The organism is Loktanella sp. IMCC34160, assembly GCF_004145845.1.
Lineage (GTDB): Bacteria > Pseudomonadota > Alphaproteobacteria > Rhodobacterales > Rhodobacteraceae > SELP01.
In genome coordinates, this window is sequence record NZ_SELP01000002.1 from 618,067 (window position 1) to 673,903 (window position 55,837).

General features: G+C 61.3%; 56 protein-coding genes (1 of these 56 cut by a window edge). 39 read left to right on the plus strand and 17 right to left on the minus strand.

Going from position 1 to position 55,837, the window contains the following annotated elements; translation table 11 throughout:
- Together zwf and EU803_RS07345 are read right to left on the minus strand one after the other, a co-directional pair.
- Positions 1-453, minus strand: partial view of a glucose-6-phosphate dehydrogenase gene (zwf, locus tag EU803_RS07340; protein WP_129681263.1) — the 5' end (the start) only. The gene continues 1,002 nt to the left of window position 1, outside the view; 453 of the gene's 1,455 nt are visible here — the first part of the coding sequence; it begins with the start codon at positions 451-453; its stop codon lies off the left edge, out of view.
- A gap of 436 nt (positions 454-889) precedes the next feature.
- Positions 890-1,474: an HNH endonuclease gene (locus EU803_RS07345; RefSeq protein ID WP_129681265.1), complete on the minus strand. Its 585-nt coding sequence runs from the start codon at positions 1,472-1,474 to the stop codon at positions 890-892.
- A gap of 205 nt (positions 1,475-1,679) precedes the next feature.
- Here EU803_RS07345 and EU803_RS07350 point away from each other — a divergent pair, with 205 nt between their 5' ends.
- Positions 1,680-2,015 (plus strand): SMR family transporter, encoded by a 336-nt coding sequence (locus tag EU803_RS07350; protein WP_129681267.1) that lies wholly within the window; start codon positions 1,680-1,682, stop codon positions 2,013-2,015.
- Here EU803_RS07350 and EU803_RS07355 read toward each other — a convergent pair.
- On the minus strand, positions 2,012-2,218 hold the full coding sequence (locus EU803_RS07355) for a DUF6356 family protein (protein ID WP_129681269.1): 207 nt from the start codon (positions 2,216-2,218) through the stop codon (positions 2,012-2,014). The genes EU803_RS07350 and EU803_RS07355 overlap by 4 nt on opposite strands.
- A gap of 136 nt (positions 2,219-2,354) precedes the next feature.
- On the opposite strand from EU803_RS07355, the gene EU803_RS07360 reads away from it, so the two are divergent.
- A complete protein-coding gene (locus EU803_RS07360) occupies positions 2,355-2,813 on the plus strand; it encodes an Lrp/AsnC family transcriptional regulator (RefSeq protein ID WP_129681271.1) in 459 nt (152 codons plus the stop codon).
- A gap of 76 nt (positions 2,814-2,889) precedes the next feature.
- A complete protein-coding gene (gene typA, locus EU803_RS07365; RefSeq protein ID WP_129681273.1) occupies positions 2,890-4,710 on the plus strand; it encodes a translational GTPase TypA in 1,821 nt (606 codons plus the stop codon).
- 178 nt (positions 4,711-4,888) lie between these two features.
- On the opposite strand, the gene EU803_RS07370 is transcribed toward typA, so the two are convergent.
- From EU803_RS07370 to recA, 3 genes are all read right to left on the minus strand, one after another.
- Entirely contained in the window at positions 4,889-5,179 is a 291-nt protein-coding gene (locus EU803_RS07370; RefSeq protein WP_129681275.1) for a DUF1330 domain-containing protein, read from the minus strand.
- A gap of 131 nt (positions 5,180-5,310) precedes the next feature.
- On the minus strand, positions 5,311-7,965 hold the full coding sequence (alaS, locus tag EU803_RS07375; RefSeq protein WP_129681277.1) for an alanine--tRNA ligase: 2,655 nt from the start codon (positions 7,963-7,965) through the stop codon (positions 5,311-5,313).
- Positions 7,966-8,082: 117 nt separating this feature from the next.
- Complete coding sequence (gene recA / locus EU803_RS07380; protein ID WP_129681279.1) at positions 8,083-9,153, minus strand: recombinase RecA; 1,071 nt, start codon at positions 9,151-9,153, stop codon at positions 8,083-8,085.
- 194 nt (positions 9,154-9,347) lie between these two features.
- On the opposite strand from recA, the gene EU803_RS07385 reads away from it, so the two are divergent.
- From EU803_RS07385 to EU803_RS07400, 4 genes are all read left to right on the plus strand, one after another.
- A complete protein-coding gene (locus tag EU803_RS07385; RefSeq protein WP_129681281.1) occupies positions 9,348-9,944 on the plus strand; it encodes a sulfotransferase family 2 domain-containing protein in 597 nt (198 codons plus the stop codon).
- Between the two features lie 72 nt (positions 9,945-10,016).
- Positions 10,017-10,913: a glucose-1-phosphate thymidylyltransferase RfbA gene (rfbA, locus tag EU803_RS07390; protein WP_129681283.1), complete on the plus strand. Its 897-nt coding sequence runs from the start codon at positions 10,017-10,019 to the stop codon at positions 10,911-10,913.
- A gap of 2 nt (positions 10,914-10,915) precedes the next feature.
- Positions 10,916-12,361 (plus strand): mannose-1-phosphate guanylyltransferase/mannose-6-phosphate isomerase, encoded by a 1,446-nt coding sequence (locus tag EU803_RS07395; protein ID WP_129681285.1) that lies wholly within the window; start codon positions 10,916-10,918, stop codon positions 12,359-12,361.
- Position 12,362: 1 nt separating this feature from the next.
- A complete protein-coding gene (locus EU803_RS07400) occupies positions 12,363-13,742 on the plus strand; it encodes a phosphomannomutase (RefSeq protein WP_129681287.1) in 1,380 nt (459 codons plus the stop codon).
- Here EU803_RS07400 and EU803_RS07405 read toward each other — a convergent pair.
- The 3 genes from EU803_RS07405 to EU803_RS07415 are packed head-to-tail and all read right to left on the minus strand — an operon-like array spanning position 13,739 to position 15,764.
- A complete protein-coding gene (locus EU803_RS07405; RefSeq protein ID WP_129681288.1) occupies positions 13,739-14,536 on the minus strand; it encodes a metal ABC transporter permease in 798 nt (265 codons plus the stop codon). The genes EU803_RS07400 and EU803_RS07405 overlap by 4 nt on opposite strands.
- A complete protein-coding gene (locus EU803_RS07410) occupies positions 14,533-15,285 on the minus strand; it encodes a metal ABC transporter ATP-binding protein (protein ID WP_129681290.1) in 753 nt (250 codons plus the stop codon). Before EU803_RS07410 ends, EU803_RS07405 begins: the two co-directional genes overlap by 4 nt.
- Positions 15,282-15,764, minus strand: a complete 483-nt coding sequence (locus EU803_RS07415) for a transcriptional repressor (protein ID WP_129681292.1) — start codon at positions 15,762-15,764, stop codon at positions 15,282-15,284. Before EU803_RS07415 ends, EU803_RS07410 begins: the two co-directional genes overlap by 4 nt.
- An 86-nt stretch (positions 15,765-15,850) precedes the next feature.
- Between EU803_RS07415 and EU803_RS07420 the strand changes: the two genes are divergently transcribed.
- Genes EU803_RS07420 through modC form a run of 4 tightly spaced genes read left to right on the plus strand, consistent with a single transcriptional unit; the run spans position 15,851 to position 19,321 of the window.
- On the plus strand, positions 15,851-16,771 hold the full coding sequence (locus tag EU803_RS07420; RefSeq protein WP_129681293.1) for a zinc ABC transporter substrate-binding protein: 921 nt from the start codon (positions 15,851-15,853) through the stop codon (positions 16,769-16,771).
- 41 nt (positions 16,772-16,812) lie between these two features.
- Positions 16,813-17,565 carry a molybdate ABC transporter substrate-binding protein gene (modA, locus tag EU803_RS07425; RefSeq protein ID WP_129681295.1) on the plus strand — a complete coding sequence of 251 codons (753 nt, stop codon included), beginning with the start codon at positions 16,813-16,815 and terminating at the stop codon, positions 17,563-17,565.
- A complete protein-coding gene (gene modB, locus EU803_RS07430) occupies positions 17,562-18,257 on the plus strand; it encodes a molybdate ABC transporter permease subunit (RefSeq protein ID WP_129681297.1) in 696 nt (231 codons plus the stop codon). Before modA ends, modB begins: the two co-directional genes overlap by 4 nt.
- Positions 18,254-19,321, plus strand: a complete 1,068-nt coding sequence (modC, locus tag EU803_RS07435; protein ID WP_129681299.1) for a molybdenum ABC transporter ATP-binding protein — start codon at positions 18,254-18,256, stop codon at positions 19,319-19,321. Before modB ends, modC begins: the two co-directional genes overlap by 4 nt.
- On the opposite strand, the gene aroQ is transcribed toward modC, so the two are convergent.
- Positions 19,318-19,755, minus strand: a complete 438-nt coding sequence (gene aroQ / locus EU803_RS07440; RefSeq protein WP_129681301.1) for a type II 3-dehydroquinate dehydratase — start codon at positions 19,753-19,755, stop codon at positions 19,318-19,320. The genes modC and aroQ overlap by 4 nt on opposite strands.
- Positions 19,756-20,084: 329 nt before the next feature.
- Here aroQ and EU803_RS07445 point away from each other — a divergent pair, with 329 nt between their 5' ends.
- Positions 20,085-20,582, plus strand: a complete 498-nt coding sequence (locus EU803_RS07445) for a hypothetical protein (protein WP_129681303.1) — start codon at positions 20,085-20,087, stop codon at positions 20,580-20,582.
- A gap of 139 nt (positions 20,583-20,721) precedes the next feature.
- Entirely contained in the window at positions 20,722-21,459 is a 738-nt protein-coding gene (locus EU803_RS07450) for a hypothetical protein (RefSeq protein WP_129681305.1), read from the plus strand.
- Here EU803_RS07450 and EU803_RS07455 read toward each other — a convergent pair whose 3' ends face one another.
- The 3 genes from EU803_RS07455 to EU803_RS07465 form a co-directional block, all read right to left on the minus strand.
- Positions 21,460-22,101: a response regulator transcription factor gene (locus EU803_RS07455; RefSeq protein WP_129681307.1), complete on the minus strand. Its 642-nt coding sequence runs from the start codon at positions 22,099-22,101 to the stop codon at positions 21,460-21,462.
- A complete protein-coding gene (locus tag EU803_RS07460) occupies positions 22,098-23,417 on the minus strand; it encodes a sensor histidine kinase (RefSeq protein WP_165352793.1) in 1,320 nt (439 codons plus the stop codon). Before EU803_RS07460 ends, EU803_RS07455 begins: the two co-directional genes overlap by 4 nt.
- Positions 23,418-23,680: 263 nt before the next feature.
- On the minus strand, positions 23,681-25,054 hold the full coding sequence (locus EU803_RS07465; protein WP_129681311.1) for an alpha-glucosidase/alpha-galactosidase: 1,374 nt from the start codon (positions 25,052-25,054) through the stop codon (positions 23,681-23,683).
- Positions 25,055-25,276: 222 nt separating this feature from the next.
- Here EU803_RS07465 and EU803_RS07470 point away from each other — a divergent pair, with 222 nt between their 5' ends.
- The gene (locus tag EU803_RS07470) at positions 25,277-26,200 is read left to right on the plus strand and encodes a helix-turn-helix domain-containing protein (protein WP_165352794.1); all 924 of its coding nucleotides are present in this window, start codon (positions 25,277-25,279) and stop codon (positions 26,198-26,200) included.
- A 382-nt stretch (positions 26,201-26,582) separates the two neighbouring features.
- Here EU803_RS07470 and EU803_RS07475 read toward each other — a convergent pair whose 3' ends face one another.
- On the minus strand, positions 26,583-27,737 hold the full coding sequence (locus tag EU803_RS07475) for an ester cyclase (RefSeq protein WP_129681314.1): 1,155 nt from the start codon (positions 27,735-27,737) through the stop codon (positions 26,583-26,585).
- 387 nt (positions 27,738-28,124) lie between these two features.
- Here EU803_RS07475 and EU803_RS07480 point away from each other — a divergent pair, with 387 nt between their 5' ends.
- The 16 genes from EU803_RS07480 (at position 28,125) to EU803_RS07550 (ending at position 43,875) form a co-directional block, all read left to right on the plus strand.
- On the plus strand, positions 28,125-29,360 hold the full coding sequence (locus EU803_RS07480; protein ID WP_347400080.1) for an extracellular solute-binding protein: 1,236 nt from the start codon (positions 28,125-28,127) through the stop codon (positions 29,358-29,360).
- 127 nt (positions 29,361-29,487) lie between these two features.
- Positions 29,488-29,640 carry a hypothetical protein gene (locus EU803_RS18560; protein ID WP_165352795.1) on the plus strand — a complete coding sequence of 51 codons (153 nt, stop codon included), beginning with the start codon at positions 29,488-29,490 and terminating at the stop codon, positions 29,638-29,640.
- A complete protein-coding gene (locus EU803_RS07485) occupies positions 29,637-31,031 on the plus strand; it encodes an amidase (RefSeq protein WP_242494306.1) in 1,395 nt (464 codons plus the stop codon). Before EU803_RS18560 ends, EU803_RS07485 begins: the two co-directional genes overlap by 4 nt.
- A gap of 3 nt (positions 31,032-31,034) precedes the next feature.
- The gene (locus EU803_RS07490; RefSeq protein WP_129681316.1) at positions 31,035-32,063 is read left to right on the plus strand and encodes a sugar ABC transporter permease; all 1,029 of its coding nucleotides are present in this window, start codon (positions 31,035-31,037) and stop codon (positions 32,061-32,063) included.
- Between the two features lie 11 nt (positions 32,064-32,074).
- Positions 32,075-32,956: a carbohydrate ABC transporter permease gene (locus EU803_RS07495; RefSeq protein WP_129681318.1), complete on the plus strand. Its 882-nt coding sequence runs from the start codon at positions 32,075-32,077 to the stop codon at positions 32,954-32,956.
- A gap of 10 nt (positions 32,957-32,966) precedes the next feature.
- A complete protein-coding gene (ugpC, locus tag EU803_RS07500; RefSeq protein ID WP_129681320.1) occupies positions 32,967-34,022 on the plus strand; it encodes a sn-glycerol-3-phosphate ABC transporter ATP-binding protein UgpC in 1,056 nt (351 codons plus the stop codon).
- Between the two features lie 58 nt (positions 34,023-34,080).
- On the plus strand, positions 34,081-35,412 hold the full coding sequence (gene hisD / locus EU803_RS07505; protein WP_129681633.1) for a histidinol dehydrogenase: 1,332 nt from the start codon (positions 34,081-34,083) through the stop codon (positions 35,410-35,412).
- A complete protein-coding gene (locus EU803_RS07510; RefSeq protein ID WP_129681322.1) occupies positions 35,409-36,434 on the plus strand; it encodes an ester cyclase in 1,026 nt (341 codons plus the stop codon). Before hisD (EU803_RS07505) ends, EU803_RS07510 begins: the two co-directional genes overlap by 4 nt.
- On the plus strand, positions 36,431-37,195 hold the full coding sequence (locus tag EU803_RS07515; RefSeq protein ID WP_129681324.1) for an SDR family oxidoreductase: 765 nt from the start codon (positions 36,431-36,433) through the stop codon (positions 37,193-37,195). Before EU803_RS07510 ends, EU803_RS07515 begins: the two co-directional genes overlap by 4 nt.
- Positions 37,195-38,208, plus strand: coding sequence for a LacI family DNA-binding transcriptional regulator (locus EU803_RS07520; protein ID WP_129681635.1), 1,014 nt, complete (start codon positions 37,195-37,197; stop codon positions 38,206-38,208). The genes EU803_RS07515 and EU803_RS07520 overlap by 1 nt, the downstream gene beginning before the upstream one ends.
- 6 nt (positions 38,209-38,214) lie before the next feature.
- The gene (locus EU803_RS07525; RefSeq protein WP_129681326.1) at positions 38,215-39,222 is read left to right on the plus strand and encodes an ester cyclase; all 1,008 of its coding nucleotides are present in this window, start codon (positions 38,215-38,217) and stop codon (positions 39,220-39,222) included.
- Positions 39,222-40,202: an ester cyclase gene (locus EU803_RS07530; RefSeq protein WP_129681328.1), complete on the plus strand. Its 981-nt coding sequence runs from the start codon at positions 39,222-39,224 to the stop codon at positions 40,200-40,202. The genes EU803_RS07525 and EU803_RS07530 overlap by 1 nt, the downstream gene beginning before the upstream one ends.
- Positions 40,203-40,337: 135 nt before the next feature.
- The gene (locus EU803_RS07535) at positions 40,338-41,303 is read left to right on the plus strand and encodes a cupin domain-containing protein (protein WP_129681330.1); all 966 of its coding nucleotides are present in this window, start codon (positions 40,338-40,340) and stop codon (positions 41,301-41,303) included.
- Positions 41,304-41,358: 55 nt separating this feature from the next.
- Positions 41,359-42,483 (plus strand): cobalamin-independent methionine synthase II family protein, encoded by a 1,125-nt coding sequence (locus EU803_RS07540; protein WP_129681331.1) that lies wholly within the window; start codon positions 41,359-41,361, stop codon positions 42,481-42,483.
- 29 nt (positions 42,484-42,512) lie between these two features.
- The gene (locus tag EU803_RS07545; protein WP_347400083.1) at positions 42,513-43,217 is read left to right on the plus strand and encodes an alpha/beta hydrolase; all 705 of its coding nucleotides are present in this window, start codon (positions 42,513-42,515) and stop codon (positions 43,215-43,217) included.
- The gene (locus tag EU803_RS07550) at positions 43,180-43,875 is read left to right on the plus strand and encodes an RraA family protein (RefSeq protein WP_129681334.1); all 696 of its coding nucleotides are present in this window, start codon (positions 43,180-43,182) and stop codon (positions 43,873-43,875) included. The genes EU803_RS07545 and EU803_RS07550 overlap by 38 nt, the downstream gene beginning before the upstream one ends.
- Positions 43,876-43,877: 2 nt before the next feature.
- On the opposite strand, the gene hisD (EU803_RS07555) is transcribed toward EU803_RS07550, so the two are convergent.
- Complete coding sequence (gene hisD / locus EU803_RS07555; RefSeq protein WP_129681336.1) at positions 43,878-45,164, minus strand: histidinol dehydrogenase; 1,287 nt, start codon at positions 45,162-45,164, stop codon at positions 43,878-43,880.
- A 447-nt stretch (positions 45,165-45,611) separates the two neighbouring features.
- Between hisD (EU803_RS07555) and EU803_RS07560 the strand changes: the two genes are divergently transcribed.
- On the plus strand, positions 45,612-47,081 hold the full coding sequence (locus EU803_RS07560) for an MDR family MFS transporter (protein ID WP_129681338.1): 1,470 nt from the start codon (positions 45,612-45,614) through the stop codon (positions 47,079-47,081).
- A gap of 173 nt (positions 47,082-47,254) precedes the next feature.
- Here the strand turns inward: EU803_RS07560 and EU803_RS18565 are convergent, their stop codons facing one another.
- Positions 47,255-48,028, minus strand: coding sequence for a hypothetical protein (locus tag EU803_RS18565; RefSeq protein WP_165352797.1), 774 nt, complete (start codon positions 48,026-48,028; stop codon positions 47,255-47,257).
- Between the two features lie 906 nt (positions 48,029-48,934).
- On the opposite strand from EU803_RS18565, the gene EU803_RS07570 reads away from it, so the two are divergent.
- The 8 genes from EU803_RS07570 (at position 48,935) to EU803_RS07605 (ending at position 54,448) form a co-directional block, all read left to right on the plus strand.
- Positions 48,935-50,146 carry an integrase arm-type DNA-binding domain-containing protein gene (locus tag EU803_RS07570; protein WP_242494307.1) on the plus strand — a complete coding sequence of 404 codons (1,212 nt, stop codon included), beginning with the start codon at positions 48,935-48,937 and terminating at the stop codon, positions 50,144-50,146.
- The gene (locus EU803_RS07575) at positions 50,143-50,997 is read left to right on the plus strand and encodes a hypothetical protein (RefSeq protein ID WP_129681342.1); all 855 of its coding nucleotides are present in this window, start codon (positions 50,143-50,145) and stop codon (positions 50,995-50,997) included. The genes EU803_RS07570 and EU803_RS07575 overlap by 4 nt, the downstream gene beginning before the upstream one ends.
- An 83-nt stretch (positions 50,998-51,080) precedes the next feature.
- Positions 51,081-51,257, plus strand: a complete 177-nt coding sequence (locus EU803_RS07580; protein WP_129681344.1) for an AlpA family transcriptional regulator — start codon at positions 51,081-51,083, stop codon at positions 51,255-51,257.
- 101 nt (positions 51,258-51,358) lie between these two features.
- On the plus strand, positions 51,359-51,667 hold the full coding sequence (locus tag EU803_RS07585) for a hypothetical protein (protein WP_129681346.1): 309 nt from the start codon (positions 51,359-51,361) through the stop codon (positions 51,665-51,667).
- Positions 51,664-51,930 (plus strand): hypothetical protein, encoded by a 267-nt coding sequence (locus tag EU803_RS07590; protein ID WP_129681347.1) that lies wholly within the window; start codon positions 51,664-51,666, stop codon positions 51,928-51,930. The genes EU803_RS07585 and EU803_RS07590 overlap by 4 nt, the downstream gene beginning before the upstream one ends.
- A gap of 129 nt (positions 51,931-52,059) precedes the next feature.
- Positions 52,060-52,626, plus strand: a complete 567-nt coding sequence (locus EU803_RS07595) for a helix-turn-helix domain-containing protein (protein WP_129681349.1) — start codon at positions 52,060-52,062, stop codon at positions 52,624-52,626.
- Positions 52,626-53,030 (plus strand): hypothetical protein, encoded by a 405-nt coding sequence (locus EU803_RS07600; protein WP_129681351.1) that lies wholly within the window; start codon positions 52,626-52,628, stop codon positions 53,028-53,030. The genes EU803_RS07595 and EU803_RS07600 overlap by 1 nt, the downstream gene beginning before the upstream one ends.
- A 770-nt stretch (positions 53,031-53,800) precedes the next feature.
- Positions 53,801-54,448, plus strand: coding sequence for a hypothetical protein (locus tag EU803_RS07605; protein ID WP_129681353.1), 648 nt, complete (start codon positions 53,801-53,803; stop codon positions 54,446-54,448).
- Positions 54,449-54,552: 104 nt separating this feature from the next.
- On the opposite strand, the gene EU803_RS07610 is transcribed toward EU803_RS07605, so the two are convergent.
- Positions 54,553-55,800 carry a hypothetical protein gene (locus EU803_RS07610; RefSeq protein WP_242494308.1) on the minus strand — a complete coding sequence of 416 codons (1,248 nt, stop codon included), beginning with the start codon at positions 55,798-55,800 and terminating at the stop codon, positions 54,553-54,555.
- Positions 55,801-55,837 lie beyond the last annotated feature (37 nt).

A 55,837-nucleotide genomic window follows, 5' to 3' on the forward strand; every position in this document is an offset into this window, starting at 1 on the left:
GCCAAACGGCTTTTCGACAACGATCCGGCTTTTGGCATCGGCAATCTTGTGCAGATGCAGGCGTTCGGCCAGATCCCCGAACAACGACGGTGCAACCGAGAAATAGAAGGCCCGCACGACGTCGGCCCGCATCAGATCGCGCAGCTGTGCCCAGCCGCCTTCGCCCTTGGCGTCGATCGCGACATAGTGCAAGCGCCCCAGAAAGGCCTGTAATTGCTCGGTTTCCTTGGCTTCCGGGCCACCGAATTCGGCAATCGCTTCGCCGATCATGTCGCGGAACCCGGCGTCGTCCATCTGCGACCGGGCGGCCCCGATGATCCGTGACTCGGCCGGCATCTGGCCGGACAGGAACCGCCGGAACAACCCGGGAAGGATCTTGCGCCGGGCCAGGTCGCCGGTGCCCCCGAAAATGACCAGGTCGAACGGATCGACCGGAATGACGCGCGAGACCATGGTGTTCCCTTTCGTCGCCGGGCGAAACATCGCCCCGTTTCAGACTTTGCGCCACATTCCGTTAGCGCTAACGCGGTCCTCATACCGTGCTGCACCTGCAAAGTCCAGCGGTTCAACGCCCCTCATTTCCACCCTGCCAATCGCGCGGACACAGGCGTTTGCGCAGGCCACGGCGGTCTATGACCAGACGGGCCAAAGGCCACCACCGGGATGTCATAGCAAAGTAATACCAGATTCGGTCAGCCCTTGTCGCTTGTCCCTCAATGGCCGAGATCACCCAGTTGAGAACGGCATACTCGGCGCGCAGAGGCATCGCGTGCTGGCATCCTTCTGACATCCGAGATGTGAGTATGTGAGCCAACCTGAACCTAAAGCAGGGCTTCATCCCTGCCCAGCCGGCAGTGGGGAGGCTCATCGGCCCCGAAATGGGCGCAGACTATGCCTCCAGTTCGGCATCCCAATAAAGATAATCGACCCAGCTTTCATGCAGGTAACCCGGCGGGAACTTCCGGCCCGAGTTGCGCAGTTCCTCTGCCCCCGGCTGGCGTGGCGGTTTGCGCAGGGACATGCCAGCCTGACGCAGGCTCTTCGATCCTTTGCGCAAGTTGCAGCGCGAACAGGCGGCGACAACGTTTTCCCAGCTTGTCACACCGCCGCGCGCGCGGGGGATCACATGGTCAAAGGTCAGATCGCCGGTACTGCCGCAGTATTGGCAGCAAAACCCGTCCCGCAGAAAAAGATTAAAGCGCGTGAAGGCCACGCGCTTTTGAGGTTTCACATAGTCTTTCAGGACAACGACAGACGGGATCCTGATGATGGTCGAGGGGCTTCGGACGACCTCGTCATATTCGGCGACGATGTCCACCCTGTCCAGCCAGGCGGCCTTGATCGCCTCTTGCCAGGGCCACAGGGACAACGGGTAGTAAGAGAGCGGCCGGTAATCCGCATTCAGCACCAGCGCCGGATGGTGTTTCAACGCTGCTGGGTCCCTGACGAACCCGGTCCTGAAGTCTCCGTCCATCGGCAAAATCTCCCTCACCCTGTCTGCCTGCCTCGGCACCAGAGCGGGAGCGCCCCGCTCCTGCCTAATTGCCACTATATCTCGGACCGATGGGCAAGCAAGCCCTACATGTGGCTGAGAATCCCTTAGGATTGTCACAGGGTGATGACGTGGCTTCCCTCGGGCGATTTGCCGGTCTAGGACGGGACGACCGGAGGTTTTTGCCATGCCCACACATTACATCTACCTGATCATCGCGATTGCTGCCGAAACAATCGGCACATCGGCGCTTCAGGCCAGCCAGCAATTCACCCGGCTGTGGCCCTCGGTCATCGTGGTGGTGGCCTATGCGGTGTCCTTCTATCTGCTCGGCCTGACCCTGAAATACATGCCCGTGGGGATCATGTATGCCATGTGGTCTGGCCTTGGGATCGTGTTCATCGCGCTGATCGGCTGGCTCGCCTTCCGGCAATCACTGGACATGCCCGCGATCCTTGGGATCGGTCTGATCCTTGCCGGGATCGTCATTATTCAGCTTTTCTCGGACAGCGCCCGCCACTAGCGCCCGCGGGTGTGGGTCCGCTGATACAGGTCCGCCACGATCCGGCTGGCGGTCTTTTCGAACATGAACGGCAAAATAGCATGGACCGTGGCGGCAAAGGCCGCCGCGAACAGGCGCAGGGCAAAACCCGAGGCAAAGCGCGCGTGCTGGGCATAGGATTCGTCAACACTGCGGGGATGGTCGAGGAAGAGGCGGGTCAGCATGTCTGGTCCTTTCGCGGTCTGTCTTGCGGTGGTGGGTCGTCGTTGGGTCTGGATGCCATGGGTTGGATGGGCATTGCGCCCAAATCGAACCGTAAAACGCTTGCCGATTGTGATAATTTCCCTCATTTTTGTTTCCATGGTGGAAATTGACCAAATAGACCGCAAAATCCTGCGCGAACTGCAGCGTGACACGACCAGATCGTTGGACGAGGTTGCCGATCTTGTCGGCCTGTCGCGCAACGCGGTCTGGCGTCGGGTGCGCCTTCTGGAACAGGCGGGGGTCATCCGCGACCGGGTCGCCCTGCTGGACCCAGAGAAACTGGGCCTTGGTCTGACCGTCTTCGTGCAGGTCCGCACCAGCAGCCATGATCCCGACTGGCTGACCAAATTCGCCCGCGCGATGCGTGACACGCCCGAGGTTCTGGGCGCCTACCGGATGACCGGCGATCTGGATTACCTGATCCGCGCACGTGTCGGATCGGTGCAGGATTACGACCGGTTCTATCAACGGCTGATCGCCCGGCTGCCGCTCTCGGATGTCTCGGCCAGCTTTGTGATGGAAGAGATCAAGGAAACAACCGAACTGCCGGTTTGATCCGCGACGTTTGCTCTGGCCTTTGGGGGCTGTCCGGGCTATGGCCCCGCCAACCCGAAGATAAAGGCCCGTTCCAATGGATATCCGCAATATCGCGATCATCGCCCACGTCGACCACGGCAAGACCACGCTGGTGGACGAGCTTCTGAAACAATCCGGCGCGTTCCGCGACAATCAGGCCGTTGCCGAACGGGCGATGGACAGCAACGATATCGAACGGGAGCGCGGGATCACCATCCTTGCCAAGGCCACCAGCGTGGAATGGGCCGGCACCCGGATCAACATCGTCGACACCCCCGGCCACGCCGATTTCGGCGGCGAGGTGGAGCGCATCCTGTCCATGGTCGATGGCGTGGTCCTGTTGGTCGACGCCGCCGAAGGCCCGATGCCGCAGACGAAATTCGTGACCTCCAAGGCGCTGGCGCTGGGGCTGAAGCCCATCGTGGTTCTGAACAAGGTGGACAAGCCCGACGCCGAGCCCGACCGGGCGCTGGACGAATGCTTTGACCTTTTCGCCAACCTTGGCGCCACGGACGAACAACTCGATTTCCCGCATCTCTACGCCTCTGGCCGGTCCGGCTGGTGCGATGCGGAACTGGACGGGCCGCGCAAGGACCTGACCGCCCTGTTCGACCTCGTGCTGCGCCACGTGGACCAGCCCAAGCAGATCGAAGCGCGGGGCGAGCCGTTCCGGATGCTGGCCACCACCCTGTCCGCCGACCCGTTCATCGGCCGTATCCTGACCGGCCGTGTGGAAAGCGGCACGCTCAAGGTCGGCGAAACGCTCAAGGCGCTGTCGCGCACCGGCGAAAAGATCGAACAGTTCCGCGTGACCAAGATTCTCGCCTTCCGTGGCCTGTCGCAGCAGCCCATCGACGCGGCGGAAGCTGGCGATATCGTCACCATCGCGGGGATGACCAAGGCCACCGTGGCCGACACCCTGTGCGATCTGTCCGTGGACAAGGCGATTGACGCCCAGCCGATCGACCCGCCGACCATTTCGGTCCTGTTCGGGATCAACGACAGCCCGCTGGCGGGCCGCGACGGCAAGAAAGTCCAAAGCCGGGTGATCCGCGAACGCCTGATGAAAGAGGCTGAAACCAACGTCGCGATCAAGATCGAGGACACTCCGGGCGGCGAAGCGTTCATCGTTTCGGGCCGCGGCGAATTGCAGATGGGCGTCCTGATCGAAAACATGCGCCGCGAAGGGTTCGAACTGTCGATCTCGCGTCCGCAGGTGATCATGCGCGAAGAGGACGGCCAGCGGCTGGAACCGGTCGAGGAAACCACCATCGACGTGGATGACGAATATACCGGCGTCGTGGTCGAAAAACTGACCGGACCGCGCAAGGGCGAACTGGTCGAAATGAAACCCGCAGGCGCCGGCAAGACCCGGATCGTGGCCCATGTGCCCTCGCGCGGGCTGATCGGCTATCACGGCGAATTCCTGACCGACACGCGCGGCTCTGGCGTTCTGAACCGGATTTTCCACGGCTGGACCCCCTACAAGGGCACCATTCAGGGCCGCCGTCAGGGCGTTCTGATCTCCATGGAAAACGGCACCGCCGTGGCCTATGCGCTCTGGAACCTTGAAGAGCGCGGCAAGATGTTCATCCACCCGCAGGATGCGGTCTATCAGGGGATGATCATCGGCGAACACAGCCGCGACAACGATCTGGAGGTCAACCCGCTCAAGGGCAAGAAACTGACCAACGTGCGGGCCTCTGGCACGGACGAGGCGGTGCGTCTGACCCCACCGGTGCAAATGAGCCTGGAGCAGGCAATTGCCTACATCGATGACGACGAACTGGTCGAGGTGACGCCGAACGTCGTGCGGCTGCGCAAGCGCTATCTGGACCCGCATGAACGCAAGCGGATGGCGCGCTCGGGCAACTGATCAGTCACGGTGGGTCAAGACCCACCTTACGACATCGGCAATTGCGGAAAGTAGGGTGGGTCTCGACCCACCTTTTTCAAGCGTCATGCGAAAAACCTGACTCACCTAACGCTGCCTAAAATTAAAGATTTCAACGCGTTAGGTGATAGTTGATGCTTCAGGTGTTTCGTCAGACGCTCTAGTCGTCCGAAATCTCGACCACCATCAGTTCGCGCTCTGACGCGTCGCGGGCATGATCCAGTGCGCGCTGATATTCGATGGAGTTGTAGCATTCCACGGCCGCATCGACGCTGGGGAAGCGGGCGACGACATTGCGGGGCCGTTCCTTACCCTCCAGCTGCACGAACCGGCCACCACGGGCGATGAAATGGCCGCCATGTTTGGCAATCGCCGGTCCGGCCAATTCAGCATATTTGCCGTAGGCGTCCGGGTCGGTGACGGTGACATGGGCAATCCACAGGGCGGGCATGGCGGCTCCTTTCGCACGTTTCGGGACCAATCTTGCCGGTCTGGGCGCAAAGCGCAATGGTCTGCGCCCCCTGAAACGAAAACGGGCCGCCCCGCGATAAACGGGACGGCCCGGCCTGGATCGTTCGGGGGTCAGAGGCCCGCGATAACCGCCTCTGCCGCCGCAATTGCCGCTTCGGCGTTGTCCACGCTGGCCCCGCCGCCCTGCGCCATGTCGGGACGGCCGCCGCCGCCCTTGCCGCCCAGTTCGCCCACGGCAGCGCGCAGGATATCGACCGCCGACAGACGGTCTGTCAGATCGCCGGTCACACCGGCCGCCACCGCCGCCTTGCCGCCCGCATCGGCGATCAGCAGAACCGCTCCGCTGCCCATCTGGGCCTTCATCTCGTCGATGATGCCCGGCAGGTCCTTGCCCGTCACCCCGGTCAGCACCTGAGCTTTGAACGCGATCCCATTGATTTTCTTGGCAGGTTCCTCGGCCTTGGCACCGCTACCCATGGCAACCTCGCGACGCAGTTGCGCCACTTCATTGGCCAGCGCCTTACGTTCATCCAGCAGCGCCTTGACCCGCTCCACCGCATCAGAAGCAGAGGTTTTCAGCGCCCCGGCCACGGCGGCCAGCGTCGCATCCTGCGCCTTGAGGTGGTCAATCGCGGCCTGCCCGGTCAGCGCCTCGATCCGGCGCACCCCGGCAGAGGAGGCGCTGTCGGCCAGCACCACGAAGGCGCCGATATCGCCGGTTTGGCGCACATGGGTGCCGCCACAAAGTTCGATCGACCAGGTCTGGCCATCCAGCCCCTTGCCGGTCGCGGCCTTGCCCATCGACACCACGCGGACCTCGTCCCCGTATTTCTCGCCGAACAGCGCCTGCGCACCGATGGCGCGGGCGTCATCCGGGGTCATGATCCGGGTGGTGACGGGGCTGTTCTGGCGCACCATCTCGTTCACCCGGGCCTCGACCTCGGCCACTTCGGCGCCGGTCATGCCCTTGCCATGGCTGAAGTCAAACCGCAGCCGGTCGGGCGCGTTCAGTGACCCGCGCTGTGCCACGTGGTCGCCCAGCGTTTCGCGCAGGGCTTCGTGCAGCAGGTGCGTGGCCGAATGGTTGGCGCGAATGGTGGACCGGCGGATGTGGTCAACCTCCAACTCGGCCCCCTGCCCGCGCGCGATCTCGCCCTCGACCACTTCGGCGAAGTGGATAAAGACGCCGGCAGCTTTCTTCGTGTCGGTAACGCGCGCCAGACCGGTTTCGGTCTTCAACGTGCCCATATCGCCGACCTGACCGCCGCTTTCGGCGTAGAACGGGGTCTGGTTGCAGGCGACCTGCACCGTGTCCCCGGCCTTGGCGGTTTCAACCTTGTCGGACCCGGCGACGATGGCCACGATCTGACCCTCGGCCTTTTCGGTGTCATAGCCAAGAAAATCGGTCGTGCCGGATTTGTCGGCCACATCGAACCAGACGGTCGCATCCGCCGCCTCGCCCGACCCGGCCCAGGCTGCGCGGGCCTTGGCCTTTTGCTCGGCCATGGCAGAATCAAAGCCGTCCACATCCACCGACAGGCCCTTTTCGCGCAGAGCGTCCTGCGTCAGGTCCAGCGGGAAGCCGTAGGTGTCATAAAGCTTGAACGCAGAGGCGCCGGGCAGCGCGGACCCTTCGGCCATGTCGCGGGTTTCGTCTTCCAGCAGCTTCAGGCCGCGGTCCAAGGTGCTGCGGAACCGGTTTTCCTCGCCCATGAAGGTCTCTTCGATGGTGGACTGGCGTTCGCGCAGTTCCGGGTAATGGCCACCCATCTGTTTCACCAGTTCGGGAACCAGCTTGTGCATGACCGGGTCTTTGGCACCCAGAAGATGGGCGTGGCGCATCGCGCGGCGCATGATCCGGCGCAGCACATAACCCCGCCCTTCGTTCGACGGCAGCACCCCTTCGGCAATCAGGAAAGAGGTCGACCGCAGGTGGTCGGCGATCACGCGGTGGTGCACGTTGCCTTCTCCGTCCGGGTCCACGCTGGTGGCATGGGCGGACGCCTCGATCAGGGCGCGCATCAGGTCGGTGTCATAGTTGTCGTGCTTGCCCTGCAAAAGCGCGCCGATCCGTTCCAGCCCCATGCCGGTGTCGATCGACTGCATGTCGAGGGGGCGCATGGTGCCGTCCTCGAACTGCTCGTTCTGCATGAACACGACGTTCCAGATTTCGATGAACCGGTCGCCGTCCTCTTCCGGGCTGCCCGGAGGGCCGCCCCAGATGTGGTCGCCGTGGTCATAGAAGATCTCGGTGCAGGGGCCGCAGGGGCCGGTCGGCCCCATCTGCCAGAAGTTGTCCGAGGTAGCGATGCGGATGATCCGGTCTTCCGGCACGCCGACCTTTTTCCAGATCTCCACCGCCTCGTCATCGGTGTGGTAGACCGTGGTCAGCAGGCGTGTTTTGTCGATCCCGAAATCGCGGGTCAGCAATTCCCAGGCAAAGGGGATCGCCTCGGTCTTGAAATAGTCGCCAAAGCTGAAGTTCCCCAGCATTTCGAAAAAGGTATGGTGACGCGCGGTATAGCCGACGTTGTCCAGATCGTTGTGCTTACCCCCGGCGCGAACGCATTTCTGCGCCGTCGTCGCGCGGACATAGTCGCGCTTTTCCAGCCCAGTGAACAGGTTCTTGAACTGAACCATGCCCGAGTTGGTGAACATCAGCGTCGGGTCGTTGCGCGGCACCAGCGGGGAGGAGGCCACGACCTCGTGCCCCTGCCGGCGGAAATAATCGAGGAAGGTGGAGCGGATATCGGCGAGACTGGTCATGGCCCTGCATCTTTCTGTCTGGTCGGGCGTCAAATACCCCCCCTGCCCGCCACGGTAAAGCAGGAATGAAAAAGGGGCGGCCAAAGCCGCCCCCGAACCATCCTTCAGACGCTGATCCTAGTCTTCGACAAGCTCTTCGGCGTCATTGTCATCCATGTGGAAGTCCAGCCCGTGCGCGGCGCGGATCTTGTCCTCGATCTCGATCGCCATGCCGGTGTTTTCGCGCAGGAACTGCTTGGCGTTCTCGCGCCCCTGCCCGATCCGCTCGTCCCCGTAGGAGAACCAACTGCCGGACTTCTCGACCACGCCGGCCTTGACCCCAAGATCCAGAAGCTCGCCGGTCTTGGAGATGCCTTCGCCATACATGATGTCGAATTCAACCTGCTTGAACGGCGGCGCGACCTTGTTCTTGACCACCTTCACGCGGGTGGTGTTGCCCACGACCTCGTCCCGATCCTTGATCGCGCCAATCCGACGGATGTCCAGACGGACGGAGGCATAGAATTTGAGCGCGTTGCCGCCGGTGGTGGTTTCGGGGCTGCCGAACATGACGCCGATTTTCATCCGGATCTGGTTGATGAAGATCACCATGCAGTTCGACCGCGAGATGGAACCAGTCAGCTTGCGCATGGCCTGGCTCATCAGGCGGGCGTGGACGCCAACGCTGCTATCGCCCATGTCACCTTCAAGTTCCGATTTCGGGGTCAGGGCCGCGACCGAGTCGACCACAACCATGCTGACCGCGCCGGAGCGTACCAGCGTATCGACAATTTCCAACGCCTGTTCGCCGGTGTCGGGCTGCGAAATCAGCAGCTCGTCCAGGTTGACGCCCAGTTTCTTGGCATATTGCGGGTCAAGCGCGTGTTCGGCATCGACAAAGGCGCAGACGCCGCCCTTTTTCTGTTCTTCGGCCACCGCATGCAGGGTCAGCGTCGTCTTGCCCGAGGATTCCGGCCCGTAGATCTCGACGATGCGGCCCTTGGGCAGGCCACCGATGCCAAGCGCGATATCGAGGCCCAGAGAGCCGGTCGAGGTCGACTCGATCTCGGCCACGGGATTGTCCGCCCCAAGCCGCATGATCGACCCTTTACCGAACTGCCGTTCGATCTGGGCCAGAGCCGAATCCAGGGCTTTCTGTTTGTCCGCTGTGCGCTTGTCATTCATGTTGAAAAGTTCTGCCATTGCCATCTTTGCCATCCTTATTCCACACCCCGTTGAGGGCGGCAATCTCTGCTTTGTTCGCCTCTTGTTCTCAAGGTTAATGAGATCAAAAGAAGAACATTTCAAGAAAAATCTTACAAACACACCTTTTTGGATGAGTGGTTAAGGAGTAGTTTACGAAGCAACGAGAACAATAAATTCAGGCAATACAGGGCAGTCTCATGTTGGTTTTCTGGAGCGAGCGGCTGGTTTTTCTGGCCGTGCCCAAGACCGGAACAACGGCAATCGAAGGGGCGCTGGCGCCGCGTGCATCACTGGTGCTGCGCGATCCCCCGATTCTCAAGCACAGCCCGGTCTACCGTTACCGCCGGTTCATCCAGCCGCTTCTGAAGAAAGGAGCGGATGTGGAGTTCGAGACGCTTGCCGTGATCCGCAACCCCATCGACTGGCTGGACAGCTGGTATCGGTATCGGCATCGCGACGATCTGGAAGGTCATCCGAATTCCACCCGCGGCGTGAGTTTCGATGATTTCGTCGATGAATACGCCAAGGGAAAGCCTGCACCATTCGCCGCCGTCGGGTCGCAGGCGAAATTCGTTTGCGGCGACAGCGGCCAGATCCTTGTCGACCATCTGTTCCAATACGAACAGCAGGACAAACTGATCGCGTTTCTTGAGGATCGCCTGTCGACGGTGATCGACCTGAACCGGCTGAACGTTTCGCCCAAGGTCGACACCACCCTGTCGGAGCGGACCGAGGCAAAGCTGCGCCGCAAATGCGCCGCTGAATTCGACGTATGGGAGGCCGCGCGCAGGTGATGACAGGGTTTCCATAACTTTGCCTGATTTTGCGGGCAGACAGGTAAAAAACGAGCAGTACATGGTTAACAAATGACGCCCATTCGTCCCCATTCCACGCGCCGCAAGGGCATCATCCTTGCTGGCGGGTCGGGCACGCGGTTGTATCCGATCACCCAAGGCGTGTCGAAGCAGCTTCTGCCGATTTATGACAAGCCGATGGTCTATTACCCGCTCTCGGTGCTGATGCTGGCGGGCATTCGCGACATCGCGGTGATCACCACGCCGCAGGATCAGGACCAGTTCCGCCGCACCCTTGGGGATGGCAGCCAATGGGGCATTTCGCTGACCTATATCGAGCAGCCCTCGCCCGACGGGCTGGCCCAGGCTTACCTTCTCGCGGCGGCGTTTCTGGATGGCGCGCCCTCGGCCATGGTCTTGGGGGATAACATCTTTTTCGGCCACGGGTTGCCCAAGATCCTTGCCGCCGCCGACCAGAGCGCCGCCGCGGCGACGGTTTTCGGCTACCGCGTGGCGGACCCGGAACGCTATGGCGTGGTAGCCTTCGACGGCGCCGGGACGGTGACCTCGATCATCGAAAAACCCGCCGTGCCGCCGTCGAATTACGCGGTCACCGGGCTCTATTTCCTCGACGGAACGGCGCCGGAACGGGCGGCACGGGTCCGGCCCTCGGCCCGGGGCGAGCTGGAGATCACGACGCTTCTGGAAAGCTACCTGGCGGAGGGGGCGCTGGATGTGCAGCGGATGGGGCGCGGCTATGCCTGGCTCGACACCGGGACGCACGCGAGCCTGCTGGACGCGGGAAACTTCGTGCGGACGCTGCAGGACCGGCAGGGGCTGCAAACCGGAAGCCCCGACGAGGTCGCCTTCGACATGGGCTGGATCAGCCGCGAGGACCTGACCGCACGGGCCGCACGGTTCGGCAAAAACGGATACGGCGCCTATCTCGGCGGGTTGGCGGGGGAATAGCGATGACACAGGTTGTCCCGGTCATTCTGTGCGGCGGGTCGGGCACGCGGCTTTGGCCCATGTCCCGGCAAAGCCGACCCAAGCAATTCGCGGCCATGACATCGGACAAGTCGCTGTTTCAGGAAACCGCGCTGCGGCTGTCGGGGCAAAATGGCGTCGATTTTGCGGCCCCCCTGATCCTGACCAACGCCGATTTTCGCTTTGTCGTGGGCGAACAATTGCAGGAGGTGGGGATTGCCCCCGCCGATGTGCTGATCGAACCCGAAGGGCGCAATACCGCCCCCGCGATCCTGTCCGCCGCCCTGCGGGTGGCCGACAGCGACGCCGATGTCCTGTTGCTGATTGCGCCGTCAGATCACCATATCCCCGACACCGACGCCTTCCGGGCCGCCGTTCAGGCCGGAATCGCCCCGGCACTGAACGGGCGGATCGTCACCTTCGGGATTGCCCCCACGCGGGCCGAAACCGGCTTTGGCTATCTGGAACTGGCCAGCCCGCCGGACGGATCAGGCGCCCCCCTGCCCCTTGACCGCTTTGTCGAAAAACCGGATGCGGCCCGCGCCGAACAGATGCTGGCCGGGGGGCGGCATCTGTGGAACGCCGGCATCTTCCTTTCCTCCGTCCGGACCCTTCTGGACGCCTTCGACGCCCACGCGCCCGAGATCGTGGGACCAGTGCGGGCCGCACTGAATGAAGGGCGCGAAGACCTTGATTTCTTCCGCCTTGCCCCCGGCCCCTGGGCCGAGTTGCCCAATGCCTCTGTCGATTACGCGGTTATGGAAAAGGCGGGCAATCTGACGGTGGTGCCCTATGCCGGGCTTTGGTCCGATCTGGGCGGCTGGCAGGCGGTGCACGACCTTGCCGAACAGGACGATGCCGGGCTGGCCACGCTGGGCGATGTGACGGCGCTGGATTGCCGCGACAGCCTGTTGCGCAGCGAAGACGGCGGCCCGGCCCTTGTCGGGATCGGCCTGGACAACATCGTGGCGGTCGCCATGCGCGACGCGGTTCTTGTGGCCGAGAAATCCCGCGCACAGGAGGTGAAAGAGGCCGTCGCCGCCCTAAAAGCCAAGGAGGTGAAGGCCGCGACCTGTTTCACGATCGACCATCGCCCATGGGGCCATTTCGAAACGCTGGTCTTGGCCGACCGGTTTCAGGTCAAACGGATCGTGGTGAAGCCGGGCGCGGCCCTGTCGCTGCAAAGCCACGTGCACCGGGCCGAACACTGGATCGTGGTGCAGGGCACCGCCAAGGTGACCGTGGGCGACGATTGCCGCCTGCTGTCGGAGAACGAAAGCGTCTATATCCCGCTGGGCGCGGTTCACCGGCTGGAAAATCCCGGCAAGCTGCCGATGACCCTGATCGAGGTGCAGACCGGCGCCTATCTGGGCGAGGATGACATCATCCGCTACGAAGACGCCTACGCCCGCAGGACCGGGGGCCAATAGGGTGCCGCCCAAGTTTGGCACAAGCGGGCTGCGCGGGCTGGTGACAGAGCTGACCCCGGAACTGGTTGCCGACTATACCCGCGCCTTCCTTGCCGCCTGCGACGCCGGGACCGGCCTGTGCATCGGGCGGGACCTGCGCCCCTCCTCCCCCGATATCGCCGCTATTGTGGCGCGGGCTGCGGCGGCAACGGGATTGCCCGTCACCGATTGCGGTGCCCTGCCCACCCCCGCGCTGGCCCAATGGGCGATGGGCCAGGGCCAAAGCGCGATCATGGTGACCGGCAGCCATATCCCCGCGGACCGCAACGGGCTGAAATTCTACACCCCCGCAGGCGAGATAACGAAGCGGGACGAGGCCGCCATTCTCGCGGCCCTTGGGCAACCGGCGGGTCAGCGTGTCGCGCAGATTGCACCCAACGATGCGGCAACGATGGCCTATCGCGCCAGATATGTGAACGGGTTTGGCCCCATCCTGCACGGTGCGCGGATCGGCCTTTATGCCCATTCAGCAGTGGGCCGCGATGTCCTTGCCGATATCCTGACCGATCTTGGTGCCGCTGTGGTCGTGATCGACCCCTCCGACAAATTCATCCCCGTCGATACCGAAGCGGTCGATCCCGCATTGCGTGCCCGCCTGCCTGATTTGTGTGCCGACCACGCCCTTGATGCGCTGGTGTCGACCGATGGGGACAGCGACCGGCCGTTTGTGGCCGACGCGGCGGGGCAGATCGTGCCGGGGGACATCCTTGGCCAGATCTGCGTGGCCGCACTTGGGGCCGACACGGTGGTGACGCCAGTGTCGTCGAACAGCAGCCTCGAGGCGCTTGTTCTGGCCACAAGGGTGATCCGCACTCGGATCGGGTCCCCCTACGTCATAGACGGAATGCAGCAGGCCGGTGGCCAGGTGGTCGGGTATGAGGCCAATGGCGGGTTCCTGCTGGGGTTTGACTGGACTGGACCTGAGGGCGGCGTTTTGGCCGCCTTGCCCACGCGGGACGCGGTGCTGCCGATCCTGATCCCGCTGTGGCAAGCCCGCCTACAGGGTGCGCCCCTGTCGGCCCTTGTCGCCGCGCATCGGCTGCGTGTCACGGCCACCGACCGCCTGCCCGACATCCCGACCGACCAATCCGCCCGGTGGATCGCTTCATTGACCGGGGACAGCGCCGCGCGGGCGGCATTCCTGCCTGCGCTGTCAGGGGCGTGGCTGGATCTGACAGACGGGCTGCGAATGCATCTGGACGACGGGCGGGTGCTGCATCTGCGCCCCTCGGGCAACGCGCCGGAACTGCGGGTGTTGATCGAAGCGCCCGATGCCGAACAGGCACGGGCCTTTATGGACGATGTTTTGCCACGGGTCCGGGCTGCGGTATCCCGCGCCTAGCCGCGCCGCCCCATGGTCACGATCGACGCCATCAGGAAGACAGCCGCCGCAACGCAAACAATGGTCGGCCCGGTGGGCGTGTCGAACAGGTAGGACAGTTGCAGCCCGGCCAGCGCCGACCCTGCCCCGATGCCCGCCGCGATCAGCGCCATCCGTTCGGGCGTCGCGGCAAAGGGCCGGGCCGCGGCAGCCGGGATCAGCAGAAGCGCGGCGATCAGCAGCACGCCGACAACCTTGATGGCGACCGCCACGACCAGCGCTAGCGCAACGGTCAGCGCCAGTTGTTCCCGCTTCGGGTCGATCCCGGCGGCATAGGCCAGATCGGGTGACAGCGTGGCGGTCAGGATCGCTGACCAGCGCCACCACAGCAGCCCCAGAACCACCGCAACCCCGCCCCAGATCACCACAAGGTCGACCCGCCCCACCGCAAGGATATCGCCGAACAAATAGGCCATCAGGTCGATCCGCACCCCTTGAAGAAACGATACAGCGACCAGCCCGATGGCCAGCGCCGAATGGGCCATGACCCCCAAAAGCGTATCCATCGCATAGCCGCGCCCGGACAGGGTCGACACCGTCGCCGCCATCAAAAGCGCCACCACCAATGCGCCGCCGAAGACCGATGTATTCAGTGCCAGCGCCAGCGCGACCCCGAGGATCGAGGCATGGGCGGTCGCATCCCCGAAATAGGCCATCCGCCGCCAAACGATCAGACACCCCAGCGGGGCCGCCGCCAGTGCCACCCCGACACCGGCAAGCGCCGCGCGGATCAGGAAACTGTCCAAAAACGTCATTCCGCCGCCCCGTGATGATCGTGGTGATGATGGTGGTCGTGGTCATGCCCATGATCATGGTCGTGCCGATAGAGCGCCAGCGCCCCGCCGGTGCCGGAGCCAAAGAGGGCGCGGTATTCTTCCGCCTGGGCCACGTGTTCCGGCGCCCCTTCGCAGCAGATATGGCCGTTCAGGCAGATCACCCGGTCGGACGCGGCCATAACCACATGCAATTCATGACTGACCATCAGGACGGCGCAGCCGATGTCCTGCCGGACGGTTTCGATCTGCCGGTAGAAGGCGGCCGATCCGGGCTGGTCCAGCCCCTGAGTTGCCTCGTCCAGGATCAGAAGGTCCGGGTTGGTCAGAAGCGCCCGCGCCAGCAGGACGCGCTGGAACTGCCCGCCCGACAGGTCCGCCATCTGGTGTGACAGCCGTGCGTCCAGCCCGGCGTGGCGCAGCGCGTCGCGGGCGGCGTCCCGGCTCACCCGGCGCGGCAGGTTCAGGAACCGTTCGACCGTCAGCGGCAGGGTCGGGTCGATGTGCAGCTTTTGCGGGACATAGCCCACCTTCAGCCCCGGCGCGGCGATCACCTGCCCCGAGGTCGGGCTGACCGCCCCGATGATCGCCCGTAGAAGCGTGGATTTGCCCGACCCGTTCGGCCCGACGATGGTCACGATCTCGCCCCGGTCAATTGCAAAATCCACATGCGACAGGACGGTATGACCGCCAAAGCGGACCCCAAGACCCCGGGTTTCAATCAGGCTCATGCGCCTCTTCCTTCGGCGCAGTTGGGGCACAGCCCCTCGGCCTCGACCACGGTGCGTTCGATGGTGAACCCGGCCTGCGCCGCCGCCTCGCCCAGACGGCCACGTTCCAGTCGAATCTCGGCCTCTGCCACCGACCCGCAGGCGCGGCAGATCAGGAAGGCCGGGGCGTGATCCTCGGTCATATGGGAACAGGCGACAAAGGCGTTCAGCCGCTCGATCTTATGGGCGAACCCGTTCGAGACGAGGAAATCCAGCGCCCGGTAGGCGACGGGCGGCTGCGAGCCAAGCCCCTCTTCCCGAAGCACCTCAAGGATATCATAGGCCCCCATCGCGCGATGCCCGGCCAGAAGAATCTCAAGCACGCGGCGCCGCACAGGCGTGAATTGCAGGCCCGCGGATGCGCATTGCGCCTCGGCCTGCGCGACCCCTGCGGCGATGCAGCTGCGGTGGTCGTGGCGATCAAAGGCAAGCGTATCCATGGGCGATCTCTGCGTTTCCGGGTTGCGATGAAATAACGTAACATCTATATCGGGCGCAACTGTTATATCATAACACCGAGAGACCCATGCGCACCCTGTCCCTTGCCCTCGCCCTGTCTGCCGCCCCTGCCCTAGCCGATGTTCCGAATGTCGTGGCCGATATCGGGCCGGTTCAGGGGCTTGCCGCGCGGGTGATGGACGGCGTTGGCGCCCCTGACGTGCTGATCCGCGCAGGGTCCAGCCCCCACAGCTATGCGCTGCGCCCGTCCGAGGCCGCCGCACTGGAACGGGCCGATGTAGTGTTCTGGGTCGGCCACGGGCTGACCCCCTGGCTGGAAGAACCGGTCGCGCAGCTGGCCGGGGCCGCAGCGATCGTCGAACTGTCGCAGGTCGCGGGGACCGTCCGACTGCCCTTCCGCGAGATCGCGGAAGAGGATGACCATGGCGATCACGAGGACCACGACGAAGACCATGACGGGCACGACCACGCCGGCGAAGACCCGCACCTGTGGCTTACCCCCGACAACGCCGCCCTGTGGCTGGATGTGATCGCGGCAGAGCTTTCGCGGATCGACCCGGACAATGCAGCCACTTACCGGGCGAATGCCGATGCGGGCCGGGCGGAAATCGCGGCGGCCCTGACCGGGGCGCGCGCGGCGCTCGCCCCGCTGACGGATCGCCCATACCTCGTGTTCCATGATGCCTATCAGTATTTCGAAGGTCCGGTTGGCCTTGCCCCTGTCGCGGCCCTTGCCCTGCCCGACGCCAGCGCGCCATCGGCGGCGCGTCTGGCCGAGGTTCGGGACACGGTCATCGACACCGGCGTGGTGTGCGCTTTCGCCGAACCGCAGTTCAATACCGATCTTCTGGAAACCGCCATCGAAGGCACCGGCGCGCAGATCGGGGTTCTGGACCCGCTGGGCAGCGACATTCCCGCAGGCCCCGGTTTTTACCCGGCTTTCCTTGATCGGCTGGCCAGTGACATGGCCGCCTGCCTGCGCCAATAGGGTGCTTGCCTCTGCCCCCGGCCTTGACGGATAGTCGCGCCATGTTGCGCGCCGCTGTCCTGTTCTCCTGCCTTCTGACCCTGCCCGTCCCGGCGCAGGCCGACCGGGTGACGATTTTTGCGGCGGCCAGCCTGAAGACCGCGCTGGATGCCATCGAACCGGGAGCAGAGGCGGCAACGGGCCACGACCTGATCCTTGTCTACGCGGGCACCTCGGCGCTGGCCCGGCAGATCGCCTATGGCGCGCCCGCCGATATTTTCATCTCGGCCAACCCCGACTGGATGGACGACCTGTCTGAACGGGGCCTGATCCGGAACGACACGCGGACCGATCTGCTGGGCAACCGTATTGTCCTGATCGGGCATGGGCCGGGGGCGACGGTGGATATGGCGGACGCCGCGGCGGTCCGGTCGCTGCTGGGGTCCGAGCGGATTGCAATGGCCTTTGTCGATGCGGTTCCGGCCGGCATCTACGGCAAGAACGCCCTGCAAGACCTTGGACTATGGGACGAGATCGCCGCGCAGGTGGTCCAGACCGACAACGTCCGCGCCGCACTTGCCCTCGTCGCGCGGGGCGAGGCGCGGTTTGGCGTGACCTATGCCACCGATGCAGTGGCCGACCCCTCTGTGACGGTTCTTGGCACCTTTCCCGAAGACAGCCATCCGCCGATCACCTACCCCATCGCCGCCCTGACAACCGGGGCCGCCGACGTGGTTCTGTCCTATCTCGCCGGGCCAGAGGCCGGGGCGATCTTTGCCCAACAGGGCTTCACCCGGCCAGAGGCGTCCCGATGACCGGCTGGCTCGGACCCGAGGAATGGCAGGCGGTCGCCCTGTCGCTGAAAGTGGCCTCCTGGGCGACGCTCTGGTCGCTTCCGCTGGCGGTGCTTGCGGCCCAGGCGCTGGCGCGCTGGTCCTTCCCCGGCAAGACCCTCTTGAACGGGATCGTCCACCTGCCGCTGATCCTGCCGCCGGTGGTCACGGGCTATCTGCTCTTGCTGACCTTTGGCACACAGGGGCCGGTCGGCGGCGCGTTGCAGGCAATCGGTATCAGTTTCGCCTTCCGGTGGACCGGGGCGGCACTGGCTGCCGGGATCATGGCCTTTCCCCTGATGGTCCGGGCGATCCGCCTGTCGATCGAGGCGGTGGACCCGAAACTGGAGCAGGCAGCGGGCACCTTGGGGGCCTCGCGCCCTTGGGTCTTTGCCACGGTCACCCTGCCCCTGATCCTGCCGGGTATCCTTGCCGGCAGTATTCTGGCCTTCGCCAAGGCGATGGGTGAATTTGGCGCTACGATCACCTTCGTGTCGAATATCCCCGGCCAGACCCAGACCCTGCCTTCGGCCATCTATGCTTTCCTTCAGGTGCCGGGCGGCGAATCCTCGGCATTGCGGCTGGTCATTGTCGCGGTGGTGGTGGCCATGGCGGCGCTGATCGGGTCCGAGGTTCTGTCACGCCGGATTGCCGCGCGGGTGGGTGGCCGATGACAATCTCTGTGTCTATCCAGCACAAGGCGGGTGGTTTCGACCTTGATGTCAGCTTTGATGCCCCGCCCGGCCTGACGGTTCTGTTCGGCCCGTCGGGGGCCGGGAAATCGACCGTGGTGAACGCCGTTGCCGGGCTGTTGCGGCCCGACGCGGGGCGGATATCGGTGGCGGGTCGGGCGCTGGTCGACCGTGGCGCGGGGCTGTGCCTGCCGCCGCACCGGCGCCGCGTGGGCTATGTGTTTCAAGACGGGCGCCTGTTCCCGCACCTGACCGTCCGGCAAAACCTGACCTATGGCCGCTGGTTCGCACCGAAGCCCGCAACGGGACCGGGATTTGACGATGTGGTCGAGATGTTGGGCATCGGCCCGCTGCTGGATCGGCGCCCCGGCGCGCTGTCAGGGGGCGAGGCGCAGCGCGTCGCCATTGGTCGCGCACTGCTGTCTGGCCCCGATATCCTCTTGGCCGACGAGCCGCTGGCCGCGTTGGACGAGGCCCGCAAGGCAGAGATCCTGCCCTATTTCGAACGGCTGCGGGATGCGGCGACGGTTCCGATCCTTTATGTCAGCCATTCCCCGGCCGAGGTGGCGCGGCTGGCCACAACCGTGGTCGCCATCGAAAAAGGCCGGGTCACACGGATTGGCCCGGCGGCAGAGGTTCTGGGCGATCCCGGCGTGACGCCGATGGGCGCGCGGGCGGCGGGTGCGGTCCTGTCGGCCACGATCCACGCCCAGCACGATGATGGGCTGACCGAGTTGGACGCGGGCGAACAAAAGATCCTGTTGCCACGGATCGACCGCCCGCTGGGGGCAGCCGTGCGTGTCCATATCGAAGCACAGGACGTGATGATCGCCACCGAACGCCCAAGGGGCATATCGGCCCTGAACGTGCTGCCCGTGACGGTCCGCGACATCCGCATTGGCACCGGCCCGGGGGCCATCGTGCAACTGGCGGCGGGGCCAAACCTGATCCTGTCGCGGGTCACGCGCCGGTCGGTGCAGACGCTTGGCCTACACGAAGGTCAACAGGTCTTTGCGGTGTTGAAGGCGGTGTCGGTCGCGCCCTAGCCCAGAAGCCGCGCCATATGGCGCAGGGCCAGCTCGTAGCCATGCACGCCAAAACCCGCCATCACCGCGTCGGCCCGCAGGCTGACAAAGGATTTGTGGCGGAATTCTTCACGCTTGTGGACCTGGCTGATGTGCACCTCGATCACCGGGCCGTCATAGGCGTTCAGCGCATCCAGAACGGCGATGGAATAATGGGTCAGTGCAGCGGGGTTGATGATGATCCCGGCGGCCTTGTCACGCCCTTCGTGAATCCAGTCGACAATCTGGCCTTCGTGGTTCGACTGCCGAAAATCGACGTGCACCTCCAATTCCCCGGCCAACGTGGTGCAGGACCGCGCGACATCGTCAAGCGTATCGTTCCCGTAAACTTCGGGCTGGCGTTTGCCCAGAAGGTTCAGGTTGGGGCCGTTCAGGACAAATATAGTCTGTGTCATCGTGGTATGAGCCGAACTGAGGATGGTCTAAGCGATCTCTGGCATCATATCTGGCGCTCGGCAAGGCAAGTGGCCCCGACCGGGCTGGATGCCGCCCGGGTGTTGCGAATTGGCAGGACGACGCGGATGCGTTGGCCCCTGTCGCCACGACCACTGAACCTGCAAATAGCACGCTCTGACCGATACGGCGGCAATTTTGGACGCACACCTCGGACCATGGTCTGAGGCTGGCCTGCCAAACGGCCTGATCTTGGGCCGCCCTTCCTCCGTCGTGCGACTCGTCCGGATCAGACAGGTTCGTGTCATCAAATAGAACAAGGAGTTATCTGATGACCTTCACCAAACCCGCAATGACAGCCATTTCCGCCGTCGCCCTGTCCCTGTCGTCCTTTTGCCTGACCCTGCCCGCGCAGGCGGCCAGCGTCGCGATGCCCGGCGTCACTGCCTCGCTCGATGGTGGCGACATGCTGATCGAAGTCCGCCAAGGCCGGTCCGGCACCGGTGTCCGTGGCCGCGACCGGGATCGCGACGACGATGACTCCGGCCGGGGTCGTGGCCGGGGCCGTGGCGGCGACGATGACTCGTCCTCGGGCCGCGACCGTCCGCGTATTCCGGGCGGGTCGGGCTGTGATGATCCCGAGGATATGTTGGAACATCCCGAGTGCCTCGTGACCGGGGACGGAACCGCGGAAGGCGGCGACGACAACGGCGGTGGTGGCGAGGTCGAGGACGAGTCCGGTTCGGGCCGTGATCGTCCGCGCATCCCCGGCGGGTCGGGCTGCGACGATCCCGAAGACCTGCTCGAACATCCCGAGTGCAGCATCTGATCCAATCGTGCCCGGGATTGACACCCTCCCGGGCACAGCCCGCCGGGACCCTTCCCCATTCCCCCGGCGGACAGGGCGCGGGCCGATCGTCGGACCAAGGTCCGGTGCGATCGGCCCGCGAATCCGTTAGGATTGATTAATGACCCCTCAACGCGCCAACTTCCTTAAAACCGCAAACTGGATGCGCCACCTGGCGCTGGGGCTGCTCCTTGCCGCCGCTCCGTTTGGCATGGTTGCTGGCCCCGGCGGTCCGTCGTTCTTTTCCATGACGGCCCAAGCCGCGACGCCTGCAAAGGGGGGCGTCCAGCATTCCAAGGATGAGATCGACGACGAGGAAGATGACGACGACAGCGGACGGGGCCGTGGCCGAGGCAGGGGCCGGGGGGGCGACGACGACCGCGAAGACGAGGACGATATTGACGACGACGATGCCGCGCCGACGAGTCCGAACCCAAACACCGACGGCACAACGACCCAAAATGGGTCCGACGACGTTCTGAGAGTTGAGGTGCTGTCCAACGGCATCATCGTGCATTTCACGGACGGCAGCCGCGAACAGATCATCAATGGGGTCTATTCGCGGATCAGCCCAAGCGGGATGACCCTCCAAACACACCGCGCCAGCGGCGCCGATATCGTCAGGATACGAACGCTGGCAGCCGGCCACCGCAGCCAAGCGCCCACAAGTGCGCCGCCGGCGCATCCGGTGCGGATCGTCCTTGGCCGCAATTATGTCAGCGTCGAGTATTCAAACGGCTGGACCGAGGTTGTGGAGAATGGGCAATACCGAATGGTCGACAGTTTCGGGGCCGCGATCCTGGCCCGACCGGCCGGTCAGGCCGATCTCGACAGGCTGCGCGCGCTGGCCGGTCAATAATCAATCCTGATCCCGCCAGGCCTCATGCGCGATAATTGCGGCCTCGACCCTATTGCGCGCGTGCAGCTTCGACAGGATCTCGGTCATGTAGTGTTTGACCGTCTTTTCCTGAAGCGAAAGACCTTCGGCAATTTCCCGGTTCGACATGCCCTTGGCGACACGGCGCAGAATATCCTCTTCGCGTTTGGACAGGGTGTCGATCGGGTTCGGTTCCGCGACCTTGGCGGCCTGCATCAGTTTCAGCACCTGCGCGGCCAGCGACGGCGTGATATGCGCCTCGCCCTTTGCAATGCGTTTCAGGACGCGGCGCAGCTCTTCCGCCGACACGCCCTTCAGGACATAGCCGGTGACCCCGGCATTCAGCGCTGCCATCACGTCACTGTCGTCCTCGGACACGGTCAGCATAGCAACCTGTGCGGCCGTTCCGGCGGCACGGATGGCCCGTGCGGCCTGAATCCCGCCCCCCGGCATGGACAGGTCAAGCAGCGCGACATCCGGCTGCATCTCCTTTGCCAGCCGGATTGCGTCCTCCGCTGTCTCTCCGACACCGACTACCTCGAATTCGCCTGTCTCCTCGATACTGGCGACAAGTCCATCGCGAAAGATCGGGTGATCGTCCGCCAGAATGACGCGAAGTGTCATGACGTTTCCTCGCTTTGAAGGGTGAGGGTTACGGTTGTCCCTGCCCCCCGGTTGCTTTCAACGGTTACGGCCCCACCAATGCTTTCGGCGCGGTCAATCAGCCCCATCAGGCCCTGCCCGCCATCCTGCCGCAGCGTCATGGCACCCTCTTTGTCAAACCCTGCCCCGTCATCCTGCACTGCAACATGTACGGCCGACTGGTCGCTTCTGACATGCACCTTGACCCGCGCGCTTCCCGAATGGCGTGCCGCATTCGACAGGGTTTCCTGCAAGAACCGATAGACGCAAAGCTTGCGCGCATAATCGAACCCATCGTTGACCGGCGGGCGGCCCGTCAGGTCAACCTCTGTTCCGGTCCGTTTGCGATGTTCCTGCACAGCGCGTTCGATGACCGTGGCAAGATCGATCTGGTCAAGATCAGGAAGCGCGAGCCCCCGTGAAATCGCCCGCAATTCCTGCATCGAGGCTTCCAGGGCGCCGCGCACGGCCTGCGCGTCCGCGCCGGATTTCTGGTCATCGTTCAGCAGCGAATCCAGCCGCAGCGAGGCCAGAGCAAGATGTTGGGCCGGGCCGTCATGCAGATCCCCGCCGATCTGCCGGACCCAGCGTTCGGTCTGTGCCACCGCGCGTGACGATGCCGAGACGACCCGCATCCGCAGCGCGGCGTTCTGCGCCGAAATCCGCTTGGTTTCCGCCAGTTGCGTTTCCAACATGCGCCGCTGACGGTCGATTGTCCGCCCGCCGGCCACGACGATCCCGAACAGGGCCAGTCCACTTGCCAGAAAGGCCGAGCCCACCACCAGCCAACTGCGCAATCGCGCCTCGGCAAGGTCGGCGGCCAGCACCGTGCCGTTCTGGTAGAATTCGACTACCGCGACCACCTCGCCGGTAAAGTAGGCATGAACCGGCGAATAGACCTCAAGCAACGGAATACCCAAGGCTGCCTCGCGCGCGTCCTCGTCATCCCCGTGATCTTCGTATGAGGCGGCGACCGTTCCGGTCCAGGCCAGTTTCAGATCGTCGGACTCCTCGAACACCTGTCCCACGATGTCCGGGTCCGACGCCATGATGACCTCGCCGCCGGCCCGCCAGATCTTGTAGGACACGACGTTTTCGGCCGCGGCGGGGCTTGAAAACAATTCGGCCAGCGCCTGCTGCGCCGGACGCGACAGCGGCTGCGCCGTGCCAAATTCGTCTGCCAAGGGCGCGACGAAGGTTTCCACATAATCGGCCGCGGCGGATGCACTGCTTTGCACGACCCCCTGTTCAACCCGCGAGGACACCCAAAGTCCGACAATCGTTGCCGTAACGGTCATAACCACCGTCCCGGCCAGCACAAATTGCACTGGCAGTGTCAGCCTGCCCCATCCGGCAGCTATCTTGGTGGCGCCTGTCATGGGGCGACAGTAGCGATCCTGCAAAGCAATGCCACGGACTTTGGTCGGACGCTGCGCCAACACAAGCAACGTTTTGCGCGATGTTCGGCTGCGGCGGGCTGTCCCGCCATGCGGCGGACCTCTGGGGCCGTTTCGATGACGATTGCCGCCGATCCGGCCCGGATGCCGTGGCGGTTACAGGATCATGCCACCCTCATCTTGGGCGCGCCGGACAACCAGGATGGCAACCAGTCGCCGTGCGCCTCGATCAGGGCATCCACCAGCGCCCAAATCTGGTCGAGGTCCAGTTCGGCGCCTGTATGGGGGTCCATCATGGCGGCGTGGTAGATATGCTCGCGGTTTTCTGTCAGCAGCGCCTGAACGGTCAGTTCCTGCACGTTGATGTTGGACCGCATGATTGCGGTCAGCTGCGGCGGCAGGCTGTCCACACGGGTCGGCTGAATACCGTTGCGGTCCACAAGGCAGGGCACTTCGACCGCGCAACCATTGGGCAGGTCGGGGATATAGCCCGCGTTCGCGACGTTGCCGTAGATCACGCTCGGCGTGCCAGTCCAGACCGAATTCATGATCTCCGACGCATATTCTACCGAATTGGGCACCTCGATCTTGTCAGAGGTCTTGAACTCCTCAAGGCGGTCCTGCCAGCTTGCGATCTGTTCGACACAGCGTTTGGGATATTCATCCAGCGGGATACCGAAACGTTCGATAAGGTCCTCGCGGCCAGACTTGATGAACCAAGGCACGTATTCCGCGAAATGCTCTGAACTTTCGGTCGCAAAATAGCCCAGCCGCTTCATCATCTCGTAGCGGACCTTGTTCGGGCAGCGCGGGTTCCAGCTGCTTTCGGGGCGCGGATAGATACCATCGGCATAGCCCTTTTGAAGCCGTGGATAGAGATCGCGATAGCTGCCGTCCTCCATGATCTCTTCGAATCGAAGGAAATAGGCAACGTGGTTGATCCCCGCCGACAGGTAGCGGATTTTCGAGACCGGGATCTGCAGGTCCGAGGCCAGTTCCGCCGCCGTATGCTGCACCGAATGACACAGGCCCACCTGTTTGATCTTGGGGAACTTCTCGGCAATCGCCCATGTGTTGATCGCCATCGGGTTCACATATTGCAGCATCAGCGCGTCCGGGCAGACCGCCATCATGTCTTCGCAGATGGACCACAGATGCGGGACGGTGCGCAGACCGCGCATGATACCGCCGATGCCCAGCGTGTCGGCAATGGTCTGGCGAAGTCCGAATTCCTTCGGAATTTCGAAGTCGGTCACGGTGCAGGGTTCGTATCCCCCGATCTGGAACGCCACGACGACGAAATCCGCCCCCTCCAGCGCCTCGCGCTGATTGGTGTGCAGCGAATGGGTGGCAGGCACATCCAGCGACGACACCAGCTTTTGCAGAACGATCTCGCTCTCGCTCAGCCGCTGTTGGTTGATGTCCATCAGGGCGATATGCGCGCCCTTCAGGGCCTCGCGTTGAAGAACATCCCCAATGATGTTGGTCATAAACACGGTCGAGCCGGCGCCGATAAAGGTAATCTTGGGTCCGTTCATGAGAGCACTCTTTTGATGTTGCGTGTTGCGTCGGACAAGCCGACCGGAATGGGATCCGGGGCAAGGCTTGGAACAAGTCGATCAAACCTTGACACTTTCGCCATTCTACGGCTTCCGGTTTCCGATGATATTTTTCCGGTTTTTGGTGCAATGGTCCGAGTGGTTGTGCTAGCCACGGGCGCATCAGACCAAAGTGGTCATGCTTCTTCCGGACGTTCAGATATGAAACGCAGCCGCAAATCCATCGACGATATCGTCCCGTTTTCCGACTCCGTCGATCTGACGAGGGTTCCACTCGCGAACAGCTTCCTGATCGAGCGTCACAAGCCCGCGCTGTTCGATACCCCCTTCCACCACCACACCTCCGTCGAGATCAACTATCTCCAGGGCTGCAGCATGGATTACTCCTTTTCCGGTGCGACGGCAGAGCTTCGACCCGACAGGATCGTCGTCTTCTGGGGAGCATTACCACATACTGTGACCCGCGTGTCAGGCGATGGGCGGATAACAAACATCTATCTGTCGTTGGGTCAGTTCGTTCGCTGGGGGCTGCCGTCGCACATGGTAAAGGCGGTGCTGTCAGGCGATGTGATCTGCTCTACGGGGCAAGATGCGATGGATGCCTTGTTGATGGATCGGATCTACCGCGAAAGGGAACGGTCCGATCCCTCTTGGCGGCGCATGCATCTTGCGGAACTCGACTCCCGTCTCAGACGGCTGGCGCTGGAGGGTTGGACAACCTTGCTGGCCGCGCCGCGCAACGACGTGGACTTCAAGGCGCGGTCACAAGAGATGCGCCATGTGGAAAATATGCTGAGCTTCATCTCGGAGAATTTCTCGATCCCGATTTCGGTCGATGATATCGCCGCGGCTGCCAATCTTTCCCCTGCCCGTGCGGGACAGATTTTCCGCAAGATAATGACCGTCGGCATCAAGAAGCACCTCACCCGTACACGGATGTCACATGCCCGGATGCTCTTGATCGAGACGGAGGCAAAGATCTCGGCCGTTGCACTGGACAGCGGCTTTGCATCCCTCTCGGCGTTCTATGAAGCCTTCGTGAAAGAGAACGGTGTGGCCCCTGCAAAGTTCCGAAGCCAGTCCCACCGCAGCAATCCCTTTCATGCATTTCGGGCCCAGCCCTAGGGTCAGGGCCCGTAGATTCCTGCATGACGGCATGATCCACGGTTCGAACACCGGCGTTATCCATGCCCGAACTATTCTGGCCAAACCAATAGGCTGACGGCGCGTCTTGAGCGGCATTAACTTCTGCAAGGGTAATGGTTTGGACCTGATGCACCCGCCACCAATGGCCCGCACAAGAAGCACCACGCGGCATCAGAAACGCACCTGACTGCGGGCCAAACGGATTCCGTCCGGCCCGCGCGATCAGGTGCAGTATGTCGAATTATCGCGCCGCTTCAGTAGACACGCGGTCCGCGACAGGCTGACATTCGCAAGTGCGCCATGCGCCAAGTGGCTGGCCGCCACGCCAATGATGGCCCGGGGCCGTGGGGACTGCGTCAGATCATGCGTCGTCTGTAAGAACCACGCTCCCCTTATCGGCCATCTGGGCGAGTTTGATCTGCATCAGCAGGGACATCTCGTCAATGCAGGTCCATTCGTCCACGACTTTGTCGTCCTTGATGTGGAAATGACTCATGCCCATGACCTGCAGGCGTTTGCCTGTCGGTGCGCCCAGTTCCTCGAAGACACCCCAACCAAGGTGGTGCCCTTCGATGATCCAGCGCACAGCAACCTTGGTGCCACCCTCGTCACAGGGGCAGGAACAGATGTGCTGAGGCATATAGAACCCGTCAGGGATCGTGGCATAAAGGCCGACCGTCTGATGCGTAACCGCCCCATGGCCGTAAAGCTCTTTCATCAGCGGTCCGTGATACTGAACCGTCGGCGCGTAGACATCACGGATCTTGCCGAACATACGGCGGTTGTGGATTTCGTGCAGCCACCGCAGGACGCTTTCTTCCAGCGGTGTGTTGGCAATCGACGTGTCGCACTCGGTTTCTGGCGGGTACTGTCCGATCATGCGGCGGTTCTCGCCCATGTCGACGGCCAGAAGACCCTTCTCGAAATAGGGTTTGGCAAGGTTCTCGGCGTAGGCTTGCGGGTCAAGGCCAATCTGTTTGACCTGCGCCATGCTGTCGACCACAAGCCATTCGCGGTAGATCATGTTTTCATAGATCATGCAGTCCGCAATGGTGCGGGCAACGAAGGTGCGGCCCGTTGGTTTGCCATAGATGCCGGGCTGGGAATGGCGACCTGCACCGGTCACCAGATGTGAAGTGTAGAACCCGTCGTCTTCGTTGCCGTTCCAGATCACCTGGGTGGCCATGCCACGCCGTTCGGGCAGCATGAACATACGCTTGATCGTGTCGTGGACGACTTCCTCGCGGCTGTAGATTGTCCCGGTCGCGCCATAGACCACGCAGTTATGGGTATAGTGCGTGTAGATCAGCCCAACATCGCGCTCGTCCCAGATCCGGTGGGTGCAGCGGACGATATAATCCACGATGTCGGTGTAGATCGGGTCGAAGCCACGCATAGGTTGGACACGGTCGCGATCTGTGGGGACCATATCTAAGAAATCGCGGCGCTCTGACTGGAGCACCTTGCCAGACGCCTTCTTACCATTGCCCTGTTCGTTTGGTGTCTCGCGCGCCATCCTTACCTCCGTCGTGGATGAATTCGTTCCGGCTAGAAAATGCAGATCGTGCAAACGATTGCAAGTGCTTTAATCATCGTCTTTTGCCTGACTCATTCACTTCGATCAGGCGCGTCGCCGTGTCACCACAGGCCCTACCGACGCAAAAGTCATGATTTTATGGGCTCTTTCCAAAGATGTGCAGTCCAAGTTGGCGCACGACACATGGGACTCGCATCGCGAAAAGTCTTGTGGAATGCGATGCGACAAAATTATTGCAAGCGCATTCAATTTTGCGTAGCCTCTGACTCGGGCCTAGGATTCTAGGTTTGTCGTGGTGCTGCCGCGGCATCAAGAGCGCCGCGCAAAACGGCGAGATGACGAATAGTCCAATGGGAGTCTTCATAAATGAAAATGCAACTGAAATCCGCTGTCGCTGCGACAGCGCTGATTGTCGCCGGTGGCACTGCTTGGGCCGATTGCGGCATTGAGAGCGGTTCTGTCCGCATCCTGTCCAATGATTTTGCAGCTCTTCATGCCGTTGCGGAATGGGCCGAACAATGCGCGTCCGACACCGTCGAAGTGACGAAGAACCAGACCGAAGAGCACAAGAATATCCAGGTGCCCGCGCTGTCGATCGATCCGGCCACCTACACGGTTGCTGTTGTCGCAACAAACTCCATCGTGCCGCTGCTCAATGATGACCTGATCCGTCCGCTTGACGACCTTGTCGCCGAACATGGCGGACAGTTGCAGGAAAGCCAGCTTATCCGCGTCAACGGTCAGATCATGGCAATTGCGTTCATGGCGAACTCGCAGCACCTGTTCTACCGCGAAGACGTGCTGGCTGCGAATGGCCTCGAAGTCCCACAGACATTCGAAGAAATGTTCGCCGCTGCCGAAGTTCTGAAGGCTGCGGGCTATGAAACCCCGATTTCGTCCAACTTCATGCCGGGCTGGAACCTGGCTGCGGAATTCGTGAACACCTATTTGGGCACCGGCAACGACTTCTTCGAGCCGGGTTCGGCCAAGCTCGCCATCAACAACGAAGACGGCCTTGCGGTTCTTGAGACCATGAAGACCATGGTCGACTACATGAGCAACGACTGGGCAACATTCGACTCCAACTCGCAAAAGCCGATTTGGGAAGCCGACGAGGCCGTCCTGTCGATCTCGTGGGGGTCGCGTGCCGGCGCCTACATCGCCGATGACAGCCCGGCACCCGAGATTGCGGCCGCAACCGCATTCGCCGCTTCGCCGGGCATCGGCGACTCGAACATTCCGACGGCTGCTCTGTGGTGGGATGGTTTCACCATCGCCAAGAACATCTCGGACGAAGATGCAGAGGCTTCTTTCATTGCCATGATGCGCGGCATCTCGCCGGAGATGATGGCAGAAAACCTCGATAAGGCGGTCTGGCTGATCGACGGCTACGAGCCGACGCGCGCCTCCTCAGGTGTGATCGACGGAATCAGCAAGGGTGCGCGCCCCTATCCGATGCTGCCGTACATGGGTATCCTGCACACCGCTCTGGGCGATAACCTGTCCGAATTCCTGCAAGGTCAGGAATCCGCCGAACAGGCACTTGCCGACATCGAAGCCGCCTACACGACGGCTGCCACCGAAGCTGGCTTTCTGAACTAAGCCTCGTTGACTCGGGCGGGCCTGTGTGGCCCGCCCACCACCTGACACTACCGGACCTGCCGCGCGGCCGTTCATTCGGGTGCACCGGTATTGCTTGGTCTGGGTACGCCGCCTGAAAGGAGGGAAAATGGAACGCGATACGTTGCTTGCTCAGCTCGCCGCACGTGGCATCCACCCCGTTCAGGACGCTGATATCAAAGCCATCGAAGACACCGCGAATGCCTTGCGCAGGTCAGCCGAGAGGATTGCCGCGTTCGTCGCAACCGGGGGCGCGTCGTGACACACGTAGCCGACATGTCGGTCGCCGAGGCTGGCCTGGCAATGCGCCGTGGGACCCTGACATCTCGCGCGCTTGTTGCCGCGCACCTTGATCGGATTGCGACCCGGGACGACCGCATTGGGGCATTCGTTTTTATCGACGCCGAGGCTGCGCTTGCCGCCGCCGATGCTGCTGATGCTGCCCTCGCCTCAGGGATCGACCACGGACCGCTTCACGGCATTCCGGTGGCGATCAAAGATCTTTTTGATGTGGCAGGCTGGCCAGTGCGCCATGGCTCTGTCTGTTTTGCGAACCGGATGGCAGAAGCCGATGCGCCTGCTGTTGCCCGCCTTCGCGCCGCCGGTGCCGTGCTGATCGGGCTGGTTGCAACCTACGAGCTTGCCATTGTCGGTCCGGGTGAGGACGGTCTCTACCCGCAACCGCGAAATCCCTGGAATCCCGATCATATCACCGGTGGCTCGTCGTCGGGTGCCGCCGCCGCCATTGCAGCTGGCATGGTCCGCCTGGCGCTGGGCTCCGACACCGGAGGGTCCGTGCGAAGCCCTGCCGCCTATTGCGGGACGGTTGGCCTGAAACCAACCAATGGGGCCATTCCGAAATCCGGTGCGCTGCCGCTTGCGCCAACGTTTGATACCCCCGGCGCCATGGCCCGCACCGCGGCGGAAGCTGGGTTGCTTCATGCGGTGCTGTCGGACACATCGCCGACCGCATTGCAGGATGGCAGGCTGGACGGGGTCAGAATCCTTTGCGCACGCAATTGGGCACAGGCGCCCGATGCCGACCCGGCCGCGCTGGACCTGATGGATGCCGCTGCCTCGGTCCTCAGCCTTGCAGGAGCGACGGTGATCACCGGCGATCTGCCACCTCTTGATCTGATGACCGATGCCGGTGCGATACTGATCCACGCAGAGGGGCTGGCGACCCATGCCGAACGCCTGAAAGGCGATGGCCGGCCGATGGGCCGGATGCCCTATCAATCCATGGCCGCCGGTGCCGTGCTGACCGATGAAGATATCGCAAACGCCAGACGCGCAGCGGCGGTTTTCAAGGCCCAGATTGATGCACTGCTCGTTGACTGCGATGCGCTCCTGACTCCAACAACCCTGACGACAGCCCCCCGTTTCAGCGAGTTTGCCAACGGGCAGGCAAGATGGACGCCGATGTGCACCTTGCCGTTCAACATGACCGGCCATCCCGCATTGTCGGTCCCGATGGGCTTCGTCCGGGGTTTGCCAATGGGTCTACAGATCATCGGGCCCCATGACGGCGAAGCGATGATTTTGCGGATCGGCTCTGCCTTCGAGCAGGCATCAGATCACGGCGCCTTTGACGCTTTCACTTTGCCGCAATCGAACCCCGCCCGCGTCAACCGGATCAAGGAGATGACCTAGGCCATGCCCCATAAGACCTTCCTTGCCTTCATATGGCCTTCGCTGCTCGCGATGGTCCTCTTTATTGCGCTGCCAATTTTTTCGGTAGGGTATCAGTCGCTTTTCGTTGAACACGAACAAGTTCTGATCATCACCGAAAACTGCGGGCCCTTCGGCTGCTCGGACGAGGTGACCGTCGATGCGCAAGCGATGGCCACGCTGCGCGCAGAACAGCCGGCGGGCCGGTTCAACGGACTGAGCACCTATACCAACGCCAGCCACCTTGCGACGGATGAAATCGGCGAGATTTTCGCCACCTCGGAAAACTGGAACGAAATCCGCAACCGGATCATGAACCTGCCCTTCTACAAGGCTCTGGCATTCACTTTGGCCTATACGTTCATTGTGACGCCGCTGGTGATCATCCTGGGGTTCATCATCGCCGTGGTGGTGAATGCGGTGCCGTCAATGCTGAAGGGGCCGGTGATTTTCTTCTCGTTGATCCCGATGTTGGTGACACCGCTTGTCGGGTCGCTCGTCCTGTTCTGGATGATTGACAGCCGGGGTATTATCGGGGCCGCCCTGCAGGTCGTTTTCGACAATCCAACGCTATCGCTCAAAGCCTCGCCCACGCTGACGTGGATCACGCTTTTCGTCTATGGCGTCTGGCACTCGGCCCCCTTTGCCTTTGTGGTCTTTTACGCGGGGCTGCAGACCGTTCCGCAGGACACCATGGAAAGTGCCATGGTCGACGGGGCAAACCGCTGGGAGCGTATCCGCTTTGTAATCATCCCCTACCTGATGCCGCTTGCGACGTTCATCGCGCTGATGCAGTTGATGGATAACTTCAGGGTATTTGAGCCGATCATTGGCTTCTCGGCAGCGGCCAGCGCGACCTCGCTCAGCTATCTCATCTACAACGATCTGCGTGCCGCTGAATCGCCTCTGTTCGGGTCGGCAGCGGCCACCTCGATGCTGACGATTGTCGGCGTGGTCATCCTGCTGCTTCCGGTGTTGCGCCGGAACTGGCGTGAATTCAACCGCAAGGCCTGAGGAGAGCGCCCATGTCAAATCCTGCCGCTCGCAAACCGATTTCGCTTAGGGTTCTGTCGATGAGTATCGTCGGCGCCTGGGTCTTTCTGGCCGCATTTCCGTTTCTTTGGACAATGTGGGGCAGCTTCAAAGTCGAAGGTGACTTTTTCAGTCGCGCCGACTGGATGAACGCCCTTACCGGACCTGTGACCGAACGACAGTTCGGTTCGCCATTCACGCTGGATGGCTATGACGGCGCCTGGGTTCAGGAAGAGTTCTGGCGGGCCGTCATCAACACGGTAATCGTCACGATCTCTGTCGTGCTTATTTCGCTGACCCTTGGCACGTTGGGCGGATACGCACTGGCGCGGTCCGGGTTCAAATATACCTTCTGGTTGCTGATGGCCGCGCTTGTGTTCCGGGCCATGCCCCATGTTACACTGGTATCAGGCTATCTGCTGCCGTTCTTCCAGTTGAACATCTGGGGTCACCTGCCAACGACGATCATTGTGTTGGTCGCGATCAACCAGCCCTTCACGCTGTGGATGCTGCACAGTTTCTTCCTGTCGATTCCCAAGGACCTTGACGAGGCCGCGATGGTGGACGGATGCACCCGTTTCCAGGCGTTTCGGCTTGCCATCATTCCGGTGATGTGGCCGGGCGTCGTCACGACGGGACTGTTCAGCTTCTTGCTTGCGTATAACGACTTCACCGTAACCTCGATGCTGCTCAGCCAGGAGAACCAGACGATGATCCCCAAGATCAACGCCTTCCTCGGCTCAACGCAGGAAGAAGGCCGGGTGATGTATGCCGTAGCCGCGGTGGTCTCTTCGATCGTGCCGCTTTTCGTTCTCATTCTCTTCTTCCAGCGCCAGATCGTCAGCGGTCTGACTGCCGGCGCCGTAAAAGGATAAGGAGCCTCCCATGGCAAGACTACAACTCAAGAACGTCAACAAACGCTGGGGCAGCTTTGTCGGTGTGGACAATTTCGACCTCGACATCGCCGACCAGGAATTTCTGGTGCTTCTTGGGCCATCAGGCTGCGGCAAGTCCACAACGATGCGGATGATCGCCGGACTCGAGGATGTCACCAGCGGCGAGATCATCATGGGCGAAAAAGTCGTCAATGAGTTGGAGCCCAAAGACCGGGATATCTCGATGGTGTTCCAGTCCTACGGGCTTTATCCGAACCTCAGCGTCTATGAAAATATCCGCTTCCCTTTGCGGGTCCGCAAAGTGCCGAAAGATCAGCACCATGAAAAAGTGATGGACGCCATCCGCATGGTTGAACTTGAAGACTTCATGGACCGGCGGCCGGCAGAGCTGTCAGGCGGTCAGCGCCAGCGTGTCGCGCTTGGGCGCGCCATCGTCCGCAAGCCCACTGTCTTTCTGATGGACGAACCGCTGTCGAACCTTGACGCCAAACTGCGGGTTTCGACCCGCGCGCAGATCAAGAACCTGCAATCAAAGCTGCGCGTGACGACGGTCTACGTGACCCATGACCAGATCGAAGCAATGACGCTGGCCGACCGCGTCGTTGTGATGAACGCTGGGAAGATTCAGCAGGTCGGGACGCCGACCGACATCTATGACAACCCCGCCAATACCTTTGTTGCCAGCTTTATCGGCTCGCCGGCAATGAACCTGATCGAGGGAAAGTTGGAGAATGGAACCTTTACCGTCGAAGGTGTCAGAATAGAGGGGCTGCCACAGGCAGCGTCCGGCAACGTCACGCTCGGCTTCCGTGCCGAAGACGCCGAAATCGTTCAAGGCGACGGGCAAATTTCTGCGCCGGTCTACTCGATCGAACTCTTGGGCGAGGCCTCAATGATCACTTGGCGTTTGGCCGGGTCACTGGTCTCGATCAAGACAAACAAGGAGTACCGCGCCCAAATCGGAGATGTGGTCAACGCCCGGATCCCAGCATCAATCTGTCATCTCTTCGACACGGCAACCGGCGAACGGATCCCGCAGGCGTGATCCAGGGCCAACTGGCCAGTTATGGCTGCACGGACATTTGAATATCAAGAGGCAAAACATGGCTATTCGCTATCTCAAAGAAAGCAAACCTGACTCGGAACGCGCCGAGGACGACGCCAAGGTCCGCGCTGTGGTCGAGGTCACCCTCAAGGATATCGAGGCTCGCGGCGACGCTGCTGTGCGCGACCTTTCTGTCAAATTCGACGGCTACGACCGCGAAAGCTATCGGCTAAGCGACGAAGAAATTCAGGCATTGATCGCCAAAGTTTCTGACCGCGACATGGCAGATATCAAATTCGCGCAGGAACAGGTTCGCAACTTTGCGAAGGCCCAACGTGACAGCATGCTGGATATCGAAGTCGAAACGATGCCCGGCGTGATCCTCGGGCACAAGAATATCCCGGTCCAATCGGTCGGGTGCTATGTCCCCGGCGGCAAGTTTCCGATGGTCGCCTCGGCACATATGTCTGTGGCAACGGCCTCGGTCGCGGGTGTTCCGCGCATCATCGCCTGCACCCCGCCCTTCAAGGGCGAACCCAACCCCGCCGTCATTGCTGCCATGCATCTGGGCGGCGCCCATGAAATCTATGTGATGGGTGGTATTCAGGCGATCGGTGCGATGGCCATCGGGACTGAGACAATTGACCCAGTTCATATGCTGGTTGGTCCGGGCAATGCATTTGTTGCCGAAGCCAAGCGCCAGCTTTTCGGCCGCGTCGGCATCGACCTTTTCGCGGGCCCGACAGAGACGATGGTTATCGCAGATGAGACCGCCGCTGATGGCGAGCTTTGCGCAACTGACCTTTTGGGTCAGGCCGAGCATGGTTATAACTCACCTGCTGTTCTGCTGACCAATTCAGAGAAGTTGGCCCGAGACACGCTTGCAGAAATCGACCGCCTGCTCGACATCATCCCCACAGCCGATACCGCCCGCAAAAGCTGGGAGGACTACGGCGAGGTGATCGTCTGCGACACCTACGATGAAATGCTGCAGGTTGCCGACGACATCGCGTCAGAGCATGTGCAGGTGATGACCGACCGTGACGATTGGTTCCTTGAGAAAATGACCTGCTACGGCGCGCTCTTCCTTGGACCGCGGACCAATGTTGCCAATGGCGACAAAGTGATAGGCACAAACCATACGCTGCCGACCAAAAAGGCGGGGCGCTATACGGGCGGGCTTTGGGTTGGCAAATTCCTCAAGACCCACAGCTATCAGAAGGTCACGACAGACGAGGCTGCCGCAATGATCGGCGCATACGGGTCGCGCCTGTGCATGCTGGAGGGCTTTGTTGGCCATGCCGAGCAATGCAACATCCGCGTGCGGCGCTATGGCGGGATCAATGTGCCTTATGGCGAAGGTGCCCCTTACCGTGAGGCCGCTGAATGACCATGCATCCCGCCCTCGGCGCGTTTCAGCGTGCCATGGGCTCCGTTTCGGATGGAGCAAAGTCTGTGATCGACGCGGCTTTTGCACCCGACGCGGTCATCCAGATGTGTCATCCGTTCGGCTGTCTCAAAGGGGCCGAGGTCTTTGACCGGTTGATCGCCCCGCTTCTATCAGCCATGCCCGATCTTGAACGGCGCGACATGATCACTTTGCACGGCACCACACCCGAGGGCCAAGAGTGGGTCGGCTGCATGGGGCAGTATTTCGGTACAATGCTGCGCCCGTGGCTCGACATTCCGCCGACGGGTCATCTGACCCATATGCGCTATCACGAATTCTTCCGTATTGAGGACGGGCGCGTCACGGAAGCACAGATCATTTGGGATATTCCCGAAGTCATGGTGCAGTCGGGCGCCTGGCCAATGGCCCCACAGCTTGGCAAGTTTCTGGCGACACCGGCCCCGATGACGCAGGACGGGCTTACGGCGCAAGGTGACGGTCAGGCGGCAATGGATCATGTCATCGCCATGTTGACTGACCTGTGCCGGCATCCGTCCGAAGGCGGGCCCGAGGTCATGCAGCTGGAAAGCTACTGGCATCCGCGAATGAATTGGTATGGACCAACCGGGATTGGCACGGGACGCGGGATCGCGGGTTTCCGCAACTGGCACCAGATCCCCTTTCTGCGCGCCATGCCTGATCGCAAGCTCGACGCCCTGGGGGATTTGATGTCGCACTGGTTTGGTCAGGGCGACTACGTTTGCGAAACCGGCTGGCCCAACATGCGGTTGACGCTTACCCATGACGGCTGGATGGGCATTGCCCCGGCGGGACGCGAAGTCCTTTTGCGCAGTCTGGATTTCTGGCGGCTCGAAGACGGGTTGATCCGGGAAAACTGGGTTCTCGTGGATCTTCTCGACCTTTATGCACAGGTCGGGGTCGATGTGCTGGCGCGGATGCGTGAATTCAACAAGGCCCGCTGCCTGGGACCCGTGACGCTTCCCGAAGGGGTATTCGTATGACGCTGCCGCAGACGCCTGGCTTTCGACTGGATGGCAAACGGGCACTTGTCGCCGGGGCCTCTTCCGGCATCGGGTTGGCCTGCGCTGTCGCGCTTGCCCGCGCGGGGGCCGATGTGACGCTTGCGGCGCGGCGTGCCGACAAGCTGACTGCCATCGTGGACGAGATGCAGGCCGAAGGCCTGAAAGGCACTGCACTGGCGCTCGACGTGGCAGATATTGCCGCGACCGAAGCAGCGGTCGCCGAGCATGGACCCTATGATATCTTGGTCAACTCGGCCGGTGCTGCAAAGCATGGGCCAGCACTTACGACCACCGAGGCCGATTTCGACCTTGTGGCGAACCTGAACATCAAGGGTGCCTATTTTCTGACACGCGCCGTGGCCAAAGGGCTGATCGCGGCAGGCAAGCCCGGCAGCCTGATCAATATTTCCAGCCAGATGGCCCATGTCGGCGGCATCGACCGCGCGGTCTATTGCGCAAGCAAACACGCCGTCGAAGGCTTCACCAAGGCGATGGCCATCGAATGGGGCAAGCAAGGTATCCGCGTCAATACAATCTGCCCGACCTTTGTCCGCACGGCGCTAACCCAGTCAACCTTCGACGATCCCGAGCGGCGCACGTGGATCGAGGACAAAATCAAGCTCGACCGCGTTGGCGAGGTCGAAGATATTATGGGCGCGGTGGTCTATCTGGCTTCCGATGCTTCTGGCTTGATGACCGGAACAGCAATGCTTCTCGATGGAGGATGGACAAGCGGATGATGCTCTCAGGAAAAGTCACGTCAGCACAGGTCGCGGCACGGGCGGGGGTAAGCCAGTCAGCGGTCAGCCGGGTCTTTACCGAAGGTGCCAGCGCATCAAGAAAGACGCGTGAAAAAGTCCTGCGCGCCGCCGAAGAGTTGGGATACCGCCCGAACCGCGTCGCCCGTGCCATGATTACCGGGCGCAGCCGGATCATCGGTCTGGTGGTCGCCTATTTGGACAACCAGTTCTATCCCGAGGCGATCCAGAAGTTGTCGGTGGCCCTGCAAGACAAGGGATACCATGTGCTTGTCTTCATGGCAGCCCCGACAGTGGGCGACGTGCAGGATGTGATGAAGGAAATTATCGACTATCAGGTCGATGGTATCATCCTCGCCTCGGTTTCAATGTCCTCGGATCTGGCGCAGCGCTGCGTGGATCACGATATTCCCGTCGTGCTTTTCAACCGCGAACAGGACGATGAAAGACTGTGCTCGGTGACGACCGACAACCGTCTGGGCGGTAAGCTTCTGGCCCACCATCTTATCGACTGCGGCTATCGGCGGATCGGCTACTTGGCTGGTTTCGAAGGTGCGTCAACCCAACAGCACCGCGAGGCGGGATTTCGCGAAGGTCTGGCCGAAGCGGGGCTGGAACTGGCCGCCCGCGAGGTCGGCGGCTTTGAATATGGCGGTGCCCGTTCGGCCGCGCTCGAGATGTTCGCGGGGGCTGACAGACCTGAAGCGGCCTTTGTCGCCAATGACCACATGGCTTTTGCTGCGATGGATGTGATCCGTCACAAGTTGGGTCTGAAGGTACCCGAAGATGTGGGGATTGTCGGCTTTGATGACGTCCCGATCGCCGCCTGGCCCGCATACGACCTGACCAGCTATCGTCAGCCGATCAACCAGATGGTCGCCCGGACGGTAGATAGCCTTATGAACCGGATCGAAGACCCCAGCGTGGCGCCTGAACGCATCAGAATAGAGGGCAAACTGATCGTGCGTGGTTCGACCCGGATCAGGCAAGGATAGGAAGACATGCGCGGCTTCGACCCGAAATGGCGTGATGTGCCCGACTTTATCAACGGCATCACCCACGAAATATGGGAGGATCGCCAGATTGCGAGCCTTCTGCACCGCTACGCACCCGGCCTGATCGTGCGCTCTCCCGCTTCGGTGCTGACTGACAATACACATGTGATCGCGGCGACGATGGCAACGCTCGCGGAATTTCCCGATCGGAGACTGCTGGGTGAGGACGTCATCTGGTGCGATGATCCAGCGGGTCGGACAGATACATCTGACGCGTTCCTGTCGTCGCACAGGCTGATCTGCACCGCGACCCATTCCCGCCCCGGCGCCTATGGTGCGCCGACCGGCGCAAAGCTTGCGTATCGAATTCTTGCCGATTGCGCGATCCGCGATGACGCGGTCTATGATGAATGGCTCGTGCGCGACCAGTCTGCGATCGTGTTGCAGATGGGTTATGATGTGGTCGACTGGACCCGCGAGGCCATCGCCCGTGAAGGCGGACCAATGGCCTGCGTGAAACCGATGACACCGGCCAATGATGTGCCCGGCCCCTACCAGGGCAAGGGTAACGACGACCCTTGGGGCGCGAAACATGCGGCGCTGATCCAAGCCATCATGGACGGCAAGTTAGACCGCATTCCGGCCACCTATGATCGGGGCGCGGCACTTTGCTATCCGGGCCACGTCAGGACACAAGGTTGGTCCGAGGCCGATCAATTCTGGATCGGTCTCCGCGCAGCCTTCCCTGACGCCGCGTTTTCCCTCGATCACATTATCGGTCGCGAGGATCCCCTGATGCCCCCGCGCTCTGCTGTCCGATGGTCGCTGCACGGCAAACACAGCGGCTGGGGCCGCTTCGGTCGCCCCACGGGGGCAGACGTTTATGTCATGGGAATTTCGCAGGCCGAATGGGGACCTTTCGGCACGGGGCAGCCAACACTCCGCCGCGAATGGACGCTAATTGATGAAACGGCGATCTGGAAACAGATCCTGCTACAAACTGGGCAATTGTGATGAAAGACTTCTCGAACCGCTTCCAAGACTTGCCTGATTACATCCTGAAGATCACCAAGGAGATCTGGGAGGACCGCGGTCTGGCGACCCTGCACCACTACTATGCCCAAGACATCCCCATGCGGTTTCCGTCCGGGCTGGTAATCGGCAACGCAGGTGTGATCGACGGCACGCTGGCGACATTGGCAGAAGTGCCCGACCGCCAGCTTTTGGGTGAAGACGTGATCTGGTCTGAATCCGCCGATGAGCCGGGGCGCTATCTGTCGTCCCACCGGATCGTGACCACGGGCACCCATACGGGCCATGGGGCCTTTGGTCCGCCAACCGGCAAGCGGTTTGAAATCCGGGTCATCGCTGATTGCGCGGCCAAGGCAGACACTATCGACGACGAATGGCTGATCCGTGATGTGGGCGGGATCGCGCGGCAACTGGGCTGGGATGTGACGGATTATGCACGCCACCAGATTGTCAGCGAAGGCGGCCCCGAAGCCTGCCAGCGTCCGTTCCACCCGGCCCATGATGTCGCCGGCCCGTATTTGGGACGGGGCAATGACAACGAATGGGGCGCGCGCCTTGCTCATATTCTGACACAGATGATGGATAAGGACTTTAGCCTGATCCGCCGCGAATACGATCGCGCGGTGCGCACGGAACACTGGGGCGCGCGCGGCGGCTGGTCCTATGATTTTGTCGAGACCGACTGGATGCGCCTGCGGTCCTCTTTCCCGACGGCAAAGTTCGAAGTTCACCATGTGATCGGCCGCGAAGACCCCGGCTTGCCGCGCCGCGCCGCCGTGCGCTGGTCCCTGACCGGCAAACACAGCGGACATGGCTATTTTGGTGCACCCACCGGGGCAGAGGTTCATATCATGGGCAATACCCACGCCGAATGGGGCGAATGGGGCCTGCGGCGCGAATTCACCTTGCTGGATGAAGTCGCGATCTGGAAACAGATCCTGCTGCAGACCGGTGCGCTTTGATGCGCCAGCCCGAGGACATACGTCGAATGCATGTGCTGTTTCAGGCGCGCCGTGCCGAGCGGTTGAACCCGCATCCGCCGGGGCAAGGGGCTGAGCCAACTTAGCATCAGACCCCTACTCCAAAGGAAAATCAGAATGACCCCCCAAGAAATGGAAACCCGCATCGTCCGCTATGGCGACCTGCAGCCCTGCAAGACCGCGTTCATTGATGCCCATACCCCGGGCAGCGACCAGAAGGAAAACTTTACCATCATCGGTGGCGGCGTGTCGGAAAGCCCCGACCAGCATGTCCACATCACCATCCCGCATGGCTTCAACATCGGCGCGGCGGGGCAGCCGCCGAAATGTCGAAACTCCCTTCACGATCACCGCACGGCCGAGGCGTTCTTTGTCCTGTCCGGGCGCTGGCGGTTCTTCTGGGGCCGTTGGGGCAACGCGGGCGAGGTGATCCTTGAAAAGGGCGATATCTTCAACATTCCGACCGGTGTGTTCCGGGGGTTCGAAAATATCGGAACCGACTACGGGATGATCATGGCGATCCTTGGCGGCGACGATGCCGGGGGCGGTGTCATGTGGGCCCCTCAGGTGATCGAGGATGCGAAAGACCACGGGTTGATCCTTGGCGAGAACGGCAAGCTCTATGACAGCAAGAAGCAGGAACGCCTGCCCGACGGGGTAAAGCCGATGCCGCTGATGTCGGACGCCGACCTGGCCAAGCGGGGCGAGCCGACCACGGCGCAGGTGCTTCCGAACCATGTCGCCCGATATCTTGACCTTGTGGCCCTGTCCGACCGCAAACCGGTGACGGTGATTGGCGAGGCGGGCGTGCTGCGCGACCGGCCCGGGTTCGAGGTCGATTTCATGACCCGCGCCTCTGCCCGCGACAGCAAACAGGCCGCCCCCTATCCGACGGTCCTGATGCCGGTGCATGGCCATTGGAAGGTCACCTGGGATGGCGGCAGCGCGACCCTTGCTCCCGGCGACACGATGAGCGTGCCGGAGAACCTTGGCTATACCGTCGTCCCGTCGATGACGGGCGAGGCATCGCTGTACCGGATCGTCGCGACCGAAGACCCCGCTGGTCCGACCTGGCAAGGCTAAGAGGCAGGCGGCGGCCGGGGTGTCCGGCCGCCGCACCCCAATAACGGAGGTTCCCATGGCAAAGATCAAGACGACCCATGTCGGGTCGCTTCCCCGGACGCAGAAGGTGGTGGATTTCATCTTTGCCCGGGAACGCAACGAAGACTACGACCCGGCCGCCTTTGATGCCGCCATGACCGAGGCGGTTTCTGCAACGGTCGGCCGTCAGGCCGAGGCCGGGGTCGGGATCGTGTCGGATGGTGAAACTTCGAAGATTTCCTATGCGACCTATGTCAAGGATCGCTACACTGGCTTTGACGGCGACAGCCCGCGCAATGCCCCCGCCGACCTGAAGCTGTTTCCCGGCTTTTTGCAGCGCATCGCCAACGAGGGCGGCACCCCGCAATACGCGCGCCCCATGTGCGTCGGCGAGGTGAAGACGAAAGGTCAGGGGGAGTTGCAGAAGGATATCGCCAACCTCAAGGCGGCGATGGCCGAACACGGGGTGGAACGCGGGTTCATGAACGCGGCCAGCCCCGGTGTCATTTCCCTTTTCCTGCAAAACGCCCATTACCCCACGCGCGAGGCCTATCTGGCCGCGCTCGCCGACGCGATGAAGGAAGAATACGAGACCATCGTCGCGGCGGGTCTGGACCTGCAACTGGACTGTCCCGACCTTGCCCTGTCGCGGCACATGCTGTTCACCGACCTGAGCGACGAAGAGTTCCTGAAGGTCGCGGCAAGCCATGTAGAGGCGCTGAACCACGCGCTGGCGGATGTGCCCGAGGATCGGGTGCGCATCCATATCTGCTGGGGCAATTACGAAGGGCCGCACGTTTGCGACATTCCCATGGCCAAGATGTTCGACACGCTGATTTCGGCCAAGGCCCGCTATGTTCTGTTCGAAACCTCGAACCCGCGCCATGGCCACGAATGGACCGTGTTCCGCGACCGCAAGGCGGATATTCCGGACACCAAGGTGCTTGTACCCGGCGTGGTGGACACGACGACAAACTTCGTCGAACACCCGGAACTGGTGGCGCAGCGGCTTGAACGCTTTGTCGATATCGTTGGCCATGACCGGGTGATCGCCGGCAGCGACTGCGGCTTTGGCACCTTCGCGGGCTATGGCACGGTCGATCCCGATATCGCCTATGCCAAGCTTGGGGCGCTTGCCGAAGGGGCCGCGTTGGTCAAGTGACCCTGCCGCTGATCCTGTTGCCCGGCATGATGTGCGATGCCCGCCTGTTCGGGCCGCAGATCAATGCCCTGTCGCCCGACCGGCCGGTCGGCGTTGTCGATATGATCGGCGCGGACACGGTGTCGGGGCTGGCGTCGCGGGTGCTGGACCAGGCGCCGCCGCGCTTTGCCCTTGCCGGGCTGTCCATGGGTGGGATCGTCGCGATGGAGGTGGTGCGGCAGGCCGCGCAGCGGGTCGTGGGGCTTGCCCTGATGGACACCAACCCGCTGGCCGAGGCCGATACCGTCAGGGCCCGGCGAGGCCCCCAGATGGCGCGGGCCTGTTCCGGGCGGCTGTTCGATGTCATGCGGGACGAGATGAAGCCCAATTACCTTGCCCGCGGGCCAGAGCGGCAGAACGTGTTGGACCTCTGCATGGAGATGGCGATGGACCTCGGGCCAGAGGTGTTCTGCGCCCAGTCGATCGCCCTGCGTGACCGCCCCGACCAGACCGAGGTGCTGCGCCGTTACACCGGCCCGTCGCTCGTCCTCTGTGGCCGCGAAGACGGGCTGTGCCCGCTGTCCCGCCACGAATTGATGCACGGCCTATTGCCCCGGTCCTCCCTTGTGGTGATCGACGGGGCGGGCCACCTGCCCTGCCTTGAAAAACCCGCCGAGACGACGCGCGCACTGCGCGACTGGCTGAAGGAGAGTGACCATGAATACCGAACTTCTGACCCTGCTGAGATCGGTTGACACGCCGACCGTCTGCAACGCGATCGAGGTGGTTGAAGGCAAGCGCGGGTTCGACCGGTTCACGCGGGGAACGGTCCTGTGCAGCGACCCGGCGGCGGGCGCGATCGTCGGCTATGCCCGGACCGCCAAGATCGCGGCCCTTGCCCCCCCGACCGAGGCGCCGGACGTGATCCGCGCCCGCCGGATGGCATATTACCGGCATATGTCGGAAGGCCCGCGCCCCGCCATCGCGGTTGTCGAAGACCTTGATGGGGCCGATGCCATCGGCGCCTTTTGGGGAGAGATCAACACCACGGTCCACAAGGGGCTTGGCCTGTCCGGGGCGCTGACCAATGGGGTGATGCGCGATCTGGGTGACCTGCCCGATGGCTTTCCGGTGATCGCCGGGTCCGTCGGCCCCTCGCATGGCTTCGTCCACGTGCGCGAAGTCGGCACACCCGTGACGGTCTTCGGACTTGAAATCGCGGATGGAGATCTCGTCCATGCAGACCGGCACGGGGCCGTGGTGATCCCCACCGACTATATCGCCGAAATGGAGCAGGCCGTCCGCAAGCTTCTGGACACCGAACGGCTGATCCTGGAACCTGCACGCGCCGAAGGCTTCGACTTCACCGCCTTCGAAGCCGCCTGGGCGGCGTTCGAGGCAGCTCGGACCTGACCCTATCCGGCCTGCAGCCGGTCCAGCCGAAGTTGCGCAGCGCGGCGGTGGCCGTCCAACCCCTCGCTGGCACTTTGCCGCACGGCGGGTGGTCCGACAGAAAACACGCCCTCGGGCTCCATCCATTGATGCGTTGCGACCTTGACATAGGCCCCGACCCAAAGCCCGCCGGTATAGCGCCCCGCCGCCATCGTCGGCAGCGTGTGGTTGGTGCCGCAGCACTTGTCGGAATAGACCACGCTGGCCATTTCGCCGATGAACAGCGATCCATAGTGCCGGAGCTTTGCCGCCGTTGCATGTGGGTCGGCTGTGTGAACCTGAAGATGCTCGGCCGCGATATGGTCGGAATAGGCCAGCATCGCAGCTTCGTCACGTGCGACCGCCACCTCGCCGTAGTCCTCCCACGCGACGCGCGCTGTCTCAGCGGTGGCCAGATCGACAAGCTGCCGCTCGACCTCTTCGACAACCCTCTTGGCAAGATCAGCGTCTGTCGTGATCAGCCCGACCCGCGTGCGCACGTCGTGCTCTGCCTGCGCCAAAAGGTCCGTCGCGATCATCTCGGCATCGCCGGCGTGATCCGCCAAAGTATAAATCTCGGACGGGCCAGCCAGCTGGTCGATGCCCACCGGCCCGAAAACCTGCCGCTTCGCCTCGTTCACGAAGGCGTTGCCCGGACCGACGATCTTGTCGACACGCGGTACAGTTTCCGTGCCGAATGCCATGGCCGCGATCGCTTGTGCACCGCCGATACGGAAGATCCGGTCTGCACCTGAAAGGTGGCACCCGGCGATCATGGCCGGATGCGCGTTTGGAGGCAGACAGGCAACAACCTCGCCCACGCCGGCGACCTTGGCAGGCACGATCGTCATGATCGGCGCTGACAAAAGCGGATAGCGTCCGCCGGGCACGTAACACCCGACCCGCTCCAGTGGAATAATCCGGTGACCAAGATGCACGCCCGGCCGGATTTCCACCTCCAGTTCCTGCATCGTGGCACGCTGCGCCTTGGCAAAGTCGCGGACATTTCCGATGGCGAACTCGGTGTCGGCGCGGGTCTGCGGATCAAGTGCGGCAAGCGCCGCTGCGCGATCCGCTTCCGTCACCTCGAATACCGCGAGATCGGATCGGTCAAAGGCACTGGCAAAGCGCCTTACAGCCGCGTCGCCTTCGGCTGCGACCGCTGCGAGCACCTCAGAAACCGTCGCCGAGACATCGTTTGCGTCGGACGCAGCGCTCCGGCGGGGCGCCTTGGTATGAGTGATCCCATCAAATATTTTCGAGTTTGCCATGGTTCTGAACCTGTAGATTGCGAGTCGCATCATAGTAGCGAAAGTCCGCGACTCTGCAAACGTATTCGCGCCACAGTATCACTCTTTATTGCATGATTTATCGTCCTGATGTCAGACTATGCCCATTTGCTGCAAACGTATTCAACTTTGATACGGGAATGCCCTTAGGTCCTGAGCCACATCATCCGTCAGGCCACAACTGACCGCATTCTCAAACTGTCGGACGACACTGCCTTGCCGAAGATACCAGCGGCGCACGCACCGCGGACCATGGGGTGTGACCGCGACCGCGGAGCCACCTTCAAACGAAGGGGTCTGCGGGGGCCCTCTTGTCTCATGCTGTCAGTCAGGTTGTTTGTCTCCGGGCGCGGGCCGCGCCATGTTTCCAGTGCTTGTCCGGCAAAGGGTTCGCTGCTAGTCGGTTGGGAGACACTTCAGGATATTCCAATGACGTCGGAACCCGGTGCCCTGGCACAAAACGATCCACAGGCGCCCGAACATGCCGCGCGCAACCGCATGGTCATCGGCCTTCTGCTGGTTGCGACTTTTGTCGTGATCCTGAACGAAACCATCATGAGCGTGGCGCTACCCCGACTGATGGACGACCTTGGCGCGACGGCGAATGCCGTCCAGTGGCTGACCACGGCCTTTTTGCTGACCATGGCGGTCGTGATCCCGGTGACCGGGTTTCTGATCCAACGCACCAACACGCGACCGCTGTTCATTCTGGCAATGGGGTTGTTCAGTCTGGGCACCCTGGCGGCCGCGCTGTCGCCATCGCTCGCATTTATGATTGCCGCGCGTGTTGTTCAGGCCCTTGGGACGGCGATCATGATGCCGCTTCTGATGACGACCGTCATGACGCTGGTGCCGCATAACCGGCGGGGGCCGGTCATGGGCAATATCTCGATGGTGATTTCGGTGGCACCCGCAATTGGTCCGGCCATTTCAGGTATTGTCCTGAACTACCTGAGCTGGCCTTGGCTGTTCTGGCTGGTCCTGCCGATTGCGTTGACGGCGCTGGGTGTGGGGGCGCGGTTGATGTCCAACGTCACCACGCCGCGATACGCCCCGCTGGACATCCTTTCGGTGCCGATATCCGCGCTGGCGTTCGGTGGGCTTGTCTATGGTCTTTCGAGTTTTGGTGAACTGGGCGGTGAGGATGGCAACACCACCGGCTATGTCGCGGTTGCTGTCGGCGTGCTGGCCATGGCCGTATTCGTCCTGCGACAGATCAGGCTGCAGAAAACCGAAAGGGCGTTGTTGGATTTGCGGACTTTCACATCCAAGAACTTCACCATTTCGCTCGCCATGATGGTCATCATGATGGCGGCACTGTTCGGGACCGTGATCCTGTTGCCCATCTATATGCAGAACGTGCTTGGCTTTGACACGCTGCGTACCGGCGCCCTGCTTTTGCCGGGTGGGTTGGTCATGGGCCTTTTGGCGCCACGGGTTGGCCGGCTGTACGAAACCTATGGCCCGCGGCCACTGATCGTGCCGGGGTCGGCTATCGTTTGCGCCGTTCTTTGGGCGATGACCCTGCTGGGACCAGATACGAATTGGGTGAACATCCTGATCGGGCATATCCTGATCAGTATTGGACTGGCCCTGACATTCACCCCGCTGTTCACCGTCAGCCTGTCATCCGTTCCAGCAGAATTGTATTCGCACGGCAGCGCGACGTTGGGATCGGTTCAACAGGTCGCCGGCGCGGCGGGGGTGGCGCTTTTCATTGCGATCATGTCGGCGATATCGGCGCGGCACACAGCTGAAGGCCTGGATCCGGTGCTGGCCCTGTCCAAAGGCATCACCGCCGCGTTCACGGTCGGGGCGATATTGTCGATCTTCACGATCGTTTCAGCATTCTTCGTGCGTCGCCCGCCGGATTTTGGCGCACCGCAAATGGTCCACTGACCGCGCCCGACCCAACCCGCCCTGAACAAACACATTCGGCACAATGTTTCTCATGGCGTTTCAGCCGGAACTTGGCGCTACGACGCCTCCGAGGTCGGCTTGGTGGCTATGTTTTCGGATAGCTGCGTCAGCGACAAAGCTCCGCTTTCGGTGCCAGTGCACAGGTCGTGCTTCTAACCACCCATGTAGGGTCGGCAACCGCTTAGATCCGGGTGTTCTTGAAGCAACAACGACGGATCAACTGTCTGTCGAAGCATGGGCTGATCGGTAATGTCGATGCACATGACAACATCGAGCATGCGCGCTGCAATCAAGGCAAAACCTGGCCCGTATTCGGCAACAGTACCAGGTCTGTAGCGATAGCCGTTCAAGACTATGTTCGTGGCGTAGGGATAAACGACTATCACATTGCAGGCGTCCAACTCTCCAGCTCGCGGACTCTCTGGCAGGAGGTGACACATATATCCGTGAGAGACGGCACTATCTCTTGGTAGAAAGAGGAGCGATCTATACCCGTCAATATAGGTGTCGTAACCGCTGACTTGCAGAACTGGGTCCAACGTCAGGTCATAGTTGCAGTGATCGCAGTCCCTTGGGGGATCAGGCTGCAGAGCCATTTGATGAGCAAGATACTGATATCCGGTGAAACTCGAGTCCAGAGTGCGACGTATGTCAAAGTCCTGATCCTTGAGGACAGGATCATTATCCAGAAACGCACGCAACCAAACTGATGATCTGACCATAAACCAGACCCGGAAATCTTGGTTCGCCTTTGGCCAATCGTGAAGCCTGCCCATCAGGAATTCACGTTCATTCACATGCATAACGCCGTTTTCAAAGCGGTTCTGAAGATTTTCTTCTTCAAGCAAAAACCGCTCGTAGCTCGATGGCTCGCAGATCGCGCAACTCGGCAAGAGCAATGATGCAATTAGAAGTAGAACTCTCATGCGATTATCGTTTCGATAGACATCGGCCTCATTTAGAAACCGGAATTTCGACAGTTTTGTGGCCAATCAGTACGAAGCGGACATGAATGTCGACATCCTCTTGGTCCGCTTCGTCCCGCTAGTTGGAACAGAAGTGTCTTGTCGCGACCCCGTTGGTTTCCGTCCGATCACACCTCATGGGGGCGTCACGCACCTCAGCAGTTAGCGCTCTTTCGGCTGATCCACGGGGGGCATCCCACCCACTTCGTCCAGCCGCGCACTGCCAAGCTGTCCGATCCGGATGAGTTCCCCGTCTTGGAAAGTCGATGCGAAGTGTATGAGGACGCTCGCGTCCTTCCAGTCTCAGATTGTAGCATCCTCCGCATCCTCGAAGGGCCTAGGACCCTGAACCAACGCTTCACCGTCAGACTGGCGCTCACTCTTATTCTTCAGCCGATTGGACCCCAAAACGCCGCTTGGGTTTTCGCTGCGATCCTGAGCACTGCGCCGACTGCGTGTTCGATCTCCGTTGGTATGGATATCGTGGGGAACGCGAGTTTGGGTTTTGGTGCGGATCGAAGTCAAGTCATTGAAACCGCGTAAAAAAGGCCGAACCGCAATCGGCGAGGTTCGCCCAAACTGAGACCGAGGGCCATTCTGACTCCGGCTTCTGAGCCCACCTTTGGCTGGGCGGCGCGTCTATAAAGTTCGGTCGATTCTCGCAAACCCCTTTGAGAACACGGAAAAATCCCTGCCCATCAGGGCGGTGTCACTGGATCGCAATGGGTGTAATGGCGGACAGTGAGACCGCCATACCGTGTTCCAACGAGGTCCCAATAGACTATATTTTGCAGGCCTTTTTGCACGTCCTTGTTCTTGAATGTTCCAGTCCCGTCCCCCATATTCCTATCAAGAATGGAGGACGTAATGGCAGACGCGGTCAAATCAGGGAAACACCCCCACAACGCCCTAAGTGCAATCTTTGTGCGGTCGGTCAAGGAACCGGGCAAATACAATGACGGCAACGGGCTGTTTCTCAAGGTCGATGCAACCGGGGCCAAGCGTTGGGTTCAGCGGATCGTCATTCGCGGCAAGCGGACGGAAATGGGGCTTGGGTCTGCCGATCTGGTCGGCCTTGCCGAAGCCCGCGAAACCGCCCGCCAGAACCGCAAGCTGGCCCGGTCCGGGGGCGACCCGTTGCAGGCCAAGCGGGAAGCCGAAGCAATCCTGACCTTTGAGGAAGCCGCCCGCGAAGTGCATCGCCTTCACCTGCCCTCTTGGAAGAACAAGAAACACGCGGCGCAATTCATCAGCACGCTTGAGACCTATGCCTTCCCCCGTATCGGTCGGCTCAAGGTTTCGGACGTGACGACAGCCGACGTGCTGGCCGTTCTGCAACCAATTTGGCTTGAGAAAGCGGAAACCGCCCGCCGCGTTCGCCAGCGGATCGGGACCGTCATGAAATGGGCCGTGGCGAAGGGCTGGCGTCAGGACAATCCGGCCCAGAACATCGGACAGGCGTTGCCGAAGCATGACCGCACCCCGACCCACCGGAAATCTCTTCCCTACACCCAAGTTGCGGACTTCCTTGCGGCGCTGCACGAGTCGCAAGCTGGCGAGACCACAAAGCTGGCCTTGGAATTTCTCATTCTGACCGCCGCGCGGTCCGGCGAAGTGCGGCAAGCCGTGTGGTCCGAAATCGACCTTGAGGTTGGGGAATGGAAAATCCCGGCCAAGCGCATGAAGGCGAAGCGGGAACACCGGGTTCCCCTGTCCGGGCGGGCGGTCGAACTGTTGCAGGCAGCAAAGGCGCTTTCGGATGGGTCCGATCTGGTCTTTCCCGGCACCCGCTACGGCAAGCCACTGTCGGACATGACCCTTTCGAAGCTGACAAAGGCGCTGGGCTTTGATGTGGACGTGCACGGGTTCCGCACATCCTTCAAGACTTGGGCACAAGAGCGGACGAATACCCCCCGCGAAGTGTCAGAGGCAGCATTGGCTCACACGATCCAGAACAAGGCCGAAGCGGCCTATGCGCGGTCTGACTTGTTTGAAAAGCGGCGGCGGTTGATGGAAGGATGGGGCGCGTTCACCCGGCCTTCCAGCGCAGCAACCGGCGTCCTAGTGAGGCTGGCATGACTGATCGACCAGCAAAAATGAACATACTTGGAGCCTACGCCTCGGAAGACTTCGAAGCTGTTTCCGGAATCGTTAGGGAACAGAATTTGAAGCCACGCCCCAGCCGGAACATTGCAAAATTTCTCGATGAAACACCTAACCCCGGCTTCCTTCTCTCTAGGCAATATCAAGTAGCGGACCAAATTATCGCCGCAGCTCTGGAATGGGAAAAAGGGTCCCCGGCTCAACGACGGGAAGAATGGCTTGGTGATGAAGAGATTCGCAGTGAAGCGATGCGAATCGCTAGTCAATCTTGGACCGTGTCTACAAGCAAACTCAAGACTTCCAAGAAGGCTCTTACGAAGTTCCGCGCTTCAATCACCTCCATCGAACTGTCTCTTGAGGACTTGGACGAATATGCACGGTTGTTGGACTACCCTGAAATCGAAAGCCACGATAACCCTAGCTACCCACGCACCCTTGAAGGCCGGATTATCAATCAAGTCGGGCCAATGACCGCACTTTCATCGGCACTTGAAATACTTAAAATGCGGACAGCTGCGCGTCTGGCGGGAATTGATGGGCAGCTTGCCTCCCGAAACACGGGAAGAGGGGCACCAAGGCTCGAAGGCAAGGTTTCCATTTCTGAAAAACTCGGTTGGTTCTACTACGAGCTTAGTCGCGAAGTCCCAACCATATCCTATGAATCTCAAGATCGGATTCCGAGCTATTATGGCCGGTTTGCTCCGGTTCTCGCGGATGTCTTCAAGATTCTTGGTTGGTCCGACCTAACAGACCACTACATCAGGATTGCGAAAGAACACGTCGAAAGCAGACTCGAGGCTCAAGGCCAAATTCACTCGCGCGACTAATTACCCCAGATATACCGACGTTGAGCACCCTGTGGTTCTTCCGTCAACTTCCTTCCAGCAACAACAAGAGCTGGAACATTCCAATGACAGACAAACTTCGACGCCGACCTTGGGTGGAGGAAGCCACCGGCTTAAGCCGGTCTTCGATCTACGCCGCGATGAAGGACGGAACCTTTCCCAAGCCAGTGCAGATTGGCAAACGCGCCGTAGCATGGTCCGAAGCGGATATTGCCGAGTGGATTGCAAGCCTAGGCCGATAAGAAAAACCCGCACCTTCAATTGAGGGCACGGGCCTTCGGTAGTCTTTGCACCTAATCCCTACCGTGCCTGCCCTCTCATGACAACATGATAGGAGAACCCAATGAAACCCGATTTTCGGGCGCGGCGGAGCTATGCCGTCACCAACCCCGGCCAAGAGCCGTTCAACATCACCCTTCGGGGCCGCAACCTCTGGACCATGCAACAGCTTATCAAGGCCGGTCGCATTGGATGCACCCCAATTGATAACCCTGCCCCCCGGTGGAGTGGATACGTCCACAACCTTCGGGAACTCGGGGTCGCAATCGAGACCTTGACCGAAAAACACCTTGGCCCGTTTGAGGGCTGGCATGGGCGCTATGTGCTCTTGTCCAAGGTGGAACCAATCAACGGTTCGGAGGGGGCGGTATGACTGCCCCCTTATTCCACCGGGAAACCGATGACCGCTATCATGGCGAGATTGCCCGTCATGGCCGGTTTCGCGTTGTCGCCTGCAAGGATGGTCTGCAATGGATTGTCCAGCGCCGAAAGGCGGGGGCTGGGGGCCGATGGGTCGCGCTGGGCTACTTCCGCACCCGTGACGCGCTCTTGCGCCTCTGGACCGCCCTAGATTGCCCCGTTGGCCCCGATCTGGCCCACCTTCCCCGCACCTTCGGAGGGTCGGCACATGGCTAGAGCACCTGACCGACTGCCAATCCTGGCACCTGAACAGTCTCAACAAGTGCGGCACCTTGTTCGTGCATTCGGCCTTCCCCCGCATCACGCCAAGCTAATCGCGGAACTTCACTTTGGGGGGCGAAAGGCATGAGCCGAAAGAAACCATACCAGCACAAGAAAAAGGGCGGGCAACCGTTCGTCCAACTTCATCTGTGGTTCATCCAGTCGGAGGCATGGCGGTCCCTGACACCGACCGCCCGCGCCCTCTATGTCGAACTCAAGGCCAGATACAACGGCGGCAACAACGGCAATGTTCGATTGAGCCACCGGGAAGCCGCCGAAGCCCTGAACCTCCACCGCAACACCGTCGGGGGATACTTCACGGAACTGCATGAAAAGGGGTTCATTGACATGATGGAGGGGCCGCACCTTGGCCCTTCCGGGGTCGGGCAAACGGCCAAATGGCTTCTGACCGAATACCCCGGCGCGGATATGAAGCCCGCCCGAAAGACGTTCATGAAGGCAGGCCAAACGCAGAAGCCCCGCACAAAATCAGTGCAGGCCCGTCACAAGAAACAGGACGGTTCAGAGGCTATCCCCACTCGAAAGGCAGGAGCCGTCACAAATTCTGTGACGCCGAAAGCCGAAAATCCGCCCGCCCCCCGCACAGAAAACAGGACAATTATACATCTAGCCACCGGGAGGGGAAATTGATGTGTGACCTTCCGTCTTGGTTCTTCGCGTTGCCCGATTGGGTGCGGGCGTTCATGTTCTCAGACTTCTGCGGCGGCAACCCTGACCTTGCATCATGGCTGACCAGTCTTTTCGCTCACATCGGCGTTTGGGCGGTCGTTGGACTGTTCCCCCGGCGACTGGCGTTGGCGGCTTTTGCGGCATGGATCGGCAAGGAAGTATTCGCGGACATTCCGATTGGCGACTGGTCCCTTGTGGTCATGGCTGACAGTCTGGTTGACCTTGCGGCGGGCTGGTTCGGATGGAAGTTGCCTTGCCGACGATTGCCGCCGTCGGCCCAGTTATCGCAAAAAGGCTATGCGCAAGCCTTGCCTGTCCTGCAAAGTGGCAACGACTCTACCGGCCCTAGGAAGGACGAGACATGACCCTCTTTTCACAGGTTCTTCTTTGGGCCGTCGGTTTTGCGGTAGCGTTCTGGGCCGCTAGGAGGCGGCATCGCTACGTCTTGATGCTTGGCATTGCTATTTGCATCTATGCGATTGTTGGGTTCACCCTTACCGCAATCCGCGATTACTAGCGTTCCGTGAAGCGCCTCCAGAGACAGACAGGCCGGGAAATGGAAGGCTCGAAGCTGCAAGAATTACGTCAGTCCCAAAAAATGACCCGCACGACGCTTGCGGACCTTTGCGGCCTTTCACCCTACACGGTTCGATATTGGGAACGGAAAGCGAGCGTCAACACAAGGGGCCATGCCCCGCGCCTTATGCTGGCCGCGCTGGGCCGTGCTGACCTCATTGCACCTTTCATCCGTCGGGAACGGCAAAGGGGTATTTGCGGACACCTACGCGCGGGCGCGTCATGGGGTTCACGCGGAATCCACCCGTGTTGGGTGCCAAAATTACCCCGAAACCTTCGCCCGAAGTGCGGGGCAAAAACCCGGAGTGGCCAGCCCTGCCAAGCCCGAGCCGTGCCGGGACGTAGGCGTTGCCGGATGCATGGGGGTCTTTAGCCAGCATTCACAAAAGCGAAGGCCAATACTGACGCCAATTTGATCGAAACCGTATTTCTTTCCATCAACTTGGATCAACCCTCTTTAGACAACAAAGAGAACAGAGCTTGGTCCTCCGACGATTGACAACATGGGCCATTCAGGCAGACTTCCATGAACTTGAAATCTTGCTAGAGGTCGCAGTCTATGCTGGTCAATCACGCAATATCTGTGTCTTGCCTCCTCGGCTCGGCGCTTTGGGCGCTATCGGCTGATGCCGAAGAAATTCGGTATCCCACCTACATGCCCGCCAATTCGGTCTTGGGGCTGGCGCAGAATATCGAGCTAGTTGTAGATGACCAAGTTTCAGATAATTGTTGGACCAACTCATCCTCCATTCGATCCTCCATTTTCTTGTTAATGGAGCAGAATGACATGAGAGTTCTAGATTATGAGCCTGCTTTCAACAATTGGCTAACTCCTAGAGTTGTCCTTGCCGCACTTGGCGGCAGATCGAACAATGGCCAATGCTATGTTTCGGGCAGGTTCCTAGTTTATTTCCATTCATCCACAACACTTGGCGGAGCCAATGGCGGCCAAGAATTTAGTTTTCCAACCATTGCAACAGTATTTGAAACTGATGCGGTCTTCCTCAACAGCGGGAACGCCAACGACCAGCTAGGCGACTTTCTTAACGGCGCTGCTTCTGAGTATCTTGCGAGGGTCATATCAAGCAGACGCTCAGAGCAATTTGAAGCCTACTTGGAAGCTTATCCCCCACACAATGACTTGCCAATTTCAACCGCTGATTGGCAAGAGTACTTGGATAGCCTGACTGGATCCGACAACAACTAGCTAAATTTGGGGCGCAAAAGTCGCCTTGGCACCAGCTAGCTGGATGCGGCCGAATCCACGTCCAATTGATTAGCCTGCATCGCAGAACTCTTTGTGTTCAGTTGTTAGGTGTCGAACTCTTCCGCATCTTCGGCCAATGCGTCAGTTGTAACGTCCGTCCTTGTGCTCCGATCCGCCTGCACTTTCGGAGCCTTCTTTTGCCATGCTGAAAGGTCGGAGCCGACTTCCCGGTAGAACTCGGGAACAAGGCGCTCCAACTCGCCTATGAAGTTGGTCTGTTGAGTGAACTTCGCGCCAAGCCGGTCTGTAAGGAAGATGTGGAAGCCATGCGGGGCCAAGTGCTCTTTGCCCTCATTGGCGCATTCAACATCGGCCCTAAGCTCCGAGACCGTGAATTGGGTATCTTCGCTTTTCCCCGGCCACATCAGGCGGACAATCAGAGCTTCACCATCTTCCCGCTTGATCTGTCTGAGTAACCAATTGAGCCTTGCCTTGGTCGACTTCTTGTCTTCGGGGGCGCGAAGGGACATGCCAACGTCAATGCTGCGACGCCGTAGATCGGCAATAACCTCAATCGCCGCCGCTGCATCCGGGATGGCAATTGTTGCCCGCAACTGGCCTTCATCTTTCAGGATAGCCAACTCATCCTTCATTCGTTTGGCCGGGTCGTGCTGATGACTACGGGGCAATTTCTGGTCAACTGTCGCCCCTGTCATCCGACTGAGAATGAGCGTCAAGTCTCGGGTCTCTTGGTGCCACGCTTCCAAGACCGGTTGAACAAGGGGCGATTTTGCCGGAATGACGCCACCCGAAGAAACGAGTTTGTTCAGCTCGCTCCATTCTTTCGGCATCCTGTCGAAGCCCTTAACCCCTGCGCTTTCATGAGACAGGAAGCGCCGAAGTTCATTGAGCAAGACCAACTGGTCCGTATCCGCGACTTCTTCCCCGGAAACCAATAGATCGGCGGTCGTCAGAATATGCATCCAAGACCAATGAAAGACCGGAATCTTGGAACGGCTCTTGCGGACATGTTCAAGCGGATGGGTGCTAGGGGTCGTGGCAAACTGGTTCGATATGGTCACCACACAGTCGCAAGAGTTTTCCTTTGCCAGTTGCCGGTAACGTTCGATCTGGTCAGGGTCCAAGTCAGAGTTTCCAACCTTGGCTTCAACCAATGCCCGCCATTGGCGACTTCCAACCGTCACGACAATCAATCCATCGGGGCGGTCCTTCGGGTTGGCGGGCGACTTGGTGAATACGACTTCCGTGAAGGTCTCGACCTTCGCCCTCTTGCCTAACTTCTGCCCTGTCGACGATAGCAGAGCCGCGCCAAACTCTTCGACCTTGGACATGCAGGCCAAGACTATTGAGGTGGTCCTGCCCTCTTTG

What these genes read in the sequence shown, in the direction of transcription:
- EU803_RS07355 (WP_129681269.1), bottom strand. Translation starts at nt 2,218, where the DNA reads ATGCTGACCCGCCTCTTCCTCGACCATCCCCGCAGTGTTGACGAATCC.
- EU803_RS07540 (WP_129681331.1), top strand. Translation starts at nt 41,359, where the DNA reads ATGGCAAAGATCAAGACGACCCATGTCGGGTCGCTTCCCCGGACGCAG.
- typA (WP_129681273.1), top strand. Translation starts at nt 2,890, where the DNA reads ATGGATATCCGCAATATCGCGATCATCGCCCACGTCGACCACGGCAAG.
- EU803_RS07520 (WP_129681635.1), top strand. Translation starts at nt 37,195, where the DNA reads ATGCTCTCAGGAAAAGTCACGTCAGCACAGGTCGCGGCACGGGCGGGG.
- EU803_RS07510 (WP_129681322.1), top strand. Translation starts at nt 35,409, where the DNA reads ATGACCATGCATCCCGCCCTCGGCGCGTTTCAGCGTGCCATGGGCTCC.
- EU803_RS07345 (WP_129681265.1), bottom strand. Translation starts at nt 1,474, where the DNA reads ATGGACGGAGACTTCAGGACCGGGTTCGTCAGGGACCCAGCAGCGTTG.
- EU803_RS18560 (WP_165352795.1), top strand. Translation starts at nt 29,488, where the DNA reads ATGGAACGCGATACGTTGCTTGCTCAGCTCGCCGCACGTGGCATCCAC.
- EU803_RS07495 (WP_129681318.1), top strand. Translation starts at nt 32,075, where the DNA reads ATGTCAAATCCTGCCGCTCGCAAACCGATTTCGCTTAGGGTTCTGTCG.
- EU803_RS07420 (WP_129681293.1), top strand. Translation starts at nt 15,851, where the DNA reads ATGCGCACCCTGTCCCTTGCCCTCGCCCTGTCTGCCGCCCCTGCCCTA.
- EU803_RS07610 (WP_242494308.1), bottom strand. Translation starts at nt 55,800, where the DNA reads ATGTCCAAGGTCGAAGAGTTTGGCGCGGCTCTGCTATCGTCGACAGGG.
- ugpC (WP_129681320.1), top strand. Translation starts at nt 32,967, where the DNA reads ATGGCAAGACTACAACTCAAGAACGTCAACAAACGCTGGGGCAGCTTT.
- EU803_RS07600 (WP_129681351.1), top strand. Translation starts at nt 52,626, where the DNA reads ATGTGTGACCTTCCGTCTTGGTTCTTCGCGTTGCCCGATTGGGTGCGG.
- EU803_RS07550 (WP_129681334.1), top strand. Translation starts at nt 43,180, where the DNA reads ATGAATACCGAACTTCTGACCCTGCTGAGATCGGTTGACACGCCGACC.
- EU803_RS07370 (WP_129681275.1), bottom strand. Translation starts at nt 5,179, where the DNA reads ATGCCCGCCCTGTGGATTGCCCATGTCACCGTCACCGACCCGGACGCC.
- EU803_RS07480 (WP_347400080.1), top strand. Translation starts at nt 28,125, where the DNA reads ATGAAAATGCAACTGAAATCCGCTGTCGCTGCGACAGCGCTGATTGTC.
- EU803_RS07385 (WP_129681281.1), top strand. Translation starts at nt 9,348, where the DNA reads ATGTTGGTTTTCTGGAGCGAGCGGCTGGTTTTTCTGGCCGTGCCCAAG.
- EU803_RS07470 (WP_165352794.1), top strand. Translation starts at nt 25,277, where the DNA reads ATGAAACGCAGCCGCAAATCCATCGACGATATCGTCCCGTTTTCCGAC.
- EU803_RS07450 (WP_129681305.1), top strand. Translation starts at nt 20,722, where the DNA reads ATGACCCCTCAACGCGCCAACTTCCTTAAAACCGCAAACTGGATGCGC.
- hisD (WP_129681633.1), top strand. Translation starts at nt 34,081, where the DNA reads ATGGCTATTCGCTATCTCAAAGAAAGCAAACCTGACTCGGAACGCGCC.
- recA (WP_129681279.1), bottom strand. Translation starts at nt 9,153, where the DNA reads ATGGCAATGGCAGAACTTTTCAACATGAATGACAAGCGCACAGCGGAC.
- EU803_RS07535 (WP_129681330.1), top strand. Translation starts at nt 40,338, where the DNA reads ATGACCCCCCAAGAAATGGAAACCCGCATCGTCCGCTATGGCGACCTG.
- rfbA (WP_129681283.1), top strand. Translation starts at nt 10,017, where the DNA reads ATGACGCCCATTCGTCCCCATTCCACGCGCCGCAAGGGCATCATCCTT.
- EU803_RS07445 (WP_129681303.1), top strand. Translation starts at nt 20,085, where the DNA reads ATGACCTTCACCAAACCCGCAATGACAGCCATTTCCGCCGTCGCCCTG.
- modC (WP_129681299.1), top strand. Translation starts at nt 18,254, where the DNA reads ATGACAATCTCTGTGTCTATCCAGCACAAGGCGGGTGGTTTCGACCTT.
- EU803_RS07590 (WP_129681347.1), top strand. Translation starts at nt 51,664, where the DNA reads ATGACTGCCCCCTTATTCCACCGGGAAACCGATGACCGCTATCATGGC.
- EU803_RS07585 (WP_129681346.1), top strand. Translation starts at nt 51,359, where the DNA reads ATGAAACCCGATTTTCGGGCGCGGCGGAGCTATGCCGTCACCAACCCC.
- EU803_RS07545 (WP_347400083.1), top strand. Translation starts at nt 42,513, where the DNA reads ATGTGCGATGCCCGCCTGTTCGGGCCGCAGATCAATGCCCTGTCGCCC.
- EU803_RS07605 (WP_129681353.1), top strand. Translation starts at nt 53,801, where the DNA reads ATGCTGGTCAATCACGCAATATCTGTGTCTTGCCTCCTCGGCTCGGCG.
- EU803_RS07360 (WP_129681271.1), top strand. Translation starts at nt 2,355, where the DNA reads ATGGTGGAAATTGACCAAATAGACCGCAAAATCCTGCGCGAACTGCAG.
- EU803_RS07515 (WP_129681324.1), top strand. Translation starts at nt 36,431, where the DNA reads ATGACGCTGCCGCAGACGCCTGGCTTTCGACTGGATGGCAAACGGGCA.
- EU803_RS07350 (WP_129681267.1), top strand. Translation starts at nt 1,680, where the DNA reads ATGCCCACACATTACATCTACCTGATCATCGCGATTGCTGCCGAAACA.
- EU803_RS07575 (WP_129681342.1), top strand. Translation starts at nt 50,143, where the DNA reads ATGACTGATCGACCAGCAAAAATGAACATACTTGGAGCCTACGCCTCG.
- EU803_RS07530 (WP_129681328.1), top strand. Translation starts at nt 39,222, where the DNA reads ATGAAAGACTTCTCGAACCGCTTCCAAGACTTGCCTGATTACATCCTG.
- EU803_RS07410 (WP_129681290.1), bottom strand. Translation starts at nt 15,285, where the DNA reads ATGAGCCTGATTGAAACCCGGGGTCTTGGGGTCCGCTTTGGCGGTCAT.
- EU803_RS07395 (WP_129681285.1), top strand. Translation starts at nt 10,916, where the DNA reads ATGACACAGGTTGTCCCGGTCATTCTGTGCGGCGGGTCGGGCACGCGG.
- EU803_RS07595 (WP_129681349.1), top strand. Translation starts at nt 52,060, where the DNA reads ATGAGCCGAAAGAAACCATACCAGCACAAGAAAAAGGGCGGGCAACCG.
- EU803_RS07580 (WP_129681344.1), top strand. Translation starts at nt 51,081, where the DNA reads ATGACAGACAAACTTCGACGCCGACCTTGGGTGGAGGAAGCCACCGGC.
- EU803_RS07405 (WP_129681288.1), bottom strand. Translation starts at nt 14,536, where the DNA reads ATGACGTTTTTGGACAGTTTCCTGATCCGCGCGGCGCTTGCCGGTGTC.
- EU803_RS07490 (WP_129681316.1), top strand. Translation starts at nt 31,035, where the DNA reads ATGCCCCATAAGACCTTCCTTGCCTTCATATGGCCTTCGCTGCTCGCG.
- EU803_RS07455 (WP_129681307.1), bottom strand. Translation starts at nt 22,101, where the DNA reads ATGACACTTCGCGTCATTCTGGCGGACGATCACCCGATCTTTCGCGAT.
- EU803_RS07570 (WP_242494307.1), top strand. Translation starts at nt 48,935, where the DNA reads ATGGCAGACGCGGTCAAATCAGGGAAACACCCCCACAACGCCCTAAGT.
- EU803_RS07560 (WP_129681338.1), top strand. Translation starts at nt 45,612, where the DNA reads ATGACGTCGGAACCCGGTGCCCTGGCACAAAACGATCCACAGGCGCCC.
- EU803_RS07415 (WP_129681292.1), bottom strand. Translation starts at nt 15,764, where the DNA reads ATGGATACGCTTGCCTTTGATCGCCACGACCACCGCAGCTGCATCGCC.
- hisD (WP_129681336.1), bottom strand. Translation starts at nt 45,164, where the DNA reads ATGGCAAACTCGAAAATATTTGATGGGATCACTCATACCAAGGCGCCC.
- modB (WP_129681297.1), top strand. Translation starts at nt 17,562, where the DNA reads ATGACCGGCTGGCTCGGACCCGAGGAATGGCAGGCGGTCGCCCTGTCG.
- modA (WP_129681295.1), top strand. Translation starts at nt 16,813, where the DNA reads ATGTTGCGCGCCGCTGTCCTGTTCTCCTGCCTTCTGACCCTGCCCGTC.
- EU803_RS18565 (WP_165352797.1), bottom strand. Translation starts at nt 48,028, where the DNA reads ATGAGAGTTCTACTTCTAATTGCATCATTGCTCTTGCCGAGTTGCGCG.
- aroQ (WP_129681301.1), bottom strand. Translation starts at nt 19,755, where the DNA reads ATGACACAGACTATATTTGTCCTGAACGGCCCCAACCTGAACCTTCTG.
- EU803_RS07460 (WP_165352793.1), bottom strand. Translation starts at nt 23,417, where the DNA reads ATGACCGTTACGGCAACGATTGTCGGACTTTGGGTGTCCTCGCGGGTT.
- EU803_RS07475 (WP_129681314.1), bottom strand. Translation starts at nt 27,737, where the DNA reads ATGGCGCGCGAGACACCAAACGAACAGGGCAATGGTAAGAAGGCGTCT.
- alaS (WP_129681277.1), bottom strand. Translation starts at nt 7,965, where the DNA reads ATGACCAGTCTCGCCGATATCCGCTCCACCTTCCTCGATTATTTCCGC.
- EU803_RS07525 (WP_129681326.1), top strand. Translation starts at nt 38,215, where the DNA reads ATGCGCGGCTTCGACCCGAAATGGCGTGATGTGCCCGACTTTATCAAC.
- EU803_RS07465 (WP_129681311.1), bottom strand. Translation starts at nt 25,054, where the DNA reads ATGAACGGACCCAAGATTACCTTTATCGGCGCCGGCTCGACCGTGTTT.